This window comes from Pseudomonas sp. LBUM1671 (assembly GCF_059695685.1).
Genome location: NZ_CP166782.1, coordinates 1 through 57412 on the forward strand (window position 1 = coordinate 1; position 57412 = coordinate 57412).

Here is a 57412-nt window from a genome sequence, read left to right on the forward strand (position 1 = left end):
GTGTCAGTGGAACTTTGGCAGCAGTGCGTGGAGCTTTTGCGCGATGAGCTACCTGCCCAACAATTCAACACTTGGATCCGTCCACTACAGGTCGAAGCCGAAGGCGACGAGTTGCGTGTCTACGCACCGAATCGTTTTGTTCTCGACTGGGTCAACGAAAAGTACCTGGGCCGCGTCCTTGAACTGCTGGATGAGCATGGCAATGGCATGGCGCCTGCGCTCTCCTTATTAATAGGCAGCAAACGCAGTTCGGCACCGCGTGCGGCACCGAATGCACCGTTGGCCGCCGCTGCTTCCCAGGCTCAATCCGCTCAAGCGCCTGTCAGCGCTCCGGCACCAGTACCGACGAGCGCACCGACCAAACGTGCGACGCAAAAAATGGCCGAGGTCAATGAAGAGCCTTCTCGCGACAGCTTCGACCCCATGGCCGGCGCCAGTTCGCAACAGGCACCGGTTCGCGCCGAGCAGCGCACGGTGCAGGTTGAAGGTGCGCTCAAGCACACCAGTTACCTGAACCGGACCTTCACCTTCGAAAACTTCGTTGAGGGTAAATCCAACCAACTGGCCCGAGCTGCTGCCTGGCAGGTTGCGGATAACCCGAAGCACGGTTACAACCCGCTCTTCCTTTATGGCGGCGTCGGCCTGGGTAAGACCCACTTGATGCACGCTGTGGGTAACCACCTATTAAAGAAGAACCCGAATGCCAAGGTCGTTTACTTGCATTCGGAGCGGTTCGTGGCCGACATGGTCAAGGCCCTGCAGCTGAACGCGATCAACGAGTTCAAGCGCTTCTACCGTTCGGTGGATGCGTTGCTGATCGATGACATTCAGTTCTTCGCCCGCAAAGAGCGATCCCAGGAAGAATTTTTCCACACCTTCAACGCCCTGCTTGAAGGTGGCCAGCAGGTCATTCTTACCAGTGACCGCTACCCGAAAGAAATCGAAGGCCTTGAAGAACGCCTGAAATCCCGCTTTGGCTGGGGCCTGACGGTTGCCGTCGAGCCGCCGGAGCTGGAAACCCGCGTAGCGATCCTGATGAAAAAGGCCGATCAGGCCAAAGTCGATCTGCCACACGATGCGGCGTTCTTCATTGCCCAGCGTATTCGCTCCAACGTCCGTGAGCTGGAAGGCGCGCTCAAACGCGTGATCGCCCACTCGCACTTCATGGGCCGCGACATCACCATCGAGTTGATTCGCGAATCCCTGAAAGACCTGTTGGCGCTGCAAGACAAACTGGTCTCTGTGGATAACATTCAGCGCACGGTCGCCGAGTACTACAAGATCAAGATCTCCGATCTGCTGTCCAAGCGGCGTTCACGCTCGGTCGCACGTCCGCGTCAGGTTGCAATGGCGTTGTCCAAAGAGTTGACTAACCACAGCCTGCCGGAAATCGGCGATGTGTTTGGTGGCCGTGACCACACCACCGTTTTGCACGCCTGCCGCAAGATCAACGAACTTAAGGAATCCGACGCGGACATCCGCGAGGACTACAAGAACCTGCTGCGTACACTGACCACTTGATGAACACCAGCGCAGCTTATTAAGGCAAGGGACTAGACCATGCATTTCACCATTCAACGCGAAGCCCTGTTGAAACCCCTGCAACTGGTCGCAGGCGTCGTCGAGCGCCGACAGACCTTGCCGGTGCTCTCCAACGTGCTGCTGGTTGTCGAAGGCCAGCAATTGTCGCTGACCGGTACCGACCTGGAAGTCGAGCTGGTCGGTCGTGTGCAACTCGAAGAGCCCGCGGACCCGGGTTCCATCACTGTGCCTGCGCGCAAGCTGATGGACATCTGCAAGAGCTTGCCGAACGACGCGCTGATCGACATAAAGGTCGATGAGCAGAAGCTTGTGGTGAAGGCCGGCCGTAGCCGCTTCACCCTGTCGACCCTGCCAGCCAACGATTTCCCGACTGTTGAAGAAGGCCCTGGCTCGCTGACGTGCAGCCTGGAGCAGAGCAAACTGCGCCGTCTGATCGAACGCACCAGCTTCGCCATGGCCCAACAGGACGTGCGTTATTACCTGAACGGCATGTTGCTGGAAGTTTCTGAAGGCATCATCCGCGCCGTGGCCACTGACGGTCACCGTCTGGCCATGTGCTCGATGAAGGCCGATATCGGTCAGCCGGATCGCCACCAAGTGATCGTTCCGCGCAAGGGTATCCTTGAACTGGCGCGTCTGCTGACCGAGCCGGACGGCATTGTCAGCATCGTGCTGGGTCAACACCACATCCGTGCGACTACCGGTGAGTTCACCTTCACTTCGAAACTGGTTGACGGCAAATTCCCTGACTACGAGCGGGTTCTGCCGAAAGGCGGCGACAAGCTGGTGCTCGGTGATCGCCAGGCCTTGCGTGAAGCCTTCAGCCGTACCGCGATTCTGTCCAACGAGAAGTACCGCGGCATCCGTCTGCAATTGGCCAACGGTCAGCTGAAGATCCAGGCAAACAACCCGGAGCAGGAAGAAGCTGAAGAAGAAGTGGGCGTTGAGTACAACGGCGGCAATCTGGAAATCGGCTTCAACGTGAGCTATCTGCTCGACGTGCTGGGCGTGATGACCACCGAGCAGGTTCGCCTGATCCTGTCCGACTCCAACAGCAGTGCGCTGGTGCAAGAGTCCGACAACGACGACTCGGCCTACGTCGTTATGCCGATGCGTCTGTAATCATGCCCAGCAGAAGCTAGATGTCCTTAAGTCGCGTCTCGGTCACCGCGGTGCGCAATTTGCACCCGGTGACCTTCTCCCCCTCCCCCCGAATCAATATTCTTTACGGCGCCAACGGCAGCGGCAAAACCAGTGTTCTGGAAGCCATTCACCTGCTGGGGCTTGCCCGTTCGTTCCGTAGTAGCCGTCTATTACCCGTCATTCAGTACGAGCAATTGGCGTGCACGGTGTTTGGGCAAGTTGAATTGGCCGAGGGTGGCCATAGCGCATTGGGGATATCTCGCGACCGTCAGGGGGAGTTCCAGATCCGCATCGACGGCCAGAACGCCCGTAGTGCGGCGCAACTGGCAGAGATTCTGCCACTCCAGCTGATTAACCCGGACAGCTTCCGGCTTTTGGAGGGGGCGCCGAAGATTCGGAGACAGTTTCTCGACTGGGGCGTGTTCCACGTGGAACCGCGATTCATGTCCACTTGGCAGCGCTTGCAGAAGGCCCTGCGCCAGAGAAACTCTTGGCTGCGGCATGGTACACTTGACGCCGTTTCGCAAGCGGTTTGGGACAGGGAACTGTGCCAGGCCAGCGCTGAAATAGATGAATACCGCCGCGCTTACATCAAAGCCTTGAAACCAGTCTTTGAACAGACCCTGAGCGAACTGGTTGAGCTTGAGGGTTTGACGCTCAGCTATTACCGCGGTTGGGACAAGGACCGGGAGTTGAGTGCAGTGCTCGCCGGGTCCCTTCAGCGGGATCAGCAAATGGGTCATACCCAGGCCGGACCACAACGTGCTGATTTGCGTCTTAGATTGGGCGCACATAACGCCGCGGACATCTTGTCCCGTGGTCAGCAGAAGTTGGTGGTCTGTGCATTGCGGATTGCCCAGGGGCACCTAGTGAGCCAGGCCCGACGCGGCCAGTGTATTTATCTGGTGGATGACCTGCCGTCTGAACTGGACGAGCACCACCGTCGCGCGCTTTGCCGCTTGCTGGAAGACTTACGCTGCCAGGTGTTTATCACCTGTGTAGATCACGAATTATTGAGGGAAGGCTGGCAGACGGAAACGCCAGTCGCTCTGTTCCACGTGGAACAGGGCCGTATCACCCAGACCCACGACCATCGGGAGTGAAGGCATTGAGCGAAGAAAATACGAATACCTACGACTCAACGAGCATTAAGGTGCTGAAAGGCCTGGATGCCGTCCGTAAACGTCCCGGTATGTACATTGGTGACACCGACGATGGTAGCGGTCTGCACCACATGGTCTTCGAGGTAGTCGACAACTCCATCGATGAAGCGCTCGCTGGCCACTGCGACGATATCAGCATCATTATCCACCCGGATGAATCCATCACCGTTCGCGACAACGGCCGTGGCATCCCGGTAGACGTGCACAAAGAAGAAGGCGTTTCGGCAGCCGAGGTCATCATGACCGTGCTGCACGCCGGCGGTAAGTTCGACGACAACTCCTACAAAGTATCCGGCGGTCTGCACGGTGTAGGTGTTTCGGTGGTCAACGCCTTGTCCGAAGAGCTTGTTCTCACGGTGCGCCGCAGCGGCAAGATCTGGGAACAGACGTACATCCACGGTGTTCCGAAAGAGCCGATGAAAATCGTCGGCGAGAGCGAAACCACTGGTACCCAGATTCACTTCAAACCGTCCGACCTCACCTTCAAGAACATCCACTTCAGCTGGGACATCCTGGCCAAGCGGATTCGTGAACTGTCCTTCCTCAACTCCGGTGTCGGTATCGTCCTCAAGGATGAACGCAGCGGCAAGGAAGAGCTGTTCAAGTACGAAGGCGGCCTGCGTGCATTCGTTGAATACCTGAACACCAACAAGACTCCGGTCAACCAGGTGTTCCACTTCAACATCCAGCGTGAAGACGGCATCGGCGTGGAAATCGCCCTGCAGTGGAACGACAGCTTCAACGAGAACCTGTTGTGCTTCACCAACAACATTCCACAGCGCGACGGCGGTACTCACCTGGTGGGTTTCCGTTCCGCACTGACGCGTAACCTGAACACCTACATCGAAGCAGAAGGTCTGGCGAAGAAGCATAAAGTCGCGACCACCGGTGACGATGCCCGTGAAGGCCTGACTGCGATCATTTCGGTAAAAGTGCCGGATCCGAAGTTCAGCTCCCAGACCAAAGACAAGCTCGTGTCTTCCGAAGTGAAGACCGCGGTCGAACAGGAAATGGGCAAGTACTTCTCCGACTTCCTGCTGGAAAACCCAAACGAAGCCAAACTGGTCGTCGGCAAGATGATCGACGCGGCCCGCGCTCGTGAAGCGGCGCGTAAAGCCCGTGAGATGACTCGACGCAAAGGCGCGCTGGATATCGCCGGCCTGCCGGGCAAACTGGCTGACTGCCAGGAAAAAGACCCTGCCCTGTCCGAACTGTACCTCGTGGAAGGTGACTCTGCTGGCGGCTCCGCCAAGCAGGGACGTAATCGCCGGACCCAGGCCATCCTGCCTCTCAAGGGCAAGATCCTGAACGTCGAGAAGGCGCGCTTCGACAAGATGATCTCTTCCCAGGAAGTGGGCACTTTGATCACCGCGCTGGGCTGCGGCATCGGCCGCGACGAATACAACATCGACAAGCTGCGCTATCACAACATCATCATCATGACCGATGCTGACGTCGACGGTTCGCACATTCGTACTCTGCTGCTGACCTTCTTCTTCCGTCAGTTGCCGGAGCTGATCGAGCGCGGCTACATCTACATCGCGCAACCGCCGCTGTACAAGGTCAAGAAAGGCAAGCAAGAGCAATACATCAAAGACGACGACGCCATGGAAGAGTACATGACGCAGTCGGCCCTGGAAGATGCGAGCCTGCACCTGAACGAAGAAGCCCCGGGTATCTCCGGTGAAGCGCTTGAGCGTCTGGTGAATGACTTCCGTCTGGTGATGAAAACCCTCAAGCGTCTGTCGCGCCTGTACCCACAGGAACTGACCGAGCACTTCATCTACCTGCCGGCTGTCAGCCTGGAGCAATTGTCCGATCACGCAGCGATGCAGGCCTGGATGGCTCAGTACGAAGTCCGCCTGCGCACTGTTGAAAAGTCTGGCCTGGTTTACAAAGCCAGCCTGCGTGAAGACCGTGAACGTAACGTCTGGTTGCCAGAGGTCGAGCTGATCTCCCACGGCCTGTCGAACTACGTCACCTTCAACCGCGACTTCTTCGGCAGCAACGATTACAAAACCGTTGTATCCCTGGGCGCTCAACTGAGCACCTTGTTGGACGACGGCGCGTACATCCAGCGTGGCGAGCGCAAGAAGCCGGTCACCGAGTTCAAGGAAGCCCTTGAATGGCTGATGGCTGAAAGCACCAAGCGTCACACCATCCAGCGATACAAAGGTCTGGGCGAAATGAACCCGGATCAGCTGTGGGAAACCACCATGGACCCAAGCCAGCGCCGGATGCTCAAAGTGACCATCGAAGACGCCATTGGCGCAGACCAGATCTTCAACACCCTGATGGGTGATGCGGTCGAACCTCGTCGTGACTTCATCGAAAGCAACGCCCTGGCGGTTTCCAACCTGGACTTCTGATCCAGCAGCGGACCCTGCCAAACGAAAAAGGCCAACGCTCAGCGTTGGCCTTTTTTCATCTTTAAAAAATAATCGCAGAAACAAAAAAACAGCGCAAATCGCAGGTATAAAAAAACCGGCTATATCAGCCGGTTTTTTTGCGCCCAAAAAAAACTTATGCACCATTTCCCACGTTTTATGAGTTTAAGAAATATGCATATAAATCATAAAGATACGATCATAAAACGTTAGTTTTCGATAAAACGGTACACAGGTTATCCACAGAATCTCAGACAGTCACTTGATCGTTGGCAGAGGGGGCTGCCGGAGCTGCTGGCAGCGAACCCATTTCCCGTTGCATCTGCTCGTTCCAGCTCTGTACCCGGTCATTCAGATCGGCAATGGCGCGTGGCCCAGTGCCCAGGGCGTACATTGGCTCACCGATGATCACGGTGATGACGCCCTGCTTCTTCGCCCAACCGGTTTTCGGCCAGAACTTGCCAGCATTGTGCGCAATTGGCAGCACTGGAAGCGCGGCGTTGACCGCCAACGCGGTGCCACCGCGTGAGAACTTGCCGATGGTGCCATAAGGAACGCGAGTCCCTTCGGGGAAGATCAGCACCCAGACGCCATCCTTCAGCAGTTCATCACCTTTCTTCGCCACATGCTTGAGCGCGGCTTTCGGATTGTCGCGGTCGATGGCGATCGGTCGCAGCATGGCCATGGCCCAGCCGAAGAACGGCACATACAGCAAGGAGCGCTTGAGCACCTGGCTCAACGGCTCGAAGTAGGCGGAAAGGAAGAATGTTTCCCAAGTGCTCTGGTGGTTCGACTGAATCACGCAAGGCTGGTCAGGCACGTTCTCGGCGCCCTTCACTTCGTAGCTGATGCCCAGGAACACTTTGCTCAGCCACAAGGCGCAACGGCACCAGTACACGTTGATGAAGCGATAGCGTGCCTTGAAGGGCAGGAACGGCGCGATAAAAAAGCTCAGGCTGCACCAAAGCAAAGAGCTGGTGCCCAGCAACAGATAAAAGAGGAACGTTCTGATGGCCTGCAGTATCGACATGGTGACGTTTACCGTGCGGGCTCTGCCCGTCTATATAAAGCGCAATCCCGATCAATCCTTGGTCAGGAATCTCGAAACGCTCTAATTGTGGATAAGTTCTGCGGCAATCGCCGCCAGATCGTCAAAAATCAAGGTGCCTACCGGTAGGGTTTTACCCAGAGTCTTTTCGCCTTTCCCGGTCTTTACCAAAACTGGCTGAGAATCGACGGCTTCTGCGGCTTCCAGGTCACCAAGGGAATCGCCGACAAACCATAGATTAGTCAGCGATACGTTGTAATACGCGGCGATGGTTTTCAACATCCCAGGTTTTGGCTTGCGGCAATCGCAGCCGTCGTCCGGCCCGTGCGGGCAATAAACGATCAGCCCGACTTCACCGCCCTGCTCCGCCACCCGCTCGCGCAAGCGCTCGTGCATGGCGTCCAGGGTGGCGATGTCGTAATAGCCGCGAGCGATTCCCGACTGGTTGGTGGCCACCGCCACCGTCCAGCCGGCCTTGCTCAACTGCGCGATGGCTTCGATCGAACCGGGGAGCGGAATCCACTCCTCCACCGACTTGATGTAAGCGTCGGAGTCGTAATTGATCACCCCGTCCCGATCGAGAATCAGCAGTTTCAACAGCAGTCCCTCAGCCCAGCATCGAAATGTCGGCGACGCCGAGGAACAGCCCACGCAGGCGCGCCAGCAATGCATAACGGTTGGCGCGGACCTTGGCGTCTTCAGCGTTGACCATTACTGCTTCGAAGAACGCATCCACCGGCTCGCGCAAGGCAGCCAGGCGTGCCAGCGATTCGCTGTACTGACGCGCAGCGGCCATTGGCTGCACAGCCTGGTCAGCCTGCTGGATCGCCGAGTACAGGGAGAACTCGTTGGCGTTGTCGAAGTACTTGGCTTCCACAACCGAAGGAACAGAGCCTTCGACCTTGCTCAGCAAGTTCGAAACGCGCTTGTTCACCGCGGCCAGGGCAGCGGCTTCCGGCAACTTGCGGAACGCTTCTACCGCTTGAACACGCTGATCGAAGTCCAGCGCCGAACCCGGCTTCAGGGCACGAACCGACAGGTAAGTCCCGACATCCACGCCATCGTCTTCGTAACGGGCACGCAGACGGTCGAAGATGAACTCCAGCACCGAATCGTTCAGGCCGGCAGCCTTCACTTTGGCACCGAACGCATTCACGGCGAATGCCACGGCGTCGTTCAGGTCGAGGTCGAGCTTCTTGTCGATCAGGATACGCAATACGCCGAGTGCCGCACGGCGCAGGGCATACGGGTCTTTGCTACCGGTTGGCAGCATGCCGATACCGAAAATACCGACCAGGGTGTCGAGCTTGTCGGCGATGGCCACGGCCGCACCGGTCAGGGTGGTCGGCAGTTCAGCACCGGCACCACGCGGCATGTACTGCTCGTTCAGTGCCAGTGCGACTTCTTCCGGCTCGCCGTCGTTGAGGGCGTAGTAATAACCGGCGACGCCTTGCATCTCCGGGAACTCACCGACCATTTCGGTCGACAAGTCGCACTTGGACAGCAGGCCGGCACGGGAAGCCCAGGCTGCGTTGCCGCCAATGCGTTGCGCGATGAACGCGGCGAGTTTGGAAACGCGCTCGGCCTTGTCGTAGACGCTGCCGAGTTTTTCCTGGAACACCACGTTCTGCAGGCGCAGGTTGAAGTCTTCGAGTTTCTGCTTCTTGTCTTGCTTGAAGAAGAACTCGGCGTCGGTCAGGCGTGGGCGAACCACTTTCTCGTTACCGGCGATGATCTGCTGCGGGTCTTTGCTTTCGATGTTGGCCACGGTAATGAAACGTGGCAGCAACTTGCCGTCGGCATCCAGCAGGCAGAAGTACTTCTGGTTGTCCTGCATGGTGGTGATCAGCGCTTCTTGCGGCACATCGAGGAAGCGTTCCTCGAACGAGCACACCAGCGGCACCGGCCATTCAACCAGCGCGGTCACTTCGTCGAGCAAGGCTGGAGGAACGATGGCAGTACCTTCCTGCATCGTCGCCAGTTCTTCGGTGCGCTTGCTGATCAGCTCGCGACGCTCGTTGGCATCGGCCAGTACATAGGCGGCACGCAGGTCGCTCAGGTAATTGGCCGGCGAAGTGATACGCACGCTTTCCGGGTGGTGGAAGCGGTGACCACGGGAATCACGACCGGACTTCTGGGCGAGGATCGTGCAATCGATGACTTGGTCACCGAGCAGCATTACCAGCCATTGGGTCGGACGAACGAATTCTTCCTTGCGAGCACCCCAGCGCATGCGCTTGGGGATCGGCAGGTCGTTCAGCGAGTCTTCAACGATGGTCGGCAGCAGGCTCGCGGTCGGCTTGCCGGCGATGCTTTGGCTGTAACGCAGTTTCGGACCGCTTTGATCGATTTCGCTCAGGTCGACGCCGCACTTCTTGGCGAAACCCAGTGCCGCTTGAGTCGGGTTGCCTTCGGCATCGAACGCGGCCTGACGTGGCGGGCCGTCGAGGTTGATGCTGCGATCCGGCTGCTGAGTAGCCAACGAGGTGATCAGTACCGCCAGGCGACGTGGCGCGGCGTAGACGGTTTTGGTCTCGTAGTTCAGGCCAGCGGCTTGCAGGCCCTTGTCGATACCAGCCAGAAATGCGTCGGCCAAAGTGTTCAGGGCTTTGGGTGGCAGTTCTTCGGTGCCCAGTTCAACCAGAAAATCTTGAGCACTCATTGTGCAGCCTCCAGCTTGGCCAGTACTTCGTCACGCAGGTCCGGGGTCGCCATCGGGAAGCCCAGCTTGGCGCGGGCCAGCAGGTAGGCTTGCGCAACGGAACGCGCCAGGGTGCGCACACGCAGGATGTATTGCTGACGCGCAGTCACCGAAATCGCCCGGCGCGCATCCAGCAGGTTGAACGTATGGGAGGCCTTCAACACCATTTCGTAGCTTGGCAACGGCAGTGGCTGGTCGAGCTCGATCAGGCGCTTGGCTTCGCTTTCGTAGAAATCGAACAGCTCGAACAGCTTCTCGACGTTGGCGTGTTCGAAGTTGTAGGTCGACTGCTCCACTTCGTTCTGGTGGAACACGTCGCCGTAGGTCACCTTGCCGAACGGACCGTCAGCCCAGACCAGGTCGTAGACCGAGTCCACGCCTTGCAGGTACATGGCCAGACGCTCGAGACCGTAAGTGATCTCGCCGGTCACCGGGTAGCACTCGATGCCGCCCGCTTGCTGGAAGTAAGTGAACTGCGTCACTTCCATGCCGTTGAGCCAGACTTCCCAGCCCAGACCCCAGGCGCCCAGTGTCGGCGATTCCCAGTTGTCTTCGACGAAGCGAATGTCGTGGACCAGCGGGTCCAGGCCGACATGCTTGAGGGAGCCCAGGTACAGTTCCTGGAAATTGTCCGGGTTCGGCTTCAGGACTACCTGGAACTGGTAGTAGTGCTGCAGACGGTTCGGGTTTTCGCCGTAGCGGCCGTCAGTCGGGCGACGACTGGGCTGCACATAAGCGGCGTTCCAAGTTTCCGGGCCAATGGCGCGCAGGAATGTAGCGGTGTGGAAAGTGCCGGCGCCTACTTCCATATCGTAGGGCTGAAGTACCACACAACCTTGCTCGGCCCAGTATTGCTGGAGGGCGAGGATCAAGTCTTGGAAGGTACGCACGGCTGGCGTAGGCTGGCTCACGAAATTCACCTGTTTCTTGGGCTGCGATTTAAAGAGCGGGAGTATACCCGATTCGGTCCTGCGCACGCCCCCTGGAGCCTTATGCCACGCTGCTTTTGGTGTTCCGAAGATCCGCTGTACATGGCTTATCACGATCAGGAGTGGGGCACGCCGCTACGCGATGCGCAGGGATTGTTCGAGTTGCTTTTGCTCGAAGGGTTCCAGGCCGGCCTTTCCTGGATCACCGTGCTGCGTAAACGAGAGCGATATCGCGAGGTGTTGTTCGGCTTCGACGTACAGCGGGTGGCGCAGATGAGCGACGCGGAAATCGATGAATTGATGCTCGATCCGGGCATTATTCGCAATCGCCTCAAACTCAATGCGGCCCGTCGCAACGCCCAGGCCTGGCTGGCGCTGGAGGATCCGGTGGAATTCCTCTGGTCCTTCGTCGGCGGCAAGCCTGTCATCAATCATTTCAAGGATCGCACCGAGGTGCCGGCGGTTACGCCGGTCGCGGTGGAGATGAGCAAAGGCCTGAAAAAGGCCGGCTTCACGTTCGTCGGTCCGACCATTTGCTACGCACTGATGCAGGCCTCGGGCATGGTCATGGACCACACACAAGACTGCGACCGCTACGCTCAGCTCGCCAACGGCGGTTAGAATGGCCGCCTCGCGCACAGCACAAGATCAGGAGTGACCTGTGGATAAGTTTAAAGGCGCCTTGCTGGTAGGCGCTCTGCGGCTGTTTGCCCTGCTCCCGTGGCGGGCAGTGCAAGCCGTGGGTTCGGCCATTGGCTGGGTCATGTGGAAAACACCCAACCGTTCCCGCGATGTGGTTCGGATCAACCTCGCCAAGTGCTTCCCCGAAATGGACCCGGCTGAACGCGAGCGTCTGGTCGGCCAGAGCCTGAAAGACATCGGCAAGTCCCTGACCGAAAGCGCTTGCGCCTGGATCTGGCCGGCTCAGCGTTCGATCGATCTGGTGCGTGAAGTCGAAGGTCTCGACGTATTGAAAGACGCCCTAGCCTCCGGCAAAGGTGTCGTCGGCATCACCAGTCACTTGGGCAATTGGGAAGTGTTGAACCACTTCTATTGCAATCAGTGCAAACCGATTATTTTCTACCGACCGCCAAAACTGAAGGCTGTGGATGATTTGTTGCGCAAGCAGCGCGTGCAATTAGGCAACCGCGTAGCCGCTTCCACCAAGGAAGGCATCCTCAGCGTTATCAAGGAAGTGCGCAAAGGTGGTGCAGTGGGCATTCCCGCTGACCCGGAACCGGCCGAATCCGCCGGGATCTTCGTGCCGTTCTTCGCCACCCAGGCGCTGACCAGCAAATTCGTACCGAACATGCTCGCCGGCGGCAAAGCGGTCGGCGTGTTCCTGCATGCGCTGCGGCTGCCGGACGGTTCCGGTTACAAAGTGATCCTCGAAGCCGCGCCAGAGGCCATGTACAGCACCGATACAGAAACGTCCTGCGCGGCCATGAGCCAAGTGGTCGAGCGTTATGTGCGGGCGTATCCGAGCCAATACATGTGGAGCATGAAGCGCTTCAAGAAGCGTCCACCGGGCGAAGAGCGTTGGTATTGAGTTGATTGGCATGATCTGTGGATAACCTTGAACCCAGGGTTATCCACAACGGTTCATACAAGGGCGCAAAAGATGTCCGAACACCGCAAATCGTTTCGCATCAAGATCACTCACGATAGCTTCGGCGAATGTCTTGGCCAGACGCGTAACCTGTCGGCCACGGGCGTCTACGTCAAGCATCCGGGTTTGTCGTCGCTGCGTGAAGGCGCGGTGGTTTACGGACAGGTGCAGGACTTACCCACAGGTGCGCCACGGGTGCGTATGGAAGTGGTGCTGGTGGATGCCGATGGCATTGGCCTGCGCTATCTCTGATCAGTGCGCCTGCCGCTCAAGCTTCTTCAGAAACACCGTCATTTCCTTCTCTGCCTGCTTGTCGCCATGGGCGCGGGCGGCTTCCAGGCCCTGCTCCCACGCCTGACGCGCAGCCGCGAAATCTGCCAGCGCCAGATGGGCCTTGCCTAACAGCTTCCAGGCTGCCGAATACTTTGGATCGAACTCGACGCAGCGCTGGAAATGCTCGGCGGCCTTGGCGTTTTCCCCAATATCGAGATAACCCTTGCCCAGGCCGAATCGCAGCAATGAGTTATCCACACCCTTGGCGAGCATTTTTTCCAGGGATTCGAGCATGGTGGATTCCTTGTTTAGATTATTCAGTGATGCCTATGTGGTCATGAGATCGCTTTCGCGGGCAAGCCCGCTCCCACAGCGATCTTCAGTGAACACAGAATTTTTGCACGACCGAGAACCTGTGGGAGCGGGCTTGCCCGCGAAGAGGCCAGTCCAGGCGCCCACAATCATGGATCAGAAGAAGCTGAGCCCCACATGGAACAGCTTTTCCACATCCCGAATATGCTTTTTATCCACAAGGAACAGAATCACATGGTCGCCCGCCGCGATCACCGTTTTGTCATGGGCAATGATCACTTCTTCATCACGAATGATTGCGCCAATCGTCGTGCCCGGCGGCAAACCGATGTTCTCGATGGCCTTGCCAATCACCTTGCTCGACTTCTCATCACCATGGGCAATTGCCTCGATGGCTTCCGCCGCGCCGCGGCGCAATGAGTGCACGCTGACGATATCACCACGTCGCACGTGGGCCAGCAGTGTGCCGATGGTCGCCAGTTGCGGGCTGATGGCAATGTCGATATCGCCGCCCTGGATCAAATCCACGTAAGCCGGGTTGTTGATGATCGTCATCACCTTCTTCGCGCCCAGGCGCTTGGCCAGCAGCGAAGACATGATGTTGGCTTCGTCATCGTTGGTCAGGGCGAGGAAGATATCCGCGTCGGCGATGTTCTCTTCCATCAGTAAGTCGCGATCAGAAGCACTGCCCTGCAACACCACGGTGCTGTCGAGGGTGTCTGAGAGATGGCGGCAGCGGGCCGGGTTCATCTCGATGATCTTCACCTGATAACGGCTTTCAATCGCTTCGGCCAGGCGCTCACCGATCTGCCCGCCACCGGCGATGACGATGCGTTTGTAGGTTTCATCCAGGCGGCGCATTTCGCTCATCACCGCGCGAATATTCGCCTTGGCGGCGATGAAAAATACTTCGTCGTCAGCCTCGATCACCGTATCGCCCTGGGGCAGGATCGGCCGATCACGGCGGAAAATCGCGGCGACGCGGGTTTCAACGTTGGGCATGTGTTCACGCAACTGGCGCAATTGCTGACCCACCAACGGTCCGCCGTAGTACGCCTTCACCGCCACCAGTTGCGCTTTGCCTTCGGCGAAGTCGATCACCTGCAACGCACCCGGATGCTGAATCAGGCGCTTGATGTAATTGGTCACAACCTGTTCCGGGCTGATCAGCACGTCCACCGGAATCGCTTCGTTATCGAACAACTCGGAGCGCGTCAGGTACGCGGCTTCGCGGACCCGGGCGATCTTGGTCGGGGTGTGGAACAGGGTGTGGGCGACCTGACAGGCGACCATGTTGGTTTCGTCGCTGTTGGTCACTGCCACCAGCATGTCGGCGTCGTCCGCGCCGGCCTGACGCAGCACGGTCGGCAACGAGCCGCGGCCCTGCACGGTGCGGATGTCCAGGCGATCGCCGAGATCGCGCAGACGCTCGCCGTCGGTGTCGACCACAGTGATGTCGTTGGCCTCGCTGGCCAGATGTTCTGCCAGCGAACCGCCGACCTGCCCTGCGCCGAGGATGATGATTTTCATCCAGTCACTCCCTTAAATCCGGTTAACCGCGCGCGGCGGCGATCTTGATCAGTTTGGCGTAGTAGAACCCGTCGTGGCCGCCTTCCTGTGCCAGTAACTGGCGACCGTGAGGTTGTTTGAGACCGGCCGCCGTGGCGATGTCCAGCTCACGGGCGCCCGGTGTGCGAGCGAGGAAGGCTTCGATGACCTCGGTGTTCTCGGTCGGCAGCGTGGAGCAGGTGGCGTAGAGCAGAATCCCGCCGACTTCCAGCGTTATCCACATGGCATCGAGCAATTCGCCTTGCAGCACCGCGAGCGCGGCGATGTCGTCGGGTTGGCGAGTCAGCTTGATGTCCGGGTGACGACGGATCACGCCAGTGGCCGAACATGGCGCATCCAGCAGGATGCGCTGGAACGGTTTGCCGTCCCACCAGGTCGTGGTGTCGCGGCCGTCGGCGGCAATCAGTTCGGCGCTCAGGCCCAGGCGTGCGAGGTTCTCACGCACGCGCACCAGGCGCTTGGCTTCCAGATCAACCGCCACGACGCCCGCCAGTTTTGGCTCGGCTTCGAGGATGTGGCAGGTCTTGCCGCCTGGTGCGCAGCAGGCGTCCAGCACCCGTTGGCCCGGCGCCAGGTCGAGCAGGTCGGCGGCCAGTTGCGCCGCCTCGTCTTGCACGCTGATCCAGCCTTCGGCGAAGCCCGGCAGGCTGCGCACGTCAGCGGCGGCTTCGAGGATGATGCCGTCCTGACTGTAAACACACGGCGTGGCGGCGATGCCGGCCTCCGTCAGCAACCCAAGGTAAGCGTCGCGAGTGTGATGGCGGCGGTTGACCCGCAGTATCATCGGCGGGTGCGCGTTGTTCGCTGTGCAGATGGCTTCCCACTGCTCAGGCCAGAACGCCTTGAGGGATTTTTGCAGCCAGCGCGGATGCGCGGTGCGCACCACCGGATCGTATTCCAGCTCGGCCAGCAGTGCTTCGCTTTCCCGTTGGGCGCGGCGCAACACGGCGTTGAGCAAGGCCTTGGCCCAGGGCTTTTTCAGCTTGTCGGCGCAACCAACGGTTTCGCCAATGGCGGCGTGGGCCGGGACGCGGGTGTAGAGCAGTTGATAAAGACCGACCAGCAACAGCGCCTCGACATCCGCGTCCGCAGCCTTGAAAGGCTTTTGCAGCAACTTGGCCGCCAGCGCCGACAAACGTGGCTGCCAGCGCGCGGTGCCAAACGCCAGATCCTGAGTGAAGCCGCGATCGCGGTCTTCAACCTTGTCCATTTGTGTCGGCAGAGAACTGTTGAGCGAGGCTTTTCCGTTAAGAACAGCGGCGAGTGCCTTGGCGGCGGCCAGACGTGGATTCATTGAGCGTCCGCCGCTTGACCGAGGATGGTGCCGACAGCGAATTTTTCACGACGGCTGTTGAACAAGTCGCTGAAGTTCAGCGCCTTGCCGCCGGGCAATTGCAGACGGGTCAGGCACAGGGCTTGCTCACCGCAAGCGACGATCAAACCGTCCTTGCTGGCGCTGAGGATTTGCCCAGGTGCGCCCTGCCCTTCGGCGAGGCTCGCGGCCAGCACTTTCAGCGCTTCGCCGTTCAGCGTGCTGTGGGTGATCGGCCACGGGTTGAAGGCGCGGACCAGGCGTTCCAGCTCAATCGCCGGACGGCTCCAGTCGATGCGTGCTTCGTCCTTGTTCAATTTGTGAGCATACGTGGCGAGGCTGTCGTCCTGAACTTCGCCTTCCAATGTGCCGGCGGCGAGGCCGGCAATTGCCTGAATGACAGCCGGTGGACCCATTTCGGCGAGGCGGTCGTGGAGGCTGCCGCCGGTGTCTTCGGCGGTGATTGGCGTGGTGACTTTCAGCAGCATCGGCCCGGTATCCAGGCCCAGTTCCATGCGCATCACCGTCACGCCGCTTTCGCTGTCGCCTGCTTCGACGGCACGCTGGATCGGCGCCGCACCGCGCCAGCGTGGCAGCAACGAGGCGTGGCTGTTGATGCAGCCCAGGCGTGGAATATCCAGCACCGCTTGCGGCAGGATCAGGCCGTAGGCGACCACCACCAGCAAATCCGGCTTGAGTGCGGCCATTTCAGCCTGAGCGTCTTCGTTGCGCAGGGTCGGCGGCTGCAACACCGGGATGTTGTTTTCCAGCGCGAGTTGCTTGACCGGGCTCGGCATCAGCTTTTGCCCACGGCCCGCCGGACGGTCCGGCTGGGTGTAGACCGCGACGATCTCGTAAGGGCTGGCGAGCAGGGCCTTGAGGTGTTCGGCGGCGAATTCCGGGGTGCCAGCAAAGACGATGCGCAGTGGCTCAGTCATGGGAGCAATCTCTGAAAAGAAAAAGGCTTGCCGCAGCAAGCCTTTGAAAGAAGGGCATCAAGCGTTCTGGCGATGGAGCTTTTCCAGTTTCTTCTTGATTCGGTCGCGTTTGAGGTTCGACAGGTAGTCGACGAACAATTTGCCATTGAGGTGGTCGCATTCGTGCTGGATGCACACGGCGAGCAGGCCTTCGGCGATCAGTTCGTAAGGCTTGCCATCGCGGTCCAGGGCCTTGACCTTGACCTTCTGCGGGCGATCGACGTTTTCGTAGAAGCCCGGCACCGAGAGGCAGCCTTCCTGGTATTGCTCCATCTCGTCGGTCAGCGATTCGAACTCGGGGTTGATGAACACCCGCGGTTCGCTGCGGTCTTCGGAGAGGTCCATCACGACGATACGTTTGTGCACGTTGACCTGGGTCGCGGCGAGGCCGATGCCTGGCGCTTCATACATTGTTTCAAACATGTCATCGACCAACTGACGCACTTCGTCGTCCACTACGGCCACAGGTTTGGCGATAGTGCGCAGGCGCGAGTCGGGAAATTCGAGGATGTCTAAAATGGCCATAAGCTTAATTGCTGCACGTGTGAGGTAAAGTCGGGTCGATGGCCTGGCAGGTCCGAAGATGCAGGCTACCGTTGTGAAGCGTAGCTCCTTTTCTTTTATCAAAGAGTCAGGAGCGAGCCACGAGGGCTCTGGCGTTTCACGCGAACGCACATAATAAAGGGATTCACCGCATGAGGAAATCACTACTCGCCTTGCTCCTTCTGGCCTCGGCCGGTTTGGCGCACGGGCAAGTGCAACTCAAGGAAGGTTTTCCACAGCAATACACAGTGGTGGCGGGTGACACACTCTGGGACATTTCGGGAAAATTCCTCCGGGAGCCGTGGAAGTGGCCGGAGTTGTGGCAAGCCAATCCACAGATTGAAAACCCCAATCTCATCTACCCTGGCGACTCGCTGTCGCTGGTCTATGTCAACGGCCAACCGCGTCTGACCCTCAATCGCGGGGCTTCGCGCGGCACCATCAAGCTCTCGCCACGGGTGCGCAGTTCGCCGGTGGCTGATGCGATCCCGAGCATTCCGCTGCAATCGATCAACAGCTTTCTGCTTAGCAACCGCATCGTCGACAAGGTCGAGGACTTCGACAAGGCGCCTTACATCGTCGCCGGCGATGCCGAACGCGTGCTCAGCGGCACCGGGGACCGCATCTTCGCCCGTGGCCATTTCGACCCGAACCAGCCGGTGTACGGCATCTTCCGTCAGGGCAAGGTCTACACCGATCCCGAGAGCAAGGAGTTTCTGGGGATCAACGCCGATGACATCGGCGGAGGCGAGATCGTGGCCACCGAAGGCGATGTCGCTACCTTGGCACTGCAACGCACCACTCAGGAAGTGCGTCTCGGCGACCGTTTGTTCAGCGGTGAAGAGCGCTCCATCAACTCGACCTTCATGCCCAGTGCGCCAAAAACCCAGATCAATGGCTTGATCATCGATGTGCCGCGTGGGGTTACCCAGATTGGCGCGCTGGATGTGGTCACGCTGAACAAGGGGCAACGCGATGGCCTGGCCGAAGGCAACGTGTTGGTGGTGATGAAAACCGGTGAAACAGTGCGCGACCGGATTACCGGTCAGCCGCTGAAAATCCCCGATGAACGTGCCGGTCTGCTGATGGTTTTCCGCACCTACGACAAGCTCAGTTACGGGCTGGTCCTGAACGCATCGCGCTCGCTGGCGGTAATGGACAAGGTGCAAAATCCGTAGGCCTGCTCCACAAGTTACCAACAGAGTTATCCACAGCTTATTCCCGTTTGAACGGGGCTCATAACGATCAAGGATGATCCATGTCGCTGTCTGCCGTCACACCGGTTTCCCCTGCGGAACTGGAAGCTCGTTTACGTCTGCATCGCTTGCCGGAACTCGGCCCGGCGCGTTTCAAGAAATTGCTCGAAGCCTTCGGCTCGGCGTCCAAAGCCATCAGCGCGCCCGCCAGCGCCTGGCGTTCGCTGGGCCTGCCGCTGGGGTGCGCCGAAGCCCGGCGCGCCAATGAAGTGCGCGATGGCGCGGCCCACGCATTGGCCTGGCTAGAGCGTCCGGGCCAGCATTTACTGATGTGGGACCAGCCTGACTATCCGGCGCTGCTGGCGGAAATCAGCGATGCGCCGCCGCTGTTATTCGTGGCAGGCGATCCGGGTATCCTGGAAAAACCGCAATTGGCGATGGTCGGCAGTCGTCGCGCTTCGCGACCGGGCATGGACACCGCAGCGGCGTTTTCGCGCAGCCTGGCCAGCGCCGGTTTCGTCATCACCAGCGGTCTGGCGTTGGGCATCGATGCGGCCGCGCATCAAGCCGCCCTGGACGTGGGCGGGCGAACGGTCGGGGTACTTGGCACGGGACTTGAAAAGTTTTATCCACAGCGAAATCGGCGGCTGGCCGACGCCATGATCGCGTCGGGCAGCGCGGTGCTTTCCGAGTTCCCGCTGGACGCCGGCCCCAGCGCTGGCAACTTCCCTCGGCGCAACCGGATTATCAGCGGTTTATCCCTCGGCGTGCTGGTGGTCGAAGCGAGCGTCGCCAGCGGCTCATTGATCACGGCGAGGCTGGCGGCGGAGCAAGGACGAGAGGTGTACGCGATTCCAGGGTCGATCCATCACCCGGGCGCCAAGGGTTGTCACCAGTTGATCCGCGACGGCGCGATGCTGGTGGAAACCATTGAGCATATCCTCGAAGCGTTGCGCGGCTGGCAACGGCTGCCGTTATCCACAGAGACTCTGCAAACGCCCACGCATCCGCTGCTCCTGTTGCTTCACGCCGCGCCCCACACCAGCGAAGCGTTGTCGGTCAGCAGTGGCTGGGCCTTGTCCAAAGTGCTGGCAGCGCTGACCGAACTGGAAATGGATGGCCAGGCCGTGTGCGAAAGCGGGCGCTGGTTTGCGCGGGTGAGCTAGGTTTTATAGGGAAGATCGGTAAACTGCGCAGAGCCTTATTCCGGAGAGTTTTTCATGGTCAACAGTTGGCGTGTGCAACAAGCCGCACAAGCCGTTCGCGCAGGGGCAGTGATTGCCTACCCAACCGAAGCGGTCTGGGGGCTGGGTTGCGATCCGTGGGACGAAGAGGCGGTGTATCGTCTGTTGGCGATCAAGGGCCGGTCTGCGGAAAAGGGCCTGATTCTGGTCGCAGACAACATTCGTCAGTTCGACTTCCTGTTCGAAGACTTCCCGGAACTGTGGATGGATCGCATGGCCAGCACCTGGCCGGGGCCCAACACCTGGCTGGTGCCGCATCAGAATTTGTTGCCACAGTGGATTACCGGCGTGCATGAAACCGTGGCGCTGCGGGTCAGCGATCATCCGTTGGTGCGGGATTTGTGCGCGGTGGTCGGGCCGTTGGTTTCAACGTCGGCCAACCCGCAGGGCCGGCCGGCGGCGCGCACGCGGATTCGCGTCGAGCAGTATTTCCGTGGGCAGGTGGATTACGTGTTGGGCGGGAACCTGGGTGGGCGCAAGAATCCGAGCGTGATTCGCGATGTGGCGACCGGGAACGTCATTCGCCCGGATTAATCCCGCAGTAACCTGTGGCGAGGGAGCTTGCTCCCGCTGGACTGCGCAGCAGTCCCGTTCTTTTAAGGATATGGGGGGCCGCTTCGCGGCCCAGCGGGAGCAAGCTCCCTCGCCACAGTTCGTTGTTACGGCAACAAAACAGTCGAGCCAGTGGTCCGCCGCGCCGACAACTCGGTCTGCGCCTTCGCCGCTTCAGCCAGCGGGTATTTCTGGCTGATGTCCACCGTCAGCTTGCCGCTGATGATCATCTCGAACAGCTCATCCGCCATGCGCTGCAGGTTTTGCGCGTTATTGGCGTAAGTCGCGAGTGTCGGCCGGGTCACGTACAACGAACCCTTCGCTGCCAAAATCCCCAGGTTCACCCCATCCACCGCTCCGGAAGCGTTGCCAAAGCTCACCACCAGACCCCTTGGTGCCACGCTGTCGAGCGACGTCAGCCAGGTGTCCTTGCCGACGCCGTCGTACACCACCGGGACTTTCTTGCCGTCAGTCAATTCCAGCACCCGTTGTGCGACGTTTTCGTGGCTGTAGTCGATGGTCGCCCACGCGCCGTTGGCCTTGGCCAGCGCGGCTTTCTCCGGTGAGCTGACTGTGCCAATCAACTTCACGCCCAAGGCCCTGGCCCATTGGCAGGCCAGGGAGCCGACACCGCCTGCAGCGGCATGGAACAGGATGGTTTCGCCACCCTTGAGTTCATACGTCTGACGCAGCAGGTACTGCACGGTCAGGCCCTTGAGCATCACCCCGGCGGCCTGTTCGAAACTGATCGCGTCCGGCAAGTGCACCAGGTTGGCTTCCGGCAAAACATGAACGTCGCTGTAAGCGCCCAACGGGCCGCTGCCGTAAGCCACGCGGTCGCCAACCTTGAACCGGGTCACTTCGCTGCCAACAGCCTCGACAACGCCCGCACCTTCCGACCCCAGGCCCGATGGCAGAGCGGGCAGCGGATAGAGGCCACTGCGGTAATAGGTGTCGATGAAGTTCAGGCCGATGGCCTTGTTCGTCACGCGAACCTGCTGCGGCCCGGGCTCGGCGGGTTGGTAATCGACATACTCGAGCACTTCGGGGCCGCCATGGGCGCGGAACTGGATACGCTTTGCCATCAGAACTCTCCTTAGGTCATTTGCGAAGCTCCCTATCGGACTCCTAAGCTTGATCCTCGTCAACTGCGGCAGGCCCATCTGCGATGTTATGCTACGCGCCCATTTGCGCCGGCCCCCTGCTCCAATGGAGCGCCGCGTAGCTTTGCCCGATTCAAGGTGATGACATGACGACCCGCACCGAGGCCGTAAAAGCCTACCTGCTCGACCTGCAAGATCGCATTTGCGCTGCCCTGGAAGCTGAAGACGGTGGCACGCAATTCGTCGAAGACGCCTGGACCCGGCCCGCCGGCGGTGGCGGTCGCACGCGAGTGATCGAAAACGGCTCCGTGATCGAAAAGGGTGGCGTCAACTTTTCCCACGTCTTCGGCAGCGGTCTCCCACCGTCCGCCAGCGCCCATCGACCTGAATTGGCCGGTCGTGGCTTCGAAGCCCTGGGCGTGTCACTGGTGATTCACCCGCACAACCCGCATGTACCGACTTCCCACGCCAACGTGCGCTTTTTCATCGCTGAAAAAGAAGGCGAAGAACCGGTCTGGTGGTTTGGCGGCGGTTTCGACCTGACCCCTTATTACGGCAATGAAGAAGACTGCGTGCACTGGCACCGCGTCGCCGAACAGGCCTGTGCGCCGTTCGGTCCGGACGTCTATCCGCGTTACAAGGCCTGGTGCGACAGCTACTTCCACATCAAGCATCGTCACGAGCCGCGGGGCATCGGCGGCCTGTTCTTCGATGACTTGAACGAGTGGGACTTCGACACCAGTTTCGCGTTCATGCGCGCCATCGGTGATGCCTACATCGACGCGTACTTGCCGATCGTGCAGCGCCGCAAGAATGACGCGTTCACCGCCAAACAGCGTGAGTTCCAGGAATTCCGCCGTGGCCGTTACGTCGAGTTCAACCTGGTATACGACCGCGGCACGCTGTTCGGCCTGCAATCGGGCGGGCGTACCGAGTCGATCCTCATGTCCCTGCCCCCGCAAGTACGCTGGAGCTATGACTGGAAAGCCGAGCCGGGCAGCGAAGAAGCCCGCCTGACCGAATATTTCCTGCAAGACCGAGATTGGTTGGCCGAGGCCTGAACGAGGAGTTCTGATGGACCGTTACGTCGTATTCGGTAACCCGATTGGCCACAGCAAGTCGCCGCTGATCCACCGTTTGTTTGCCGAGCAGACTGCTCAGCAACTGGACTACAGCACCTCGCTGGCGCCGCTCGACGACTTTTCCGACTTCGCCAAGGCGTTTTTCCTCGAAGGTCGCGGGGCGAATGTGACGGTGCCGTTCAAGGAAGAGGCCTATCGCCTGGCCGACAGTTTGACGGAACGCGCGCAGCGGGCCGGCGCGGTGAACACCCTGAGCAAACTCGCTGACGGCAGTCTGCTCGGTGACAACACCGACGGCGCCGGGCTGGTGCGGGACCTGACGGTCAATGCCGGTTTCAACCTCAAGGGCAAACGCATCCTGCTGCTCGGTGCTGGCGGCGCGGTGCGTGGTGCGCTGGAGCCGTTGCTGGCTGAGCAGCCGGCGTCGGTGATCATCGCCAACCGCACGGTGGAGAAAGCCGAGTTGCTGGCGGAATTGTTCTCAGACCTGGGGCCGGTGTCGGCCAGTGGTTTTGACTGGCTGCAGGAATCGGTGGACCTGATCATCAACGCCACATCGGCGAGCTTGTCCGGTGATGTGCCGCCAATTGCCAGCAGCCTGATCGAACCGGGCAAAACGGTGTGCTACGACATGATGTACGGCAAGGAGCCGACCTCGTTCTGCCGCTGGGCCAGTGAACACGGTGCGGCGGTGTCGATGGACGGCCTGGGGATGCTCGCTGAACAAGCGGCGGAAGCGTTCTTCCTGTGGCGCGGTGTGCGGCCGGACACGGCGCCTGTGCTGGCCGAACTCCGCCGCCAGCTGGCGCTGTAGTTCTTTGTGGCGAGGGAGCTTGCTCCCGCTCGGGTGCGAAGCGCCCGCAGATTTTCAGGGCTGCTTCGCAACCCAGCGGGAGCAAGCTCCCTCGCCACAGGTTATGCGTTCGTCATCAGTGTAGTGTTTCAGTCCTCGAAGCGGATCGGGCATTTCTCCGCGCCTTCCAGCTTCCTCAACTCCTCCACCACCTGCGGCCGTGCGCGGCGCAAGGTCAGGCTGCGATCCTGCTTGAGCAACCGCCGCGCTTCCTGATGCAGCATTTCCACCCCTGAATAGTCGATAAAGTTGATCTGCTGCGCCTCGATTACCACCCGCGCGCCATGCATCCGTTGCAGGCGCACTTGCAGGTAATGGCTGGCGCCGAAAAAGATCGAACCGCCGACTCGCAGAATGTCTTCATCGCCTTCGCGCCAATGCTGCACGCGGGGTTGCGAGGTGCGCTTGAGGTAGAAGAACAGCGACGCCAGGACCCCGGCATAGATCGCGGTCTGCAACTCCAGCAATAGCGTGGCGACACAGGTCAGCGCCATGACCAGGAATTCGGCGCGGCTGACTCGCAACAATGCGCGAATACCCCGATGGTCCACCAATCCCCAGGCGATCAACAGAATGCTGCCGGCCATGGCCGGAATCGGAATGTGCGCGATCAACGCCGCGCCGAAGATGGCGAACAGCGCCACCCACAACGCTGAAAACACCCCGGCCAACGGTGAACAGGCGCCTGCTTCGTAGCTCAGGCCCGAACGGGTAAAGGAACCGGCTGACAGCGAACCGGAAAAAAACGCCCCGACCATGTTCGAAAAACCCTGGGCGCGGACTTCCTGGTTGGCGTCGAGCAATTGCTGGGAGCGCGCCGACAAGGAACGGGCAATCGACAGGCTCGTCACCAGTCCGAGCATCCCCACCGCCACGGCGCTGGGCAGCAGGCGCAGGATCAGATCCAGGTCCAGCGGCAGCGGACTGAAGGGCGGCAAGCGCCCGACAAAGGCGCTGACCAACTTCACATGGCCGAACATCGATGGCCACAACCACACCAGCAGTCCAGCCAGCGCCAAGGTGATCAATAACGTCGGCCAGCGTGGCAGCAGTGATTTCAGGATCACGCCTACTCCAACGGTGGCCAGCCCTAGTATCAGCGAAGGTTTATCCACAAAACCAAGGTGTTTGAACACCATCAAAAAGCTGTCCAGTGCGGTGGACTGATTGGGTAAATCCAGCCCCAGCAGGTTTGGCAGTTGGCCGATGGCAATCACCACCGCCGCGCCGAGGGTGAAGCCCAGCACCACCGAGTGAGAAACGAAGTTCACCAGGGCGCCAAAGCGCAGTAAACCGAGCAGCCACTGGAAAATCCCGGCGAGCAGCGTCAGCAGCAGGATCAGGGTGACGTAGTCTTCTGACGCGGGAACGGCAAGAGGACTGACACTCGCGTACAGGACGATGGATATCGCCGCTGTAGGACCACAGATCAAATGCCACGACGAACCCCAGAGGCAAGCGATCAGCACCGGGATAATTGCGGCGTACAAGCCGTACTCCGGCGGGAGACCGGCGATCAGGGCGTAGGCGATGGATTGCGGCAACGCAAGAATGGCGCCGCTGAGGCCAACGATCAGGTCACGCCCGACGCTGGCGCGGGTTTGCCGGGGCAACCAGGAAAGGAAGGGAAAGAGTGAATGGCGGCTGGGGAAGGCCATGGGTCCTCTCGGGTTGGGTTTTGCGCAAGGGTATCAGGGTGTGAGGAGTGTCAGATGAATCCACCCCTCACCCTAACCCTCTCCCCAGAGGGTAGAGGGGACTGATCGAGTTGTTTTCTCAAGCTACATCGACCTGAAATGTCGAGGTGAACGCAGAATTTGAAAAGCGTGGAGATCGGCCCCCTTTCCCCTCTCCCCCGTGGGGAGAGGGCTGGGGTGAGGGGTCGATCCTAAGCCAGACACAGAATCCAGCACTACTCGATCAAAGCTTCGCTTTCACTGCCCCCAACGCATCCTTCCCGTCCACGGTCTTCACCCCATCCAGCCATTTATCCAGGACCGCAGGATTGGCCTTGATCCACGCCTTGGCCGCATCGGCATTGCTGACTTTCTTGTTCACCACCTCGGCCATGATGCTGTTCTCCATCTCCTGGGTGAAACTCAGGTTGGTGAGCAGCTTGCCGACGTTCGGGCAGGCCTGTGCATAACCTTTGCGAGTCAGTGTATAAACGCTGCCGGTGTCGCCGAAGTACTTCTCGCCGCCCTTGAGGTAATGCATTTTCAACTGTACGTTCATCGGGTGTGGCGTCCAGCCGAGGAAGGTCACGAACTTCTGTTTCTTCACCGCACGGGACACTTCCGCCAGCATCGCCTGCTCGCTGGATTCGACCAGTTTCCACTGACCCATGTCGAAGTCGTTCTTCTTGATGATCTCTTGCAGCGAGATATTCGCCGGGGCGCCCGAGCCGATGCCGTAGATCTTCTTGTCGAACTTGTCGGCGAATTTGTTCAGGTCGGCAAAGTTATGCACACCCGCGTCCCACACGTAATCCGGAACTGCCAGGGTGAATTCGGTGCCGTCGAGGTTCTTAGCCAGTTGAGTCACGTCGCCCGTGGCGACGAATTTTTCATAGAAGCCCTGTTGCGCCGGCATCCAGTTACCCAGGAACACGTCGACCTGGCCATCCTTCAACCCGCCAAAAGTGATCGGCACCGCGAGGGTGTCGACCTTGGCCTTGTAGCCCATGCCGTCCAGCAGAAATCCGGTAATGGCGTTGGTCGCAGCGATGTCGCTCCAGCCAGGGTCGGCCATTTTCACCGTGTCGCAGTTCTGATCGGCAAAGGCCGATGCACTGCCCAGGGCCAGTAACCCGACTGTCAGTACTGTGGATAACTTTTGCATGGACTTCCCCTTAACATTATTGGTTTTGGCAGGGTTGTGGATAACGTGCTTTACGTTCCAGATCGTCGAGGTCGATGTGGTTGCGCATGTACTGCTGACTGGCGTCCACCAGCGGCTGGTGATCCCAGCTCTTCAGCTTGCCGATGGTCAGCGCCTCGGCGACAAAACGCCGACGACGCTGGCTCGCGAGCACCTGTTGGTGTATCGCCGGAATGTCCCATTTGGCCCGGGCTTCAGCCAGAAATTCCTCGAAAAGAGGCCGATGTTGTGGCGATTGGCTGAGTTCTTCGTGTTCGCGCGGGTCGTTGTGTACATCGAAGAGTAGGCACGGGTCGTCTTCGCTGTAGATAAATTTGTAGGCGCCGCGGCGGATCATCATTAAGGGACTGATGGTGCCTTCAGCCATGTATTCGCCGAACACTTCGTCGTGACCGCCCTGCCCTTGCAGGTGCGAGACCAGCGAACGACCGTCCAGCGGCAGGCCCGGCTCCAGGGAGCCGCCGGCCAATTCAACGAAGGTAGGCAGCAGGTCAGCGGTGGAAACGGCAGCACTCACTCGCCCAGCCCCGAATTGTCCCGGTGCACTTATCAACAGAGGGACGCGGGCAGCCATTTCGAACCAGTGCATTTTGTACCAGAGCCCGCGCTCGCCGAGCATGTCGCCATGGTCGCCGGAGAAGACGATGATGGTGTCGTCGATCAGCCCGGTATCTTCGAGTGTTTGCAGGAGTTTGCCGACGTTGCTATCGATGTAGCTGCAAGCTCCAAAATACGCGCGGCGTGCATCGCGGATCTTATCCACAGGCAGCGGCTTGTCCCACAGGTCATACACCTTGAGCAAACGCTGGGAGTGCGGATCGAGTTCGGTTTGCGCCGGGGTTTCCGGCAGCGGGATGTCGGCATCGTCGTACATATCCCAGAACGCCTTGGGAATGGTGTACGGATCGTGTGGGTGCGTCATCGACACGGTCAGGCAGAACGGCTGGTCGCCGTCCTCGCGGATGTGATCGAACAGGTATTGCTGCGCCTTGAACACCACCTCTTCGTCGAAATCCAGCTGATTGGTGCGCACGCACGGCCCGGCCTGCAGCACCGAAGACATGTTGTGGAACCAGCTCGGACGCACGTCCGGCTCATCCCAGTTCACCGACCAGCCGTAATCGGCGGGGTAGATGTCGCTGGTCAGGCGTTCTTCATAGCCGTGGAGCTGATCCGGACCGCAGAAATGCATCTTGCCCGACAGCGCGGTGCGGTAGCCGAGTCGACGCAGGTAGTGGGCATAGGTCGGTACATCGGCAGGGAAATCGGCCGCGTTGTCGTAGGCGCCGATCTTGCTCGGCAACTGACCGCTGACCAGGGTGAAACGCGACGGCGCACACAGTGGGCTGTTGCAATAAGCGGCGTCGAAAACCACGCCTTCGGCGGCGAGGCGGCTCAGATTAGGCAGTTTGATGGGCGAAGGACCGTAGAACGGCAACATTGGCGCGGCCATCTGATCGGCCATGATGAAAAGAATATTCTTGCGCTTCATGTGATCGCGGCATTCCATAGTGAATATTTATGCGAGAGTGCTGCGATCGAGCATGGAGTCCATGCACTTTGTGGTAAAGCCCATGCACGGCAATAACTAGGATAAGCACCGCTTATGTATGACGCACTTGGAAGCTTGTCGCTGGATCTACTGCGAGCGTTTGAAGCCGCGGCGCGTCATCGCAGCTTTACCGCGGCGGCGGTAGAACTCGGCACCACGCAGCCCGCCGTCAGCCAGCAGATCAAACGACTGGAAGAACAACTGGCGGCGCGGCTGTTTGATCGCATTTATCGTGGCATTGAACTGACTGAGGCCGGAGTCATACTTTTTGAGCAGGTTCAGCTCGGTTTGCAGAATATCGATGCAGGATTGAGCGCGATCAGCGCACAACACCAACATGAAGTCTTGCAGGTAGCCACGGATTTCGCCTTCGCCGCGTATTGGCTGATGCCGCGGTTGCACCGGTTTCATAAAGCCAATCCGCAAGTCGACGTCAGCCTGGTCACCAGCGAGCGCAATCACAACATGCTGCGCACCGATATCGATGTGGCGGTGTTGTTTGGGGATGGCCGCTTTAAACAGGGCGAAAGCCATTGGCTGTTCAGCGAAGAAGTGTTTCCGGTGTGCAGCCCGCTGTTGTTGAAGGATCGTCCCCTGCCCTTGCCGGCCCAGTCATTGCTGGAGTTTCCACTGCTGCACCTGCGCGGTGAAAACAGCAGCAACTGGTTCGACTGGAGCGGCGTGTTTCGCGAGTTGGGAATCACGTCGGCACCGGCCCCCGGGCAATTGCGCTTCGACAATTACACGTTGCTGATTCAAGCGGCGATTGGCGGCCAGGGCGTGGCCATTGGCTGGCGGCACCTTGTGGATAACTTGCTGGCGCAGGGTTTGTTATGCCGACCGATTGCCGACACGGTGATTTCCAGGCTTGGCTATTACGTGGTGCTGCCCCAACGCAAACGGCGAGGGGCATTGATCCAGCAGTTTGTCGATTGGTTGATGGCTGAACAGGCCAGCAGCGCCCAATCCCTGAATGGTTTACCGCTGCCGTCTATCGCGGTGTAGGGTCGGTCGAAACGAAGTTCACGTGCTCACGAACGTGAAGATTCAGCTGCAACTCATCGGCAATCCCCACCGCCACGCGGTTCAACCGTTCAAGCGGTTCCGCCAGGCCCGGCTCAAGGCTGCTGCTGATGTGGCTGAAATGTTCGATCGTCAGTCCCGGCACGCCGCGAGGCGCATTCACCAGGGTCCAGTGCAAGGCACTGCTTTGCAGCGCATCAAGGATTTCCTCGGCGGCATGCCGCTGAAGGTGATCCAGCACTTCAGCTTCGGTTTCGTCGAGCTCGGCAAAATCTCCCACCAGGAACAGTCGGTTAATGCCCGCTGCCTGCATGCCCTCGATCAGCGCATCCACCGCCAGCACTTGTTCCACCGGGCCTGGCACGATGGTTTTTTCCACATGCTCGCTGTTGAATGGCAGTCCCGGCGCATCGAGCAGGCAAATGACCGCCGAACTGCCCGCTACGCTTTGCTTGACGCGTTCAGCCTGGAACAGGTCGCCGGCCTTGGTGCGCAAACCCGGGCGCGGCGGGAGCGCCGTCAGGTCATCCAGAATCGCGATCACTTCATGTTGGCGCCGCAGCATTTCAGCCATCAGCGCACTGCCCAGGCTACTCATGGCACCATAAAGCACCACTTTCACCACCGGGGTTTCGGCATTTTTCATGGCTGGGATTCCTTGTTCTATATGGCGTGTGACCTGTAGGAATCGGTGAGGGTTCGACTGGGTTTTTGAGGGATTCAGATGCAACAGATCAAGGGTTACCACGCTCATGTCTATTTTGACGCCAGCAGCATTGATCAGGCGCGAGCACTGTGTGAGCAGGCGGCGCAATTGTTTCCGCTGAAAATGGGCCGCGTGCACGAACGCCCGGTGGGTCCGCACCCGGACTGGAGTTGCCAATTGGCGTTCGGGCCGGAGCTGATCGGCGACGTGTTGCCGTGGCTGGCGCTCAACCGCAAGGGTTTGGTGGTGTTTCTGCACCCGGACACCGGCGACGATTTGCTGGACCACACCGAGCACGCGATCTGGATGGGCGCGATCCGGCCGCTGGATTTGTCTATTTTTTGATCAGAGGTTTTCTTCGGCTTCACCCGGCAAATGCTCATCCAGATGCAGCCAGGGCAATTGGCTGTCCGTCCAGATGTGCCGCTCGGCCGGCGCCTGCTCCGGGTGATCAAGGGTGGCGATGGTCACATCGATGCTTTCGGGGCTGAGGTGCGTGGTCAGCGCCAGTTGCGCCCCACAGGTCGGGCAGAAATAGCGCACGCAGGTTGTTGAAGATTCGTACTTCGCTGGCGTTCCTTTCAGCCATTTAAAGGCCGATGCGGGCAGGGTAATCCACGTGGTCACGATTCCGCCGCTGACCCTTCGGCAGATTGAGCAGTGGCAGTGGGCGATGTCGTGTAACGGTCCGCTGAATTGATAGCGCAGGTGCCCGCAGTGGCAGCCGCCGGTGTGAAGTCCGTCCATCACATATCCTCCTGTTGTGTAAGTGCCGACGCCATCGCGGGCAAGCCCGCTCTCACAATTTTTTGCGGCGAAGCTGCTATCTGCGGCACACACCCGTCACTGTGGGAGCGGGCTTGCCCGCGATGGCTTTAACTCGGTTTAACTCCCTGCCCCGGTCCGACGACCGGTAGCCCATCCGGTCAATGCTTTCACCAGCGAAAGCTGGCTGAAAGCTTCCCCGATTAGGATCGCCCCCACTGCCGGCAAAAGACCGGTCGGCCAATGCCAGTGTTTTATCGCTCGCACAGCCCATTTAACAACAACAATGGTGATCTGATGTCCTCTTCTACCCGCCGCTTCGCTGCAACTCCGCCCGTACGCCTCGCGCTTCCCGTTCTGCGCTGACCCAACCGGTTCGCCCATTCCCTAGCCGCGCTACGCCTGGAGTATTCCCATGCTGACTTTCCTTGGCTTCGCCATGGTCATCACGTTCATGTTCCTGATCATGACCAAGCGCCTGTCCGCGCTGATCGCCCTGATCATCATTCCGATCGTCTTCGCCCTGTTCGGTGGTTTTGCGCCGAAGATCGGCCCGATGATGCTTGAAGGCATCACCAAGCTGGCGCCGACCGGCGTGATGCTGATGTTCGCCATTCTGTATTTCGCCCTGATGATCGACTCCGGCCTGTTCGACCCGGCCGTGCGCAAGATCCTCAAACTGGTCAAGGGCGACCCGCTGAAAGTTTCGGTCGGCACCGCCGTACTGGCGCTCGTCGTTTCCCTCGATGGTGACGGCGCGACCACTTATATGATCTGCGTGGCCGCCATGCTGCCGCTCTACAGCCGCATAGGCATGAGCCCGCGGATCATGGCCGGCCTGATCATCCTCGCCGGTGGCGTGATGAACATGACCCCGTGGGGCGGCCCGACGGCCCGTGCGGCCAGTGCGCTGCATGTGGATCCGTCCGATATTTTCGTACCGATGATTCCGGCGATGGCGTTCGGCGTGGTGGCCATCCTCTTGATTGCGTACTTCTACGGGAAACGTGAGCGTGCACGTCTGGGTGAATTGCACCTGGTGGGCGATGAAGTCGATCACAGCGAAATCAGCGTTTCGCAGTTCCCGGATGCCCGTCGTCCGAAACTGATCTGGTTCAACGGCGCCCTGACCCTGGGCCTGATGTGTACCCTGATTGCCGGTCTGTTGCCGATGCCGGTGTTGTTCATGGTGGCGTTCAGTATTGCCATGATCGTCAACTATCCTTGCCTGCAACAGCAGAAGGATCGCGTCGCGGCTCACGCCGGTAGCGTGCTGGCGGTGGTCGGTTTGATCTTCGCGGCGGGCATCTTCACCGGTATCCTGTCGGGCACCGGCATGGTCGATGCCATGTCGAAAAGCTTGCTGGCGGTAATCCCTGATTTCCTCGGCCCGTACCTGGCCGTTATCACCGCGCTGGTGAGCATGCCGTTCACGTTCTTCATGTCGAACGACGCATTTTATTACGGCGTGTTACCAGTGCTTGCCGAAGCAGCCAGTCATTACGGTATAACCGCGGTTGAAATGGCACGTGCCTCGATCGTCGGTCAACCCGTCCACTTGTTGAGCCCGCTGGTACCATCGACCTACTTGTTGGTGGCCCTGGCCGGTATTGATTTTGGTGATCACCAGCGCTTTACCCTGAAATGGGCAGTGCTGGTGTGCATGTGCATACTGGTTGCAGCATTGCTGATGGGGATCTTTCCGCTGTTCAGCACTCTATAAGCCCAAGACTCACCACAACGGGTCCAGGCTTCGCTGTTCGAAGCCCGGACCTTTTGTGGTTTAACACTCGCTCAAAGGAATACACATGGAATGGCTGACCAACCCTGAAATCTGGGTTGCCTTCTTTACCCTGACCGCCCTGGAAATCGTCCTGGGTATCGATAACATCATCATGATTTCGATCCTGGTCAGCCGCATGCCCAAGCACATGCAGCAGCGCACCCGGATTTTCGGCCTGGCGCTGGCCATGGTCACGCGGATCCTGTTGCTGCTGTCGATCACTTGGGTCATGCGCCTTACCAACGACTTGTTCGAAGTGTTCGGCCAGGGTATTTCCGGGCGAGACCTGATCCTGTTCTTCGGTGGTCTGTTCCTGCTGTGGAAGAGCTCACAAGAGATGTACCACGCGCTGGAAGGTGAAGATGAGTCCAATGAGGAGCCGGGCGGCAAGGGCGGCAACTTCCTCTACACCATCATCCAGATCGCGATCATCGACATCGTCTTCTCGCTGGACTCGGTGATTACCGCTGTCGGCATGGTCTCTCACGTACCGGTCATGGTCGCGGCGATCATTGTTGCGGTGCTGGTGATGATGCTGGCGTCCGGGACCATCAGCGAGTTCATCGACAAGCACCCGTCGCTGAAAATGCTCGCGCTGTCGTTCCTGTTGATCGTCGGTACGGTGCTGATTGCTGAATCCTTCGACGTTCACGTGCCAAAAGGCTACGTCTACTTCGCCATGGCGTTCTCGCTGGCGGTGGAAGCGATCAACATCAAGATGCGTACCGCGATTGCGAAAAAACGCAAACAGCAAGATCCGGTGAAACTGCGCAAGGATATTCCGGGGCAGTAACCCGAGTCTGCGCATAACACCTGTGGGAGCGGGCTTGCTCGCGAAGACGGAGTGTCAGTCGACATCATGTTGCCTGATACACCGCTTTCGCGAGCAAGCCCGCTCCCACTTTTTTTGCTCTGTGATTAGCCTGGCGGATCGAGGTTATCGAGCACTCGATTCACCGCCAACTCCCCCAACATGATGTTTTGCTGAATCCCCAGCAGGGTGTTGCGGTGTGTACCTTCCATTCGTGCAGCAAAATCACTGGCCATGACGCTGGCCGACGCCAACGACTCACAGGCGTGAGCGAGCAGGGTTTCGTTATCGACCTTGGGGTCTATGAAGAAGATTGTGCTGGGCTTGCGTGGCGGGAAGTCGTGGGGGACCGGATCGGTGTCCGGTGGGTTGGGTGTTGCCTTGAACATAGATAGAACTCCAGTACTGGATATATGGAGCCTTCACTCTCGCTACCAAACGAAGGTGGCGGCCATACACAGGTTGGTAGACCGGAGTACTGGAACCGGCGCCCCCGAAGGGACCCTGCGCATGGCCACCATAAGCTACGACCTGAAAAAGCGTCCGCAAAAAGTGGCTATGCGCCAGACTCCGGGCTACCAAACCCGATCGCTGTTTTTAGCGATGGATAAACGATAGAGAGCAGGGTCTAGGCGCACAAGCCGGCGGATTCTGGCGTAGCCGTAGGCAACGACGCAAGACGTTGTAGCCTCCGAGAAGTAACGCCGGATGTCTTTAAACACGCACTGCAAAAACGCGTGAATCACACCAAAACAACCGACTGCTTTACCGACGGATTTTTTCCAAAGGTTGACGCACAGAGCTCTGGTGGTTAGCGTCCTCGCTCACTTCACCCGACAATGACAAGGAATGCATATGTCTGGAAAACCGGCTGCACGTCTCACGGACCCGACGCCGAAACAGCCAGGTATCTGATCGACATAGGGTTGAGCAGGGATCATTTCAGCGATTGAGTTCTCTCCCCGATTTCAGGACTGCTGCGCAGCCCAGCGGGAGCAAGCTCCCTCCTCGCCACAGGGTTGTGTTCGCGCACCTTTTCAACTGTCCGGCTGAGACCTTCGGGTCCCTTTTTCATTTCTGCATGAGCCTGTTTTCATGACAGTTTTGTTTCAATCACTTCTTTAGCTATGCGATGCTGGCGCCCAGACCGTTAGCCAACTACAGCTTAAGTACAGAACGTAGAAAGTCGCGCGGCACCGTCAATTTGCCCCTCTGGGGCGCTACCACCACAGGGGGCCTGCATGCTCACCCTGCTCAATTTGTTATCGGCCGTGGCCTTGTTGATCTGGGGCACGCACATCGTCCGAACCGGCATCCTGCGGGTCTACGGTTCCAATCTGCGCCATGTGATCGGCCAGAACATGTCCAAACGCTGGTTGGCGTTCATCTCGGGGATCGTCGTCACGGCGATGGTGCAGAGCAGCAACGCCACCGCCATGCTCGTCACTTCTTTCGTCGGTCAGGGCTTGATGGCGTTGACGCCCGCCCTGGCAACCATGCTTGGCGCAGACGTTGGTACCGCGCTGATGGCGCGGGTGCTGACGCTCGATTTGTCCTGGCTGTCGCCGCTGCTGATTTTCCTCGGGGTGATTTTCTTCCTGTCCCGCAAGCAGACCCGGCTGGGCCAGATGGGCCGCGTCAGCATCGGTCTCGGGCTGATCATCCTGGCGCTGCAATTGATCGTCGAATCCGCCGCGCCGATTACCCAGGCGCAGGGTGTGAAGGTGATTTTCGCCTCGTTGACTGGCGACATCCTGCTCGATGCCCTGGTCGGCGCGTTGTTCGCGATGATTTCCTACTCCAGCCTGGCCGCCGTCCTGCTGACCGCGACCCTGGCCGGCGCCGGCGTGATCAGCCTGCCGGTGGCCATCGGTCTGGTAATCGGTGCCAACATCGGCAGCGGCATCCTCGCGTTCCTCAGTACCAGCATGCAAAACGCTGCCGGGCGTCAGGTGGCGCTCGGCAGCCTGCTGTACAAACTGATCGGCCTGCTGCTGATCATTCCGGTGCTGGACCCGTTGGTGCACTGGATCGACAGCCTCGATTTCAGTCCTCAGGAAATGGTCATCGGCTTCCACCTGCTCTACAACACCGCGCGCTGCCTGATCCTGCTGCCCAGCGTCGGCCCTATGGCCAGGCTCTGCGCGTGGCTGTTGCCGGAGCGGCCGGAGCTCAACGGCACGGCGAAACCCCGGCACCTCGACCCGACCGCGCTGGTCACCCCCAGCCTGGCGCTGGCCAACGCCGCGCGCGAAACCCTGCGCATGGGCGATCTGATCGACAACATGCTCGAAGCGATGCTTGACGTGCTGCGTGGGAAACAGTCCGCCATCACCCAGGAAATGCGCAAGCTGACCGATGATGTCGAAGCGCTCTACAGCGCCATCAAGCTTTACCTCGCGCAAATGCCCCGGGAAGACTTGAGCGATCAGGACAGTCGGCGCTGGGCGGAAATCATCGAACTGGCGATCAACCTCAAACTCGCCAGCGACTTGATCGAACGCATGCTGCGCAAGGTGCAGCAGCAGAAAACCTCGCAGCGCCGGTCTTTTTCCGAGGTCGGTTTGGAAGAATTGGCCGGGTTGCACAGCCAGTTGATCTCTAACCTGCGTCTGGGCTTGTCGGTATTCCTCAGTGCCGACAAGGAAAGTGCCCGCCAGTTGCTGCGTGAGAAACGTCGCTTTCGCGCACAGGAACGCCGCCTTGCCCATGCTCACGTCAGCCGGTTGCAACGTAAGATTGTGCAAAGTATCGAGACCAGTTCTCTGCACCTGGAGCTGATCGCCGACATGAAGCGCTTGAATTCGCTGTTCTGCAGCAGCGCTTATGTGGTGCTGGAAACGTCGGATACCGGTGCACTGGCGGTCGACGATATGGCTGACATCACGCATTCGCCTTGAACGTCTGGCGGTGGGGTCAGTCAGTTACATTGGTTCAGCCTCAAGACCGCCTTCGCGAGCAGGCCCGCTCCCACATTGATTTTGTGAGCGCCGCAAATCACCTGTGGGAGCAAGCCTGCTCGCGATAGCGGCCTGAAGGACGACATGGATCTCCGATTGGTTGCCTGGAAGCTTGCTATGCGTTGTCTGCTGTTCGCCTGTCTGTTGCTTGGCTCATTCCCTTCGTTTGCCCTGGATCGCTTCCAGGTCGAGGGCTATACGCTGCCCAACGGCCTGCAATTGCTGCTCAAACCGGGCACCGAGCGCGGGCATGTGGCGATTCGCCTGGTGGTCGGCGTGGGGCTGGATGATTTCAGCTGCGCCGAAAAGGAACTGCCGCATCTGCTTGAGCACTTGCTGTTCAGCGGCATCGACGCCACCGGCGAAGGTGGTCTGGAAGAGCGCATGCAGGCCTTGGGCGGTGAGTGGAACGCGTTCACCAGCAACGCTGACACCACGTTCGTCATCGAAGCCCCGGCAAAAAACCAGCGCAAGGTCCTCGACCTGCTGCTGGCGCTGCTGACCCAGACCCGAATCGACGACAACGCCATCAACGCCGCCAAACAAGTGGTCGAGCGCGAAGACGGTGGCCATTACTCGCATTTGCAGCGTTGGCTGGATCGTCAGGACCTGGGCCACACCGCGAGTAATCAGCTGGCGGTGGAACTGGGCCTCAAATGCCCCGAGCGGGCCGAGGTCGATCACCTGACCCGCGAGCAACTGGAGACGGTGCGCAAGGCCTGGTACGCGCCCAACAACATGACGCTGATCGTGGTCGGTGAGCTCGACAAGTTGTTGCCGGCGTATCTGGAGCGCTCGTATGGCGCGCTTGAAGCCGTCGACCCGACCGATCACCTGCCCTTGCCGGAAATCCAGGCCAGTGCTGCTCACGAGCGAACGCTGGGCGACGGCTTTGTCGGCGGTGGTGCCAAGTTGCACTGGCTGGTGCCGGAACCGGTGCTGCAGGATCAGCATGACCAAACCTTCGACCTGCTCAAGGACTATCTGGACTGGGCGCTCTATCGCCAACTGCGCCTGGCCCACGGTTTGTCCTATGGCCCCTCGGCCGAGCGCGAAGTGTTTGGCGGGGTGGGTTTCATGAGCCTGAACGCCGACCTTGATCGCGACGACGTGACGGAGGCCGAACAAGTGTTGGAGGATTTGAAGGCGGGCCTGCTCAAGGACGGTCTCGACGCAGACACCTTCAACCGCCTCAAACAGGCCGCCATCGCCCGCCAGGCCTGGGCCGTGCAAGGCAACAGCGCGCTGGCCGATTACTACTGGAGTGCGCTGGGGGACTACCAGGACGGTCGTTTCGCCAACCCGGCCAAGGAACTGCAAGGCGTGACCCTGGCGGAAGCGAACAAGGCGATGCGCGAGTTGCTCGTGCAGCCGGGGTATCTGCGGATCGAGAAGCCGCTGATGAGTTATGACCAGTTGATGTGGGCGATGGCCGGGGTGTTTGGACTGATTGTCCTCGGGGTATTGGCTTTACGAGTCCATCGCAGAAGGTAACCGCGCGCGGTGGCTGGAGCTTTTGTGGCGAGGGGATTTATCCCCGTTCGGCTGCGCAGCAGTCGCAAAACCAGTCGATGCGGTGTGCCGGAAAAACAGGGTCGCCCATTTTGGGGCCGCTTCGCAGCCCAACGGGGATAAATCCCCTCGCCACAGAAATCCCCTCCACCCCAGAGTTTTGTGTTCAACCAAAGTGACCGGCACCCTCGCCACGCCCCCCGCCCGGGCGGTACTCTGTCGAGGATTTTCCCCACGACTATTGTGAACCGCCGAATGCCTACTCTGACCCTTTACGTCCAGCGCATCCTGGAGCTGATGAAGCGCTATCCAGGGGTCATTGCGCTCGGTGGTTTCATCTCCGGGGTCGGCAGTTTCATCCTGGTGGATCGGCAACAGGGCCTGGCGACCTGGATCACCATCATCATGGTGCTGAGCTGGATCTGGCTGATGCTGGAAAACAGCCTCACCAAGCTGTTCACCAAACTCTTCAAACGCGAAATCCCCCAGCCTTTGCTGCGTTACGCCACGCAGATGATCCACCAGGAAAGCCTGTTTTTCGTCCTGCCGTTCTTTTTCATCACCACGACCTGGAACAGCGGCCAGTTGTTCTTCACCGGGTTGCTGAGCATGGCGGCGCTGATTTCCATCATCGACCCGCTCTACTACAAATGGCTGGCCCCCCGGCGCTGGGCGTTCCTGGCGTTGCACACGCTGACGCTGTTCGCCGCGCTGTTGACCGCCCTGCCCGTCATTTTGCACCTGACCACGTCCCAGAGTTTCAAACTGGCGCTGGGCACCGCTGTGGTGTTGTCGTTCCCGAGCCTGGCGTCGATCTTCCCGATCCGGACCCTGCGCAATGCGCTGGCGATCTTGAGCATCACCGTGGGTATCGGGGGCGTCGGCTGGGTCCTGCGTTCATGGGTTCCGCCGGCGACGCTGTGGATGACCGACGTGGCGATCAGTACGCAAATGCAGGACCGCACGCCGGGCAAGAGTCTTGAAGAAGTCAGCGCCGAGCAGATCCGTGGAGACGGCCTGTACGCCTACACCGCGATCAACGCTCCACGCGGTCTGGACGAACGGATTTATCACGTTTGGACGTTCAACGGCAAAGAGGTCGACCGCATCCCGCTGGACATCCATGGCGGGCGCAAGGAAGGCTATCGCGCCTGGACCCACAAGCAGAACTTCCCCGGCAACCCTGCGGGTAAGTGGCAGGTTCGGGTGCTGACCGAAGACGGGCAACTGATCGGTGTGCTGCGCTTCAAAATCACGGACAGCACACCGATCAAAGAAAAGTAATCCGGTTCGTGCTATTACGTAGCTCTGCGCCAATAGCCGAACAAGCACGGAGCTTATGACCAGCAGCACAACGGCCGGCAATGCCCAGATAGACGCCTCTCACTCCCCGGCACAACTGCGGGTCACGGGTGACTGGACGCTCGCCCATTACGCCGATCTCAAGCACCTGAGCGAAAAGCTCCGCGGCCAATACGACGACAGTACCCACATCGACCTCAATGGCCTCGGCGCGCTGGACACGGCTGGCGCTTCACTGTTGGTCGAATTGCTCGGGTCCGAGCGTTTGGGCCGATCCGCCGAACATCCTGATTGCACGCTGTCCCCGGCCGACCGCGCCTTGTTGCAGACGGTTTATTGCTCGCTCAGCGACTTCTGCGTGCCGATCAAGGAGCCGGAAATCAGCGTCGGCATTCAACTGCTGACCCGCATCGGCCGCGCGGTTGACACCGTCTGGCAGGACACCCTGCAACTGCTGGGCTTTGTCGGCCTGATCCTCGAAACCATCGCGCGCGGGCTGTTTCGCCCCAAGCGTTGGCGGATCACGCCAATGGTCGCGCACATCGAACAGACCGGCCTCGACGCCGCGCCCATCGTGGCGTTGCTGACCTTTCTGGTCGGTGCCGTGGTGGCGTTTCTCGGCGCGACGGTGTTGGCGAGTTTTGGCGCGAGTATTTTCACCGTGGACCTGGTGGCGTTCTCCTTCCTGCGCGAATTCGGTGTGTTGCTGACTGCGATCCTGATGGCCGGGCGTACGGCCAGTGCGTTTACCGCGCAGATCGGCTCGATGAAGGCCAACGAAGAAATTGATGCTATCCGCACACTCGGTCTCGATCCGATGGAGCTGCTGGTGGTGCCGCGTGTATTGGCGTTGCTGGTCGCGCTGCCGATGCTGACCTTTCTGGCGATGCTCTCGGGGATTATCGGCGGTGGTGTGGTGTGCGCCGTGTCGCTGGATATTTCGCCGGCGATGTTCCTGTCGTTGCTGCAAACCGATATCGGCGTTCAGCACTTTCTGGTGGGGATCGTCAAAGCGCCGATCTTCGCGTTCCTGATCGCTGCGATCGGTTGCCTTGAAGGCTTCAAGGTCAGTGGCAGCGCTGAATCTGTTGGCGCGCACACCACGTCGAGCGTGGTGCAGTCGATTTTCGTGGTGATCGTGCTCGACGCTGTCGCCGCGCTGTTTTTCATGGAGATGGGCTGGTGAGTCGTCTACCCCGAGCGCCCTCCGAGGCGGTGATCGAAGTCCGTGGGTTGTGCAATCGCTTCGGCAGCCAGAGCGTGCACGAGAACCTCGACCTGGATTTGTACAAAGGTGAAATCCTCGCCGTGGTGGGCGGCTCCGGCAGCGGGAAATCGGTGCTGCTGCGCAGCATCGTCGGCTTGCGCCAGCCCAGCGAAGGGCTGGTGAAGGTCTTCGGCAAGAACCTGCCGACCCTGCCCGAACACGAGCGTTCGATGGTCGAACGGCGCTTTGGCGTGCTGTTCCAGAAAGGCGCGCTGTTCTCTTCGCTGACGGTGACCGAGAACGTCGCCCTGCCCCTGATCGAACACGCCGGCCTGAACCGTGAAGACGCCGAGCACTTGGCGGCGGTGAAACTGGCGCTGGCCGGGCTGCCGCTGTCGGCGGCGGACAAATACCCGGCTTCGCTCTCCGGCGGCATGATCAAGCGTGCGGCACTGGCCCGTGCGTTGGCGCTGGACCCGGACATCCTGTTCCTCGACGAACCCACCGCCGGCCTCGACCCGATTGGCGCCGCTGCCTTCGATCAATTGATCCTGACGCTGCGCGATGCCTTGGGCCTGAGTGTGTTTCTGGTGACCCATGACCTCGACACGCTCTACACCATCACCGACCGGGTGGCAGTGCTGGCGCAGAAAAAAGTGCTGGTGGCGGACGCCATCGACAAGGTCTCGGAAACCGACGATGCGTGGATTCACGAATACTTCCATGGCCCTCGCGGCCGCGCGGCGCTGACCGCCGCTCAACAGTTGAATGAGGTCTGACATGGAAACCCGAGCCCATCATGTATTGATCGGCCTGTTCACCGTGATTGTGGTGGCAGGCGCCCTGCTCTTCGGTCTGTGGCTGGCGAAGTCCAGTGTCGACACCGAATTCAAGGATTACGAAGTCGTCTTCAACGAGGCGGTCAGCGGCTTGTCCAAGGGCAGCGCCGTGCAATACAGCGGGATCAAGGTCGGCGATGTGGTGACCTTGCGCCTGGACCCGAAAGACCCTCGCCGGGTGCTGGCGCGGATTCGCCTGGGTGGCGATACGCCGATCAAGGAAGACACCCGGGCCATATTGGCGCTGACCGGGATCACCGGGACGTCGATCATCCAGCTCAGTGGCGGTACACCTCAGAGTCCGACGCTCAAGGGCAAGGACGGCAATCTGCCGGTGATTATCGCATCGCCCTCGCCCATCGCCCGTTTGCTGAACGACAGCGGCGACCTGATGGCCGGCGTGAACACGCTGATGCATAACGCCAACCTGATGTTTTCCACCGAGAACGTCGAGCGCATCAGCAAGACGCTGGAACATCTGGAACAAACCACCGGCACCATCGCTGACCAGCGCGGCGATATTCGTCAGGCGATGCAGCAACTGGCGTCCGTCGGCAAGCAGGCTGGCGCCATGCTGGAACAGACGTCGGCGTTGATGCGTAACGCCAACGGCCTGCTCAACGATCAGGGCAAGCAGATGTTCGGCAGCGCCGAGCAGGCCATGAAGTCGCTGGAGCAAAGCAGCGCGACCATCAACAAATTGCTCACTACCAACCAGGATTCACTGAACAGCGGCATGCAGGGCCTTAACGGCCTGGCACCGGCGGTACGTGAATTGCGCGACACCCTGACGTCGTTGCGGGCCATTTCCCAACGCCTGGAAGCCAACCCCAGCGGTTACTTGCTGGGCAATGACAAGAACAAGGAGTTCACGCCATGAAGCTTGCGACCCTCGCCCTCCTCGCCGGCTTCACGCTGGTCAGCGCCTGCTCGATCCTGCCCAAGTCCGAGCCGTCCGATGTCTACCGCTTGCCTTCGTCCCAGAGCAGCGCACCGGCAAGTCATGGCACGCCGCAACGCTGGTCGCTTCGCCTGACCAAGCCGCAGGCCAGCGAAGCGTTGAACAGCCCGAAAATCGCCGTGATCCCCCACGGTGATCTGATCAGCAGCTACGCCGCCTCGCGCTGGAGCGATCCGGCGCCGGTGTTGCTGCGCAATCGGCTGCTGGATGGTTTCCAGCGGGACGGCCGAGTGCCGTTGCTGAGCACAGATGACAGCAACTTCCAAGCCGATCTGGAATTGGGCGGGAGTCTGCAGGCGTTCCAGACTGAATACCAAGGCACCGCGGCGAGCGTGGTCGTGCGGCTGGATGCGTTGCTGGTGCGTGGGTATGACCAGCGCATCCTCGCCAGCCGCCGCTTTGAAGTGCGCCAGCCATTGAGCGATGTGAAGGTGCCCGCGGTGGTGGCAGGGTTTGGCCAGGCCAGCGATCAGTTGACGGCGCAGGTGGTGAGTTGGGCGGTTGAGCAAGGCCAGAAAGCCGCCCCGCCTCCTCGCCCTTAAAGCCAACACAAACCCAATGTAGGAGCGAGCCTTTGTGGCGAGGGGACTTGTCCCCGTTGGGTCGCGAAGCGGCCCCGAATTCAGGTCTTGGGACTGCTGCGCAGTCCAACGGGGACAAGTCCCCTCGCCACAAAGGCTCACTCTCACAGGGGATCTTTGGTTAACCGAAGAACCAGTAGCAAACGCCAATCGCGCCGAGAACACCGGCAAATTCCGCCAGCAATGCGCACCCAACCGCATGCCGCGCTCGCTGGATGCCTACTGCACCGAAGTACACCGCCAGCACATAGAACGTCGTTTCCGTACTGCCCTGAATCGTCGCAGCCACCAGCGCCGGGAAACTGTCCACCCCGGAGGTCTTCATGGTTTCGATCAGCATCGCCCGCGCGGCGCTGCCGGAGAACGGCTTGACCATCGCCGTCGGCAGCGCGTCGACGAAGCGCGTGTCCCAACCGGCCCACTCCACCAGATGCCGGATCCCGTCCAGACCAAAATCCAGCGCCCCGGACGCCCGCAGTACGCCGACGGCACACAGCATCGCCACCAGATACGGCAGCAGGTTCTTGGCCACGTCGAAGCCTTCCTTGGCGCCTTCGACGAACGCTTCGTAGACTTTCACTTTGCGTAACGCGCCAATCACCAGAAACAGCATGATCAGCCCGAACAGCGTCAGGTTGCCGAGGATCGATGAAAGCCCGGCCAGAGCGGTCGCCGAGAGCGTCGCCAGCAGCGCCATGAAGCCACCGAGGGCCAGGGCACCGGGAATCAGATACGCGAGCACCACCGGGTCCCACAGACGCAGGCGTTGCATGAACGCCACCGACAGCAGGCCCACCACTGTCGAGCAGCTGGTTGCCAACAGGATCGGCAAGAACACGAGGGTGGGGTCGGGTGCACCTTGCTGAGCGCGATACATGAAGATCGTCACCGGCAGCAGGGTCAGGGATGAGGCGTTGAGCACCAGGAACAGGATCTGCGCGTTGCTGGCGATGGTCTCGCTGGGGTTGAGCTCTTGCAGCGCCTTCATGGCTTTCAGGCCGATTGGCGTGGCGGCGTTGTCCAGGCCCAGGCCGTTGGCGGCGAAGTTCAGCGTGATCAGGCCGATGGCCGGGTGGCCGGGTGGGACTTCCGGCATCAGGCGCAGGAACAAGGGGCCCAGCGCCTTGGCCAGCCAATCGACGATCCCGGCCTTCTCGGCGATTCGCAGAAAGCCCAGCCACAGGGTAAGGGTGCCGAACAGCAGGACCATGACCTCGACGGATAACTTGGCCATGGCGAAAATGCTTTCCACCATCGCCGCGAAGATCCCGGCGTTACCGCCGATCAGCCATTGCGCCAGTGCCGAAACGGCAGCCACGATGAAAAAGCCGAGCCACAGGCCATTGAGCATCAGTTAAATCCCCCGAAGAATGCCGCGAATGATAGCGGGGTAGCCAGAAACGACAAACCCCGGATTTCTCCGGGGTTTGTTTGTGTGGCTTGCTCGGGTCACTGTGGGAGCCAGCCTGCTGGCGATGAGGCCGGCACATTCAACATCTCTGTTGTTTGATACACCGCTATCGCCAGCAGGCTGGCTCCCACATAAAAGCCAGACTCCACAGGGTTCAGCTATCAGTTGCTGGAAACTTCGCCCGCCGGCAGCTTTTCCTTGCTGCGCCAGTGCGGCAGCGAGTTCCAGTAACGCTGGCCCTTGGCGTCGTCGTACATGCCTTCCCAGCGGGAGATGACCAGTACGGCCAAGGCATTGCCGATCACGTTCAGCGCGGTACGGGCCATGTCCATGATGCGGTCGACACCGGCGATGAACGCCAGGCCTTCCAGCGGAATACCCACGCTACCCAAGGTAGCCAGCAGCACCACGAAGGACACGCCCGGTACGCCGGCGATGCCTTTGGACGTCACCATCAGGGTCAGCACCAGCAGCAATTGCTGGCTGATCGACAGGTCGATGCCGTACAGCTGGGCAATAAAGATCGCCGCGATGCTTTGGTACAGGGTCGAACCGTCGAGGTTGAACGAGTAACCGGTCGGCACCACAAAGCTGCAAATGGCTTTCGGCGCGCCGTAGGCTTCCATCTTCTCGATCACGCGCGGCAGCACGGTTTCGGAGCTGGCGGTGGAGTAAGCCAGTACCAGCTCATCCTTGAAGATGCGCATCAGCTTGATCACCGAGAAGCCGAACATCTTGGCAATCAGGCCGAGGATGACAAAGGCGAAGAAGGCGATGGCGACGTAAACCAGGATCACCAGTTTGGCCAGCGGTATCAGAGAAGCGAAACCGAAGTTGGCCACGGTCACTGCGATCAGAGCGAACACGCCGATCGGGGCATAGTTCATGATCATGTGGGTGACTTTGAACATGCTTTCCGAGACGCCCTGGAACATCTTCACCAGCGGCTCGCGCAGGTCCGATTGCAGGCTCGACAGACCGAGACCGAACAGCACGGAGAAGAAGATGATCGGCAGCATTTCGCCGCGGGCCATGGCCGCGAAGATGTTCGACGGGATCAGGTTGAGGATGGTTTCGATGAACGCGTGTTCATGCTGAACCTCGGCCGCCGTCGCCTGGTACTTGGAAATATCCACGGTACCCAGGGTGCTCATGTCGATGCCGGTGCCCGGATGGAACACGTTGGCCAGCACCAGACCGACCACGATGGCGATGGTGGTGACAATTTCGAAGTAAATGATGGTCTTGAGGCCGATACGCCCGAGTTTCTTCGCGTCGCCTACACCAGCGATGCCGACGATCAACGAGGAGATGACGATCGGGATCACGATCATCTTGATCAGACGGATAAAGATATCGCCTGCCGGTTGCAGGACGTTGCTGATCCACCAGGCTTTTTCGGCACTGAAATGGTTGAGCAGCGCACCGATTGCTATCCCCAGTACCAGACCGATGAGGATCTGCCAGGCGAGGCTGAGCTTTGCCTTCTTCATATCTTTACCCTTACTTGCGTTTGACTCAGGCGAATGCAAGAACTGGAACGCTCGTCGCGAAAAAGTCTGTGCATCTGCCCCCGTATAAGGTGCCCCGGAGCGCTTTGTTACGGCTCTCTGGCAGGCGAAAAAAGGCGCAACTATTCCGATGCAAGGAAGCGACGTCTAATGCCGTAAACGCCTACCCTATGCCGAATCGGCATGAGCTTTTTTAATTGAAACCCGCGTCCCAACCGGTTCGAATACGACATTTCGGCAGGCATAAGTGCCGTGAACCGGCCATTTCAGAGGAGGTTGGTTGTTTTTTAAACAGTTGAATTCATGACGAAATTTCGGAAAAAGCCTACGTTTGGCAGCGAAATCTCATGCGCCCAAAGTCGAAGGTTTCTCGATATACGGTCGTGAAGAAACACCGCGAAACGGTTTTACGGGGAATATGCAGCAGGAGGGAATGAGCGCAGTGCTCTAGATCAACGCTTTGCACGTTGAAGCTGTTCGCAAGTCCGTCGAGCCACTCGGGGCTGGCGAACTTGCGTCGCAGCTTTAATTACCTGACCCGGCCCTTGCGCAGACACTCCATGTGCCCGTAGGTCACTCCGCCCCAGAAACAGGCAGAACGTCCCGACCCCTTGGTCATGCGCCTACCTTCCTCGGGTAGCGCACTGGAAAGAAGCAATGCTGCTCCTTTCGTGTTTCAAACTCAGTACCACTTCGGATCTTTCTTGAGCTGTTCCATCAACAGATCCTGCATACCCTGGTCAGGTTTGCCGAGGAAGCGGTAGTCGGCATGTCGCGTTGGCGACTTGTCGGCCGGCAATCCTGCGGGCACTTCGACCAGCATGGCGTACGCGTCCTTTTTGTCGAAGCTGAAGGCCACTATCAAGCGTTTGTTCAGGCACGTCGTTTGCGTTTCGCAAAGCGGCCCGACCAAGTACTTATCGCCATCTTCTTCAACGGCATTCATTTGCTCGGTAGCGCCAGACAGGTTCATCACCCATTCCGGCAGTCGTTCTTCCTTTTTAACGACTTTAGTCCAGGTTTCACGGTACTGCGGGTCCGAATTCAACAATTCACTGGTCCGCGTCTGGCCATCATTGGCCGCCATCGCCATGGCACTACCGCCCAGAAGGAGGGCGGCTGCCAGTGTCTTTACCCAAACGCTCATATTCAGCCTCGACCGCGACGGCCAAAGAAGAACGAAGCAATGAACATCACCAGGAACACGACAAAGAGAATCTTGGCGATACCCGTGGCGGTGCCCGCGATACCACCGAAGCCCAATACGGCGGCGATGATGGCAATGATCAAGAATGTGATTGCCCAGCTCAACATGGTGATTCTCCTTACGCTTCTATATTAGAGGTGCAGCTTGTGGTGCTTTTCCCGGCGCAGCGAGCGCGCCAAGTTCGGTTGCTCAGAACACCCAACGTTCCTGACGCGGCATCTCATCCGCAGGCTGAGCCTGGTCGACGTCCATCATTCGCATCGGAGCAAGGTCAGCCTGATTACTGCTGACGGCGCTGAAATGGGTCTGGGTTGCACGATGAATCGACACGTGCGGCGCTTCTGGCTGCTGGCTCTGTTCCCAAAGCAGGAACTGCTGGCCAGCTATCAGCGTGATCAACATCGCCAGGATGCCAAACAGGCCTTGCTGGATATGCAACGGCGAGATGCGCAATGGGGCGACACGTTGGCGATTCATTCTGAAACTCCTCCCACTCTGGTGGTGATCTTGTCAGTGGGCGTCGATTCAAAATGGCCCTGATTACCTAGGCTATTGCAGCCTGCATGCCAGCTTTTTCGTAGAAAAAAACCTTTTAAAATCAATGGCTTGGTTTGTAAGTAAAAATCATGACGGACGCATCCTGCACGATGAGGCACGCAGGGTCGTGCGTATTGCACGATCAGTTCCCGGGAACTTTGATTATTTTTGAATTGAGAGGAGGGCGCAGATGTCAGAAAAGGACGTGGGTAATCGCCTCAAAAGCGGTTTTTTGCTAAAAAACCAGCAAAATCAGTCCATTAGCTAATGGATGTGTAGAGAGCTACCCTGCGATGGCTGGAATGGATCAGAATCAACCATGCAACTTGCCCGATTTTTCCGGGACTAAATCAAGATCATTATTTTTAAAGGAGCGCGGGAACATGGAATCTGCCACTGAGCATCAAGGCCGCATTCTGCTGGTGGATGATGAATCCGCCATTCTGCGAACCTTCCGTTATTGCCTCGAAGATGAAGGCTATAGCGTGGCCACCGCCAACAGCGCGGCACAGGCCGATGCTTTGCTGCAACGTCAGGTGTTCGATCTGTGTTTCCTTGATCTGCGCCTGGGTGAGGACAATGGCCTGGATGTGCTGGCCCAGATGCGCATTCAGGCCCCCTGGATGCGGGTGGTGATCGTCACCGCTCACTCGGCCGTGGACACCGCCGTGGATGCGATCCAGGCCGGTGCCGCCGACTACCTCGTCAAGCCTTGCAGCCCCGACCAGTTGCGTCTCGCCACTGCCAAGCAGCTGGAAGTGCGCCAACTTTCCGCTCGGCTGGAAGCCCTTGAAGGTGAAGTGCGCAAACCCAAGGACGGACTGGATTCCCACAGCCCGGCCATGAAAGTGGTACTTGAAACCGCACGCCAGGTCGCCACTACCGACGCCAACATTCTGATTCTCGGCGAGTCCGGTACCGGTAAAGGCGAACTGTCCCAAGCCATTCACGGCTGGAGCAAGCGTCAGAAGAAATCCTGCGTCACCATCAACTGCCCGTCGCTGACGGCGGAATTAATGGAAAGTGAACTTTTCGGCCACAGCCGTGGCGCGTTCACCGGCGCCAGCGAAAGCACCTTGGGGCGCGTCAATCAGGCCGACGGCGGTACGTTGTTTCTCGACGAGATCGGCGATTTTCCCTTGACGTTGCAACCCAAGTTACTGCGTTTCATCCAGGACAAGGAATACGAGCGGGTGGGTGACCCGGTGACCCGCCGCGCCGACGTGCGAATCCTCGCGGCGACCAACCTGAACCTCGAAGACATGGTGCGCGACGGCCGTTTCCGTGAGGACCTGCTCTATCGCCTGAACGTCATCACGTTGCACTTGCCGCCACTGCGCGAGCGCCGGGAAGATATTCTGAACCTGGCCGATCGTTTCCTGGCTCGCTTCGTCAAGGAGTATGCGCGTCCGGCACGGGGATTTAGCGATGAGGCCCGGGAAGCGTTGTTGGGTTACCGCTGGCCCGGCAACATCCGCGAACTGCGTAACGTGGTGGAGCGGGCGAGCATTATCTGCCCACAGGAACGGGTCGAGATCAGCCACCTGGGCATGGCCGAGACCCCGACCAACAACGCGCCGCGTATTGGTGCGGCGTTGAGCCTGGATGAATTGGAGAAAGCCCACATCGGCGCCGTCCTCGCCACCGCTGATACGCTGGATCAGGCGGCCAAGACCCTCGGCATCGATGCCTCGACCCTGTACCGTAAACGCAAGCAGTACAACCTGTGAGCCGACAATGAAACTGGCGATGAAGCTGCGTACTCGGCTGTTTCTGAGTATTTCGGCGCTGATCACCGTAGCGCTGCTCGGGCTCTTGCTCGGGCTCGTCAGCGTGATGCAGATGGCCGGCACTCAGGAAGTGTTGGTTCGCAACAACTTTGTCTCGCTGGACCTGGGGCTGAAATTGCGTCAGACCCTGGGCGATCAGCTCATGATCATGATCGACGAAAAGCCCGATCCTGCTGCGTTCCAGGCCTCCAGGCAACACTACCTCGAATTGCTTGAAGAAGGCATCACACTTCAACACTCCAGCAACGGCGGTTATGGCTTCACACAGGCCAAGGCTGATTACCTCGACTTTCTTCAGGTCTACGATCAGACCCAAGCGGCTACGCCTGCATTGAGCGGCAACGCTGCGCTGGTGGAAAAATTCAATATCTTGCGCAGCGGTCTGGTCTCCGAGCAAAAGCGTGCACTGGATAACATCAACAACACCGAGCGCCAGGCCCGGGAACGCGCTTTGCTGATTGCCGGCCTGCTCGGGTTGGTGGGGTTGGCGGTGTTGATCATCGGTTTCATGACCGCCCATGCGATCGCCCGCCGGTTTGGCGCTCCGATTGAAGCGTTGGTCCAGGCCGCTGACGACATCGGCCAAGGTAATTTTGAAGTGACCCTGCCGGTTTCCTCGGCCGAGGAAATGAACCAACTGACCAAGCGCTTCGGCATCATGGCCGAGGCGCTGCGTGAGCATCAGGCGATGAACATCGACGAGCTGCTCGCCGGCCAGCAACGTTTGCAGGCTGTACTCGACAGCATCGATGACGGGTTGCTGATGATCGACCGCGAAGGCTATCTGGAGCACCTCAATCCCGTAGCCCAGCGTCAGTTGGGGTGGGACACCGATCGACTCGGCCAGGGGCTGGGCTCAGCGCTTGAGCGTCCCGAACTGGATGAGCAGCTGCAACTGGTGCTGCGTGGCGGGACGCTGGAGCGGGCACCGGAAGACCTGAGCATTGAGGTAGACGGTGAATCGAGGTTGCTGACTTACAGCCTGACGCCGGTCAGCCATACGCAGGGCCACATTCTCGGCGCCGTGATGGTGCTGCATGACGTCACCGAACAGCGTGCATTCGAACGGGTGCGCAGCGAGTTCGTCTTGCGCGCCTCCCATGAGCTGCGCACCCCGGTGACGGGAATGCACATGGCCTTCGGCCTGTTCCGTGAGCGGGCGAAATTTCCTGCGGACTCCCGCGAAGCCGATTTGCTGGACACCGTGAATGAAGAAATGCAGCGCTTGATGCAACTGATCAACGACCTGCTGAATTTCTCTCGCTACCAGAACGGTTTGCAGAAGCTCACGCTGGCGCCGTGTTCCATTGAAGCGTTGCTGGAGCAGGCTCAGGAACGCTTTGCCGGAACTGCGGCGCTGAAGGGCATCGAGTTGGCGGTGGAAGTGCAAGGGCCTTTACCCAGGTTGCAGGCCGACCAGGCGCAATTGGATCGGGTGCTCGATAATCTGATCGACAACGCTTTGCGCCATACCGCCCAGGATGGACTGATACGTTTGCAGGCGCGGCGCCATGGGGAGCGGGTGATTATCAGCGTGGAAGACAACGGTGAAGGCATTGCCTACGGTCAGCAGGGGCGGATCTTCGAGCCTTTCGTCCAGGTCGGCCGCAAGAAGGGCGGTGCCGGGCTTGGTTTGGCGTTGTGCAAGGAAATCGTGCAGTTGCATGGCGGGCGGATGGGTGTTTATTCGCGGCCGGGGCAGGGTACGCAGTTCTACATGGCGCTGGCGGTTTAAACCGCTGCAGTCTTTTCAGGCTTCATCATCCAGGCGTCGATTGTTCCGCCGGCGACCACGGGTAATCAGTTCGATGAATTGCACGGCGCTCAGGGCATGGGCGAACAGCCAGCCCTGACCGTACTTCACCCCTTCGCTGCTCAGAAAGGCCGCTTGCGCTTCATGTTCGATGCCCTCGGCAATCACCCTGAGTTGCAGGGCCTGGGCCATGTGAATGATGTGCGGTGCCACGCCGCTGCTGGCGGCATCATGGCCCAGGGCATCTATGAACGCCTTGTCGATTTTCAGGCAGTCCACCGGCAGGGTTTGCAGGTAGGCGAGGCTGCAATAGCCCGTGCCGAAATCATCGATCAGCACCTGATGTCCGACATCGCGCAAGGCTTGCAGGTTTTCCCTGGCCACCACCACATCGATCAAGCCTCGCTCAGTCACCTCAAAGGCAATCTGCTTCGCCGCGACCCGGTGCAAGGTCAGCAGGCGCGCCATCACCTGGCCGATACGCGGCACCATGACATCGCAAGCTGCAAGGTTGACGGAGATGTACAACTGCGGATTGGCGCGTAGCAGTTGCCCAAGTTGTTCGAGGAGTCGCTGCAATACGAAGTCGGTCATCTGGCGGATCTGGCCGGTGTTTTCGGCCATCGGGATAAACAGGTCGGGGCTGGTCAGGGTGCCGTCCGGTCTTCGCCAACGCAGCAAGGCTTCGGCCCCGACACAGTTGCGGCTGTCGAGATCGAAGATCGGCTGATACAACACCTGCAATTCGCCGCGTCGAATGGCGCCGTTCAGTTCCGCGTCCAGTGACTGACGCTGGCGCACCAGCAGAAACACCATGAAACCGACCAGGATACCCAGCGCTAGACTGGCCGGCAGCAGCCACCACCACACGGCTGGCACATGCATGTTCGTGCGTGGGGTGATCAGCACTAATTGGTATTCGGGGTTGTTGGTGGGCATGCGGTAAATCAAGCGGGTTTGTGTCACTTGCAGCGCATCGCGGTTTGTCAGGGGCCAGGATTCGGCGGGGGGCCAGACCTGTGCGGCACCGAGGACAGGAATCGCACGGGTGCCATGGGAGAGCACCACCAGCAGGCTACTTCCCGGGGACAGATCGACCATGTCGGTCAAATGGCCACGAGAGGTGGCGACCCGAAAGTTGCCGCGTCCAAGCATCAACGCCGCGCGGTTTTCATCGGGTTCAGTGGTGGTGTTCAGCCAGTAGCTGTAGGTGGGCCCCTTGATGTCCGGCGGTCGACTCAGCGACAGCCCCACTTGGCGAGGGCGATTCGAGCAGATCCGCGAGGCATCCATGTAGGCGGCTTCGTAAACGAAGCGATAGTTGAAGCTGACCTGCTGCAAGGTTGCGATCATTTCATCATCGCAGCCACGCAGGGGTTGGGCTTCCAGATCGTCGAGGCTTTCACGTAGCTGCCCGAACAGCTGCTCCAGCCGGGCGAGGAAACGCTCGCCCTGGGCATTCATTTCCTGGCTTTCCCGCTGCTCTACCTGATGCATCGCTAAAAACAGGCTGGCGGCCATCAATAACGTTGCGCTCAACGCAGCAGCCAGCATCGCCAAAAACCAGGGGCGATAGAACCAGCTACGAAGCGTCTCTCGAGCTACAGTCATTGTGGATATCCGAAGAATTACCAATGAGTTATAGCTGCTGATTGAGAAAAAGCCCTTACCGTCGGGCGGGCGTCATTATTTTGTCTGATTCAATACTTGCAGGATCGCCGCCGTCTGAGCGTCGGGAGTGCCATCAAATCGGGCGGGGCGGAAATGCATTTGAAAGGCCGCCAGTACATGGCGCGTGGCGACATCAAGCTCACCCGTTTGTGGCGTGGCATAACCCAGTCGGGCCAGCTGTCCCTGATACCAACTGATGCTCGGCAGTTCTGCTGCGAACTGGGCTTGTTGGCGTGCGACGGCCTGCTCGTTTGGCCAGACGCCTATGCCTTCGGCGGCCAGGCGCTTCCAGGGAAACAGCGGGCCGGGATCGAGCTTGCGCAGCGGCGCGATGTCGCTATGGCCGATGATGGAACGCGGGTGGATGTTGTAACGCTTGCTGATGTCCTTGAGCAGGAAGATCAACGACTGAACCTGGTCTTCACTGTACGGGTACCAGAGGCGGCCCGTCGGTGTGTCTTTGAAGCCGGGATTGACGATCTCGATGCCGATAGAGCTGGAGTTCAGCCAGGTCCGGCCTTGCCATTCGCTTTCGCCTGCGTGCCACGACCGAAGGTTTTCATCCATCAGCTTAAAGATGGTGGCGCCTTTGTCGTCGCCGATCAGGTAGTGACTGCTGACTTCGCCGTGGGTGAGCAGTTGCAGCGAGCGCTCGAGCGAAGCAGAGGTGTAATGCACCACCACGAACTGAATACGGCTGTCGTGATTGACGGAAGGGTGGCTGGTGTCGATCCGCGGGCCGCTGGCACAACCGGCCAACAGGAGCAGCGACACAATGAGAGCAAGACATTTCATGGCAGGAGGCAATACACGCAAGTCAGTAATGCAACAGTGTAACGTACTGAGTTGCGCGCAGAGGGCAAAAGCGCTGTTTTAAATAAAATGGAACAATTGGCTGTCAACCAGCTTCGGCTCGGTTGCGGCCGGCATTTTTTGCCCGGTATAGCGCCTGATCGGCTCTTTTAAGCACCAGGTCGCTGTGTTCGCCGGATTTGAAGGCGCTAAAACCCATGGAAATGGTGATGGTCACCCGCTCGCCCTTGAAGTGGAAGGGGCAGGCTTCAATCGATGCGCGCAAGGTTTCCAGCAGTTTTGCGCCATTTGCCGGTGACGTGTCGGGCATCAGCAAGACAAATTCTTCGCCCCCGAACCGCGCAATGAAATCCGTCCCGCGCAGGCGTTTTCGCAACACGCTGGCAATAATCTTCAGCACCTTGTCACCCGCCAGGTGGCCGTAGTTATCGTTGATGCGTTTGAAATGGTCGAGGTCGAGCATTGCCAGCAACAAGGAGTTGCCGTGTTGCTGCCAGTGGCGGACTTCGTGCTCCAGCCGTTCACTCCAGGCTGCTCGATTCGGCAGACCGGTCAATGGATCGATCAGGGCTTTCTGCCGTTGTTCTTCAAGGTGTTCACGGTAGCCCAGCGCTTCCTGTTCCATGTGAGCCACACGCTCGGCCAGGCTTTGCAGGCGAGCCGCGACTTCCTGCTCACGTTCGTCGCGCTGCTTCTGGTGTTGATCCATGGTGCCGAGCAGGCCTTCGAGATGGTTCTCCAGGACGTGCTTGAGGTCGTCCAGGTCCGCAGCTTCCTGCATGCTGCTCTGCAGGCCATCGACTTGCTCGCGAATCTGCGTATCCATGTCGCGCGCCGCAGAGCGGTTGTCGGCATGGCCGTCACTGGCCGCTTGCAAGTTGCTCTGGAACGATTCGAGACGTTCGTTGAGTTGCTGGAGGTAAGCTTCGAACTCGTGCTGACCGCTGTCGGTGATCGCCAGCATCAACGTCGCCAGATCGTCGAGGATCGGAATCAATTCGTACCAGTTCAAGCCGTTTTGCAGGCGATCACGCATCGCTTCGGCTTGCGGTCGATGGCGTTCGGGCAGCGTCAGGTCGTCGAGCAGGCCCAGGAGTGTGTCTTCGATGTGCTTGGCGACGGAGCTATAGGAAGGCTCGGGTGAATCGGGCAGGCCGTAGAGAACGTCCTCTGGTTCGAGGTGCTCCGCTTCAACGGCCACCGGGATCAGTTCATCCGGATTGATTGCCTGTTGCACCGGCTCGGCTGGCGTAATGTCCGCAAGTGCTGGTTCTGCCAGTTGTACGATGTCTGGCTGTGTCTGAGGCTCAACTGTTTGCGCAGATGGAGTCACTGGCTGAAGCACAGGCGGGACAAACGCCACCACTACAGGAGCGGATTCCGTGGCGTGTATTTCCAGTGATTCGGGGGTTGTAGTGACGGGTTCTACGTCGATTGCCTTTGACTGTACGACTGGCGGGAGCTCGACCTTAGGTGCGAGATCAACCGCTACAGGCGGGGCCTCGGCCATCGGTTCGACAGTTTGCTGGGGCGCTGCTTGTACCGCAGGGGCGGCGATCTGCGGCGCGGCCTCATCTGCTTCCCGGTTACCGAACAGTCGCTGCAGAAAACCGGGGCGATCAGGTTCTGCCGGGGTATCCAGTTGACGCAAGGCTTCGCCTTGCAGGCCGCTCAGCTCGCTGAGCAGCAACGGAATTTCGCGGGCCTGACTGACTCGGCTGTCCAGTTGTTTGGCGAAGTTCTTCAACGGACGACTGACTTCGCGAGGCAGGGGCAGTGTTTGCAATTGAGTCACCAGCGCATTTAGTGCGGCGCTGGTTTGATTGACCCGGGTTTCCCGGCGCTGCTCCGAATCGAGTACGGCTTTTTCCAGTCGCGGAAGCAGGGCAGCCAGACCGGCGTCCATGTCATCGGTGCGCACGACTTCGCGCATTTCCTTCATGCACAGGTCAACGGCGCGATCGGTGCCTTCTGCGGCCAGGGTGCTGCGCACCAGCCCACGGCGCAGCAAGTCGAGCCGGGCATCCCATCGGCGTTCGAGCTTTTCCTGTTGTTCGATGCTTTTGAGGTATTTCTCTTTCCAGCGCTGTGTTTCGTCGCTCATTCAAGGGATCCGCGAAGGGGCAGGACTCAACGCGGGGAATGCATCGGCCGTGAGCGAACCCGGCAGACGAATCTCTACCGCGACGGGCAGGTGATCTGAAATCGGTTGTGCCAGCACCTCGACCTTTTCAAGGGTCAGCGTGGGGCTGAGCAGAATATGGTCCAGGCAGCGCTGCGGGCGCCAGCTGGGGAAGGTCGCTTCCAGTTGCGGCGCGAGCAGGCCGAGGTCACGCAACGGGGAGTTTTGCAGCAAATCACTGGCATGGGTATTCATGTCGCCCATCAGCACCTGGTGTTTGTAACCGCCGATCAGCTCGCGGATGTAAGCCAGTTGCATGCTGCGGGCCCGAGCGCCCAGCGCCAGATGCATCATCACGACTACCAGCGCCTCCGGTCCTTCGCCGAAGCGCACCAGAATCGCCCCACGACCCTTGGGCCCTGGCAGCGGATGGTCTTCAATCGCCCACGGGCGCAGGCGGCTGAGCACGCCATTGCTGTGCTGGCCGAGGCGACCGAGGTTGCGATTGAGTTGTTGATACCAGTAGGGGAAGGCGCCGAGTTGCGCCAGGTGTTCCACCTGATTGACGTAGCCTGATCGCAGGCTGCCGCCATCGGCTTCCTGCAAGGCGACCAGATCGAAGTCGCCCAGCAGATTGCCGATCTTTTGCAGATTGTCGGCGCGCCCGGTGTGCGGCAGCACATGCTGCCAGCCTCGGGTCAGGTAGTGCCGATAGCGCTCGGTACTGATGCCGACCTGGATGTTGAAGCTGAGCAGACGCAGACGGCTGTCTGCGGGCAAGCCCGTCGATTCCAGATGATGCTCGTTGACCCGCGGATCATGCAGGCCAACGACGCGTTCAGTACCCCAGCGGCGCATGGCAGTCGCCGCGCTTAGTTGGCGGCAGCCTTGTTAGCCGCTCGCTCTTTGTCGACCAGCTTATCGGCCAGTTGCAGTGCTTGTTCGGCACCGCCGGCGGAACCCACGTCAAAGCGATACTTGCCGTTGACGATCATGGTTGGAACGCCGGTGATTTCATACTTCTTGGCCAGCTCGCGAGCCTTGTTGATCTGGCCTTTGATGGCGAAGGAATCGAAGGTCGCCAGGAACTTGTCCTTGTCTACGCCTTGAGTCGCCAGGAAGTCAGCCATTTCATTCTTGTCGACCAGCTTCTTGTGTTCTTTCTGGATTGCGTTGAACACTGCAGCGTGAACCTTGTTCTCGACGCCCATGGCTTCAAGGGTCAGGAACATCTGGCCGTGTGCATCCCATGGGCCGCCGAACATGGCAGGGATGCGGACGAAGTTCACGTCGGAAGGCAGCTTCTCGACCCAAGGGTTGATCACCGGCTCAAACGCGTAGCAATGCGGGCAGCCGTACCAGAACAGCTCCACGACTTCGATCTTGCCAGGCACGGCGACCGGAACCGGATTGCTCAGTTCGACATAAGGGGCGGCGGGTGCTTCGGCGGCTTGGGCAGTCATGCCGAACAGGCTGGCAGCGACGAGTGCGGCGCTGATGATCAGATTACGCATGCTTTACTCCTGGACAATTTTGGTCGCCTCGCGCGACCTGTTTTCAGACAGGTCCTGGCGGGCTTGAGTTCTGTAGTGTAACGGCAGCGGCCACAAAAAAGGGCGGCCTGAGCCACCCTTTTTATACTTGCTGCGACGGATTAATAGAGCGTTAACGTTGCAGGAGATGTACGTCCCGCGCGACGCCCCATTTGCCGGTCTTAGTGCAGGCCTTGAATGTAGCTGGAGACCGCGGCGATATCTTCGTCGCTCAGCTTTTTGGCAATGCTCTGCATCGGTTTGGTGTCGCCGTCGTTGGCACGACCGCCTTCTTCCTTGCGGAAGTCGGTCAGTTGCTTGGCAACATACTGAGCATGCTGACCACCCAGGTGCGGGAAGCCGGCAGCCGCATTGCCCTTGCCGTCCGGAGAGTGGCAACCGGTGCAGGCTGGCAGGCCCTTGGCCAGGTCGCCGCCACGGAACAATGCTTCACCGCGAGCCACGACTTTCGGGTCGGCGGCGCCAACGCTGCCTTTCTGGCTGGCGAAGTAGGCAGAGATATCAGCCAGGTCCTGATCGCTCAGGTTGGTCAGCAGGCCGGTCATTTCCAGAACTGTGCGTTTGCCGGACTTGATGTCGTGCAGCTGCTTGTTCAGATAACGCTCGCCCTGGCCTGCCAGTTTC

52 protein-coding genes (1 of these 52 cut by a window edge) are annotated in these 57412 nt (G+C 59.5%); 25 read left to right on the plus strand and 27 right to left on the minus strand.

The features are described 5' to 3' along the window. Genes dnaA through gyrB form a run of 4 tightly spaced genes read left to right on the plus strand, consistent with a single transcriptional unit; the run spans nucleotide 1 to nucleotide 6217 of the window. Nucleotides 1–1521 (plus strand): chromosomal replication initiator protein DnaA, encoded by a 1521-nt coding sequence (dnaA, locus tag ACA060_RS00005; RefSeq protein ID WP_109626987.1) that lies wholly within the window; start codon nucleotides 1–3, stop codon nucleotides 1519–1521. Nucleotides 1522–1560: 39 nt separating this feature from the next. Beyond that, the gene (dnaN, locus tag ACA060_RS00010; RefSeq protein ID WP_008155702.1) at nucleotides 1561–2664 is read left to right on the plus strand and encodes a DNA polymerase III subunit beta; all 1104 of its coding nucleotides are present in this window, start codon (nucleotides 1561–1563) and stop codon (nucleotides 2662–2664) included. A 20-nt stretch (nucleotides 2665–2684) separates the two neighbouring features. Beyond that, nucleotides 2685–3788 (plus strand): DNA replication/repair protein RecF, encoded by a 1104-nt coding sequence (recF, locus tag ACA060_RS00015; protein ID WP_008007898.1) that lies wholly within the window; start codon nucleotides 2685–2687, stop codon nucleotides 3786–3788. 5 nt (nucleotides 3789–3793) lie between these two features. Next, nucleotides 3794–6217 (plus strand): DNA topoisomerase (ATP-hydrolyzing) subunit B, encoded by a 2424-nt coding sequence (gene gyrB / locus ACA060_RS00020; RefSeq protein ID WP_131059042.1) that lies wholly within the window; start codon nucleotides 3794–3796, stop codon nucleotides 6215–6217. 268 nt (nucleotides 6218–6485) lie between these two features. Here gyrB and ACA060_RS00025 read toward each other — a convergent pair whose 3' ends face one another. The 4 genes from ACA060_RS00025 to glyQ form a co-directional block, all read right to left on the minus strand. Beyond that, on the minus strand, nucleotides 6486–7265 hold the full coding sequence (locus tag ACA060_RS00025; protein WP_497314709.1) for a lysophospholipid acyltransferase family protein: 780 nt from the start codon (nucleotides 7263–7265) through the stop codon (nucleotides 6486–6488). Nucleotides 7266–7346: 81 nt separating this feature from the next. Then, a complete protein-coding gene (gene gmhB / locus ACA060_RS00030) occupies nucleotides 7347–7886 on the minus strand; it encodes a D-glycero-beta-D-manno-heptose 1,7-bisphosphate 7-phosphatase (RefSeq protein WP_497318378.1) in 540 nt (179 codons plus the stop codon). A 4-nt stretch (nucleotides 7887–7890) separates the two neighbouring features. Next, nucleotides 7891–9945, minus strand: coding sequence for a glycine--tRNA ligase subunit beta (glyS, locus tag ACA060_RS00035; protein WP_497314711.1), 2055 nt, complete (start codon nucleotides 9943–9945; stop codon nucleotides 7891–7893). Beyond that, nucleotides 9942–10895 carry a glycine--tRNA ligase subunit alpha gene (gene glyQ, locus ACA060_RS00040; protein WP_003213601.1) on the minus strand — a complete coding sequence of 318 codons (954 nt, stop codon included), beginning with the start codon at nucleotides 10893–10895 and terminating at the stop codon, nucleotides 9942–9944. The genes glyS and glyQ overlap by 4 nt, the downstream gene beginning before the upstream one ends. Before the next feature lie 81 nt (nucleotides 10896–10976). Between glyQ and tag the strand changes: the two genes are divergently transcribed. From tag to ACA060_RS00055, 3 genes are all read left to right on the plus strand, one after another. Continuing rightward, complete coding sequence (gene tag, locus ACA060_RS00045; RefSeq protein WP_109626998.1) at nucleotides 10977–11534, plus strand: DNA-3-methyladenine glycosylase I; 558 nt, start codon at nucleotides 10977–10979, stop codon at nucleotides 11532–11534. Between the two features lie 40 nt (nucleotides 11535–11574). Next, complete coding sequence (locus tag ACA060_RS00050; RefSeq protein ID WP_010465508.1) at nucleotides 11575–12462, plus strand: lysophospholipid acyltransferase; 888 nt, start codon at nucleotides 11575–11577, stop codon at nucleotides 12460–12462. 72 nt (nucleotides 12463–12534) lie between these two features. Beyond that, nucleotides 12535–12774: a PilZ domain-containing protein gene (locus ACA060_RS00055; RefSeq protein ID WP_109627000.1), complete on the plus strand. Its 240-nt coding sequence runs from the start codon at nucleotides 12535–12537 to the stop codon at nucleotides 12772–12774. On the opposite strand, the gene ACA060_RS00060 is transcribed toward ACA060_RS00055, so the two are convergent. The 5 genes from ACA060_RS00060 to def form a co-directional block, all read right to left on the minus strand. Next, entirely contained in the window at nucleotides 12775–13089 is a 315-nt protein-coding gene (locus tag ACA060_RS00060; protein WP_497314713.1) for a tetratricopeptide repeat protein, read from the minus strand. Nucleotides 13090–13263: 174 nt separating this feature from the next. After that, nucleotides 13264–14637 (minus strand): Trk system potassium transporter TrkA, encoded by a 1374-nt coding sequence (gene trkA / locus ACA060_RS00065; protein WP_109627004.1) that lies wholly within the window; start codon nucleotides 14635–14637, stop codon nucleotides 13264–13266. Nucleotides 14638–14659: 22 nt separating this feature from the next. After that, the gene (gene rsmB, locus ACA060_RS00070; RefSeq protein WP_497314715.1) at nucleotides 14660–15970 is read right to left on the minus strand and encodes a 16S rRNA (cytosine(967)-C(5))-methyltransferase RsmB; all 1311 of its coding nucleotides are present in this window, start codon (nucleotides 15968–15970) and stop codon (nucleotides 14660–14662) included. Beyond that, entirely contained in the window at nucleotides 15967–16926 is a 960-nt protein-coding gene (gene fmt / locus ACA060_RS00075; protein WP_497314717.1) for a methionyl-tRNA formyltransferase, read from the minus strand. The genes rsmB and fmt overlap by 4 nt, the downstream gene beginning before the upstream one ends. A gap of 57 nt (nucleotides 16927–16983) precedes the next feature. Then, complete coding sequence (gene def, locus ACA060_RS00080) at nucleotides 16984–17490, minus strand: peptide deformylase (protein WP_109627010.1); 507 nt, start codon at nucleotides 17488–17490, stop codon at nucleotides 16984–16986. 170 nt (nucleotides 17491–17660) lie between these two features. Between def and ACA060_RS00085 the strand changes: the two genes are divergently transcribed. The 3 genes from ACA060_RS00085 to tsaC all read left to right on the plus strand — a co-directional run bounded on the left by ACA060_RS00085 (nucleotide 17661) and on the right by tsaC (nucleotide 20482). Next, on the plus strand, nucleotides 17661–18686 hold the full coding sequence (locus ACA060_RS00085; RefSeq protein WP_109627012.1) for a LysM peptidoglycan-binding domain-containing protein: 1026 nt from the start codon (nucleotides 17661–17663) through the stop codon (nucleotides 18684–18686). An 80-nt stretch (nucleotides 18687–18766) separates the two neighbouring features. Continuing rightward, on the plus strand, nucleotides 18767–19870 hold the full coding sequence (gene dprA, locus ACA060_RS00090; protein ID WP_497314719.1) for a DNA-processing protein DprA: 1104 nt from the start codon (nucleotides 18767–18769) through the stop codon (nucleotides 19868–19870). A 54-nt stretch (nucleotides 19871–19924) separates the two neighbouring features. Further along, complete coding sequence (tsaC, locus tag ACA060_RS00095; RefSeq protein ID WP_109627016.1) at nucleotides 19925–20482, plus strand: L-threonylcarbamoyladenylate synthase type 1 TsaC; 558 nt, start codon at nucleotides 19925–19927, stop codon at nucleotides 20480–20482. A 125-nt stretch (nucleotides 20483–20607) separates the two neighbouring features. On the opposite strand, the gene ACA060_RS00100 is transcribed toward tsaC, so the two are convergent. After that, a complete protein-coding gene (locus ACA060_RS00100; protein ID WP_497314721.1) occupies nucleotides 20608–21585 on the minus strand; it encodes an NADPH:quinone reductase in 978 nt (325 codons plus the stop codon). 164 nt (nucleotides 21586–21749) lie between these two features. On the opposite strand from ACA060_RS00100, the gene hemF reads away from it, so the two are divergent. Continuing rightward, nucleotides 21750–22664, plus strand: a complete 915-nt coding sequence (gene hemF / locus ACA060_RS00105; RefSeq protein ID WP_497314722.1) for an oxygen-dependent coproporphyrinogen oxidase — start codon at nucleotides 21750–21752, stop codon at nucleotides 22662–22664. Nucleotides 22665–22677: 13 nt separating this feature from the next. After that, on the plus strand, nucleotides 22678–23499 hold the full coding sequence (gene aroE / locus ACA060_RS00110) for a shikimate dehydrogenase (RefSeq protein ID WP_497314724.1): 822 nt from the start codon (nucleotides 22678–22680) through the stop codon (nucleotides 23497–23499). 128 nt (nucleotides 23500–23627) lie between these two features. Here the strand turns inward: aroE and ACA060_RS00115 are convergent, their stop codons facing one another. The 3 genes from ACA060_RS00115 to betC form a co-directional block, all read right to left on the minus strand. Beyond that, a complete protein-coding gene (locus ACA060_RS00115) occupies nucleotides 23628–25196 on the minus strand; it encodes a SulP family inorganic anion transporter (RefSeq protein WP_497314726.1) in 1569 nt (522 codons plus the stop codon). Between the two features lie 262 nt (nucleotides 25197–25458). Beyond that, on the minus strand, nucleotides 25459–26379 hold the full coding sequence (gene choX / locus ACA060_RS00120) for a choline ABC transporter substrate-binding protein (protein ID WP_497314728.1): 921 nt from the start codon (nucleotides 26377–26379) through the stop codon (nucleotides 25459–25461). A gap of 16 nt (nucleotides 26380–26395) precedes the next feature. Beyond that, nucleotides 26396–27910: a choline-sulfatase gene (gene betC, locus ACA060_RS00125; protein WP_109627026.1), complete on the minus strand. Its 1515-nt coding sequence runs from the start codon at nucleotides 27908–27910 to the stop codon at nucleotides 26396–26398. Between the two features lie 114 nt (nucleotides 27911–28024). Between betC and ACA060_RS00130 the strand changes: the two genes are divergently transcribed. Next, nucleotides 28025–28975, plus strand: a complete 951-nt coding sequence (locus tag ACA060_RS00130) for a choline sulfate utilization transcriptional regulator (protein ID WP_109627028.1) — start codon at nucleotides 28025–28027, stop codon at nucleotides 28973–28975. Here ACA060_RS00130 and ACA060_RS00135 read toward each other — a convergent pair. Further along, the gene (locus ACA060_RS00135) at nucleotides 28962–29639 is read right to left on the minus strand and encodes an NAD(P)-dependent oxidoreductase (RefSeq protein ID WP_109627030.1); all 678 of its coding nucleotides are present in this window, start codon (nucleotides 29637–29639) and stop codon (nucleotides 28962–28964) included. The two genes, ACA060_RS00130 and ACA060_RS00135, sit on opposite strands and share 14 nt — an antisense overlap. Before the next feature lie 78 nt (nucleotides 29640–29717). Between ACA060_RS00135 and ACA060_RS00140 the strand changes: the two genes are divergently transcribed. Further along, nucleotides 29718–30044 (plus strand): DOPA 4,5-dioxygenase family protein, encoded by a 327-nt coding sequence (locus ACA060_RS00140; RefSeq protein WP_109627032.1) that lies wholly within the window; start codon nucleotides 29718–29720, stop codon nucleotides 30042–30044. Here ACA060_RS00140 and ACA060_RS00145 read toward each other — a convergent pair whose 3' ends face one another. Then, on the minus strand, nucleotides 30045–30446 hold the full coding sequence (locus ACA060_RS00145) for a GFA family protein (protein ID WP_109627033.1): 402 nt from the start codon (nucleotides 30444–30446) through the stop codon (nucleotides 30045–30047). It lies immediately after the preceding gene. 433 nt (nucleotides 30447–30879) lie between these two features. On the opposite strand from ACA060_RS00145, the gene ACA060_RS00150 reads away from it, so the two are divergent. After that, entirely contained in the window at nucleotides 30880–32187 is a 1308-nt protein-coding gene (locus tag ACA060_RS00150) for a CitMHS family transporter (protein WP_109627037.1), read from the plus strand. A gap of 85 nt (nucleotides 32188–32272) precedes the next feature. Beyond that, on the plus strand, nucleotides 32273–33040 hold the full coding sequence (locus ACA060_RS00155; RefSeq protein WP_109627038.1) for a TerC family protein: 768 nt from the start codon (nucleotides 32273–32275) through the stop codon (nucleotides 33038–33040). Nucleotides 33041–33165: 125 nt separating this feature from the next. Here the strand turns inward: ACA060_RS00155 and ACA060_RS00160 are convergent, their stop codons facing one another. After that, complete coding sequence (locus ACA060_RS00160; protein WP_403105202.1) at nucleotides 33166–33447, minus strand: DUF6124 family protein; 282 nt, start codon at nucleotides 33445–33447, stop codon at nucleotides 33166–33168. 852 nt (nucleotides 33448–34299) lie between these two features. On the opposite strand from ACA060_RS00160, the gene ACA060_RS00165 reads away from it, so the two are divergent. The 7 genes from ACA060_RS00165 to ACA060_RS00195 all read left to right on the plus strand — a co-directional run bounded on the left by ACA060_RS00165 (nucleotide 34300) and on the right by ACA060_RS00195 (nucleotide 42381). Continuing rightward, complete coding sequence (locus ACA060_RS00165; protein WP_109627042.1) at nucleotides 34300–35958, plus strand: Na/Pi cotransporter family protein; 1659 nt, start codon at nucleotides 34300–34302, stop codon at nucleotides 35956–35958. 177 nt (nucleotides 35959–36135) lie between these two features. Continuing rightward, nucleotides 36136–37512, plus strand: coding sequence for a M16 family metallopeptidase (locus ACA060_RS00170; RefSeq protein WP_497314731.1), 1377 nt, complete (start codon nucleotides 36136–36138; stop codon nucleotides 37510–37512). Nucleotides 37513–37785: 273 nt separating this feature from the next. After that, nucleotides 37786–38814: a DUF5924 family protein gene (locus ACA060_RS00175; RefSeq protein ID WP_109627045.1), complete on the plus strand. Its 1029-nt coding sequence runs from the start codon at nucleotides 37786–37788 to the stop codon at nucleotides 38812–38814. A 55-nt stretch (nucleotides 38815–38869) separates the two neighbouring features. Then, on the plus strand, nucleotides 38870–40018 hold the full coding sequence (locus ACA060_RS00180) for an ABC transporter permease (protein WP_497314733.1): 1149 nt from the start codon (nucleotides 38870–38872) through the stop codon (nucleotides 40016–40018). After that, complete coding sequence (locus ACA060_RS00185) at nucleotides 40015–40818, plus strand: ABC transporter ATP-binding protein (RefSeq protein WP_109627049.1); 804 nt, start codon at nucleotides 40015–40017, stop codon at nucleotides 40816–40818. The genes ACA060_RS00180 and ACA060_RS00185 overlap by 4 nt, the downstream gene beginning before the upstream one ends. Nucleotide 40819: 1 nt before the next feature. After that, complete coding sequence (locus tag ACA060_RS00190) at nucleotides 40820–41758, plus strand: MlaD family protein (protein ID WP_497314735.1); 939 nt, start codon at nucleotides 40820–40822, stop codon at nucleotides 41756–41758. After that, nucleotides 41755–42381, plus strand: coding sequence for an ABC-type transport auxiliary lipoprotein family protein (locus ACA060_RS00195; protein ID WP_497314737.1), 627 nt, complete (start codon nucleotides 41755–41757; stop codon nucleotides 42379–42381). The genes ACA060_RS00190 and ACA060_RS00195 overlap by 4 nt, the downstream gene beginning before the upstream one ends. A gap of 160 nt (nucleotides 42382–42541) precedes the next feature. Here ACA060_RS00195 and ACA060_RS00200 read toward each other — a convergent pair whose 3' ends face one another. From ACA060_RS00200 to ACA060_RS00220, 5 genes are all read right to left on the minus strand, one after another. After that, nucleotides 42542–43771, minus strand: coding sequence for a nucleoside recognition domain-containing protein (locus tag ACA060_RS00200; protein WP_497314739.1), 1230 nt, complete (start codon nucleotides 43769–43771; stop codon nucleotides 42542–42544). A 221-nt stretch (nucleotides 43772–43992) separates the two neighbouring features. Then, nucleotides 43993–45324: a glutamate/aspartate:proton symporter GltP gene (gltP, locus tag ACA060_RS00205; protein WP_109627055.1), complete on the minus strand. Its 1332-nt coding sequence runs from the start codon at nucleotides 45322–45324 to the stop codon at nucleotides 43993–43995. A 700-nt stretch (nucleotides 45325–46024) separates the two neighbouring features. Further along, nucleotides 46025–46489 (minus strand): inhibitor of vertebrate lysozyme family protein, encoded by a 465-nt coding sequence (locus ACA060_RS00210; RefSeq protein WP_497314741.1) that lies wholly within the window; start codon nucleotides 46487–46489, stop codon nucleotides 46025–46027. 2 nt (nucleotides 46490–46491) lie between these two features. Then, nucleotides 46492–46656: a DUF1328 domain-containing protein gene (locus ACA060_RS00215; protein WP_003177151.1), complete on the minus strand. Its 165-nt coding sequence runs from the start codon at nucleotides 46654–46656 to the stop codon at nucleotides 46492–46494. 82 nt (nucleotides 46657–46738) lie between these two features. Further along, complete coding sequence (locus ACA060_RS00220; protein WP_109627059.1) at nucleotides 46739–47026, minus strand: hypothetical protein; 288 nt, start codon at nucleotides 47024–47026, stop codon at nucleotides 46739–46741. A 443-nt stretch (nucleotides 47027–47469) separates the two neighbouring features. Here ACA060_RS00220 and algB point away from each other — a divergent pair, with 443 nt between their 5' ends. Continuing rightward, nucleotides 47470–48816, plus strand: coding sequence for a sigma-54-dependent response regulator transcription factor AlgB (gene algB / locus ACA060_RS00225; protein WP_109627060.1), 1347 nt, complete (start codon nucleotides 47470–47472; stop codon nucleotides 48814–48816). Between the two features lie 7 nt (nucleotides 48817–48823). Beyond that, entirely contained in the window at nucleotides 48824–50611 is a 1788-nt protein-coding gene (locus ACA060_RS00230; RefSeq protein ID WP_497314743.1) for an ATP-binding protein, read from the plus strand. A gap of 15 nt (nucleotides 50612–50626) precedes the next feature. Here the strand turns inward: ACA060_RS00230 and ACA060_RS00235 are convergent, their stop codons facing one another. The 6 genes from ACA060_RS00235 to ACA060_RS00260 all read right to left on the minus strand — a co-directional run. Then, nucleotides 50627–52240, minus strand: a complete 1614-nt coding sequence (locus tag ACA060_RS00235) for an EAL domain-containing protein (protein ID WP_109627064.1) — start codon at nucleotides 52238–52240, stop codon at nucleotides 50627–50629. Nucleotides 52241–52315: 75 nt separating this feature from the next. Next, nucleotides 52316–53095: an N-acetylmuramoyl-L-alanine amidase gene (locus ACA060_RS00240; RefSeq protein WP_497314745.1), complete on the minus strand. Its 780-nt coding sequence runs from the start codon at nucleotides 53093–53095 to the stop codon at nucleotides 52316–52318. Between the two features lie 103 nt (nucleotides 53096–53198). Continuing rightward, nucleotides 53199–55217 carry a GGDEF domain-containing protein gene (locus ACA060_RS00245; RefSeq protein ID WP_497314747.1) on the minus strand — a complete coding sequence of 673 codons (2019 nt, stop codon included), beginning with the start codon at nucleotides 55215–55217 and terminating at the stop codon, nucleotides 53199–53201. After that, entirely contained in the window at nucleotides 55218–56093 is an 876-nt protein-coding gene (locus tag ACA060_RS00250) for an endonuclease/exonuclease/phosphatase family protein (RefSeq protein ID WP_109627069.1), read from the minus strand. Nucleotides 56094–56107: 14 nt separating this feature from the next. Further along, nucleotides 56108–56749 carry a thiol:disulfide interchange protein DsbA gene (gene dsbA / locus ACA060_RS00255; RefSeq protein ID WP_497314749.1) on the minus strand — a complete coding sequence of 214 codons (642 nt, stop codon included), beginning with the start codon at nucleotides 56747–56749 and terminating at the stop codon, nucleotides 56108–56110. Between the two features lie 200 nt (nucleotides 56750–56949). Beyond that, a protein-coding gene (locus ACA060_RS00260) for a c-type cytochrome (RefSeq protein WP_497314751.1) crosses the window boundary here: on the minus strand, nucleotides 56950–57412 show its 3' portion. The gene runs 149 nt beyond the window's last position; 463 of the gene's 612 nt are visible here — the last part of the coding sequence; its start codon lies beyond the right edge, outside the window; its stop codon occupies nucleotides 56950–56952.

Coding starts and splice junctions, on each gene's coding strand:
- dnaN (WP_008155702.1), top strand. CDS start 1,561: ATGCATTTCACCATTCAACGCGAAGCCCTGTTGAAACCCCTGCAACTG.
- recF (WP_008007898.1), top strand. CDS start 2,685: ATGTCCTTAAGTCGCGTCTCGGTCACCGCGGTGCGCAATTTGCACCCG.
- ACA060_RS00025 (WP_497314709.1), bottom strand. CDS start 7,265: ATGTCGATACTGCAGGCCATCAGAACGTTCCTCTTTTATCTGTTGCTG.
- glyS (WP_497314711.1), bottom strand. CDS start 9,945: ATGAGTGCTCAAGATTTTCTGGTTGAACTGGGCACCGAAGAACTGCCA.
- tag (WP_109626998.1), top strand. CDS start 10,977: ATGCCACGCTGCTTTTGGTGTTCCGAAGATCCGCTGTACATGGCTTAT.
- ACA060_RS00055 (WP_109627000.1), top strand. CDS start 12,535: ATGTCCGAACACCGCAAATCGTTTCGCATCAAGATCACTCACGATAGC.
- ACA060_RS00060 (WP_497314713.1), bottom strand. CDS start 13,089: ATGCTCGAATCCCTGGAAAAAATGCTCGCCAAGGGTGTGGATAACTCA.
- trkA (WP_109627004.1), bottom strand. CDS start 14,637: ATGAAAATCATCATCCTCGGCGCAGGGCAGGTCGGCGGTTCGCTGGCA.
- rsmB (WP_497314715.1), bottom strand. CDS start 15,970: ATGAATCCACGTCTGGCCGCCGCCAAGGCACTCGCCGCTGTTCTTAAC.
- fmt (WP_497314717.1), bottom strand. CDS start 16,926: ATGACTGAGCCACTGCGCATCGTCTTTGCTGGCACCCCGGAATTCGCC.
- def (WP_109627010.1), bottom strand. CDS start 17,490: ATGGCCATTTTAGACATCCTCGAATTTCCCGACTCGCGCCTGCGCACT.
- ACA060_RS00085 (WP_109627012.1), top strand. CDS start 17,661: ATGAGGAAATCACTACTCGCCTTGCTCCTTCTGGCCTCGGCCGGTTTG.
- dprA (WP_497314719.1), top strand. CDS start 18,767: ATGTCGCTGTCTGCCGTCACACCGGTTTCCCCTGCGGAACTGGAAGCT.
- tsaC (WP_109627016.1), top strand. CDS start 19,925: ATGGTCAACAGTTGGCGTGTGCAACAAGCCGCACAAGCCGTTCGCGCA.
- ACA060_RS00100 (WP_497314721.1), bottom strand. CDS start 21,585: ATGGCAAAGCGTATCCAGTTCCGCGCCCATGGCGGCCCCGAAGTGCTC.
- hemF (WP_497314722.1), top strand. CDS start 21,750: ATGACGACCCGCACCGAGGCCGTAAAAGCCTACCTGCTCGACCTGCAA.
- aroE (WP_497314724.1), top strand. CDS start 22,678: ATGGACCGTTACGTCGTATTCGGTAACCCGATTGGCCACAGCAAGTCG.
- ACA060_RS00115 (WP_497314726.1), bottom strand. CDS start 25,196: ATGGCCTTCCCCAGCCGCCATTCACTCTTTCCCTTCCTTTCCTGGTTG.
- choX (WP_497314728.1), bottom strand. CDS start 26,379: ATGCAAAAGTTATCCACAGTACTGACAGTCGGGTTACTGGCCCTGGGC.
- betC (WP_109627026.1), bottom strand. CDS start 27,910: ATGAAGCGCAAGAATATTCTTTTCATCATGGCCGATCAGATGGCCGCG.
- ACA060_RS00130 (WP_109627028.1), top strand. CDS start 28,025: ATGTATGACGCACTTGGAAGCTTGTCGCTGGATCTACTGCGAGCGTTT.
- ACA060_RS00135 (WP_109627030.1), bottom strand. CDS start 29,639: ATGAAAAATGCCGAAACCCCGGTGGTGAAAGTGGTGCTTTATGGTGCC.
- ACA060_RS00140 (WP_109627032.1), top strand. CDS start 29,718: ATGCAACAGATCAAGGGTTACCACGCTCATGTCTATTTTGACGCCAGC.
- ACA060_RS00145 (WP_109627033.1), bottom strand. CDS start 30,446: ATGGACGGACTTCACACCGGCGGCTGCCACTGCGGGCACCTGCGCTAT.
- ACA060_RS00150 (WP_109627037.1), top strand. CDS start 30,880: ATGCTGACTTTCCTTGGCTTCGCCATGGTCATCACGTTCATGTTCCTG.
- ACA060_RS00155 (WP_109627038.1), top strand. CDS start 32,273: ATGGAATGGCTGACCAACCCTGAAATCTGGGTTGCCTTCTTTACCCTG.
- ACA060_RS00160 (WP_403105202.1), bottom strand. CDS start 33,447: ATGTTCAAGGCAACACCCAACCCACCGGACACCGATCCGGTCCCCCAC.
- ACA060_RS00165 (WP_109627042.1), top strand. CDS start 34,300: ATGCTCACCCTGCTCAATTTGTTATCGGCCGTGGCCTTGTTGATCTGG.
- ACA060_RS00170 (WP_497314731.1), top strand. CDS start 36,136: ATGCGTTGTCTGCTGTTCGCCTGTCTGTTGCTTGGCTCATTCCCTTCG.
- ACA060_RS00175 (WP_109627045.1), top strand. CDS start 37,786: ATGCCTACTCTGACCCTTTACGTCCAGCGCATCCTGGAGCTGATGAAG.
- ACA060_RS00180 (WP_497314733.1), top strand. CDS start 38,870: ATGACCAGCAGCACAACGGCCGGCAATGCCCAGATAGACGCCTCTCAC.
- ACA060_RS00190 (WP_497314735.1), top strand. CDS start 40,820: ATGGAAACCCGAGCCCATCATGTATTGATCGGCCTGTTCACCGTGATT.
- ACA060_RS00195 (WP_497314737.1), top strand. CDS start 41,755: ATGAAGCTTGCGACCCTCGCCCTCCTCGCCGGCTTCACGCTGGTCAGC.
- ACA060_RS00200 (WP_497314739.1), bottom strand. CDS start 43,771: ATGCTCAATGGCCTGTGGCTCGGCTTTTTCATCGTGGCTGCCGTTTCG.
- gltP (WP_109627055.1), bottom strand. CDS start 45,324: ATGAAGAAGGCAAAGCTCAGCCTCGCCTGGCAGATCCTCATCGGTCTG.
- ACA060_RS00210 (WP_497314741.1), bottom strand. CDS start 46,489: ATGAGCGTTTGGGTAAAGACACTGGCAGCCGCCCTCCTTCTGGGCGGT.
- ACA060_RS00215 (WP_003177151.1), bottom strand. CDS start 46,656: ATGTTGAGCTGGGCAATCACATTCTTGATCATTGCCATCATCGCCGCC.
- ACA060_RS00220 (WP_109627059.1), bottom strand. CDS start 47,026: ATGAATCGCCAACGTGTCGCCCCATTGCGCATCTCGCCGTTGCATATC.
- algB (WP_109627060.1), top strand. CDS start 47,470: ATGGAATCTGCCACTGAGCATCAAGGCCGCATTCTGCTGGTGGATGAT.
- ACA060_RS00230 (WP_497314743.1), top strand. CDS start 48,824: ATGAAACTGGCGATGAAGCTGCGTACTCGGCTGTTTCTGAGTATTTCG.
- ACA060_RS00235 (WP_109627064.1), bottom strand. CDS start 52,240: ATGACTGTAGCTCGAGAGACGCTTCGTAGCTGGTTCTATCGCCCCTGG.
- ACA060_RS00240 (WP_497314745.1), bottom strand. CDS start 53,095: ATGAAATGTCTTGCTCTCATTGTGTCGCTGCTCCTGTTGGCCGGTTGT.
- ACA060_RS00245 (WP_497314747.1), bottom strand. CDS start 55,217: ATGAGCGACGAAACACAGCGCTGGAAAGAGAAATACCTCAAAAGCATC.
- ACA060_RS00250 (WP_109627069.1), bottom strand. CDS start 56,093: ATGCGCCGCTGGGGTACTGAACGCGTCGTTGGCCTGCATGATCCGCGG.
- dsbA (WP_497314749.1), bottom strand. CDS start 56,749: ATGCGTAATCTGATCATCAGCGCCGCACTCGTCGCTGCCAGCCTGTTC.